The organism is Salinicola sp. DM10, from assembly GCF_017306975.2.
Lineage (GTDB): Bacteria > Pseudomonadota > Gammaproteobacteria > Pseudomonadales > Halomonadaceae > Salinicola.
Genome location: NZ_JAFLEN020000006.1, coordinates 57,672 through 113,203, shown reverse-complemented (window position 1 = coordinate 113,203; position 55,532 = coordinate 57,672). Strand labels below are relative to the sequence as shown.

Below are 55,532 nucleotides of genomic sequence, written 5' to 3'. Positions count from 1 at the left end.
TGGCGATCATGGTCGGTATCGCAGGCGAAGGAGACGTCGAAGCGGTCCTTGTTCTCGATCAGCCCGGCCATGGCGTGGGGCGAGGAGCAGTCCATGCGGATCTTGCCGTCCCAGTCCACGCGCATGAAGCGGAAAGTGGGATCGACCGTGGTCGACATCACCTCCAGCGGCAGGTCGTACTTCTCGGCGATACGCGGCCAGTAGTGCACCCCGGCACCGCCCAGCGGATCGACCCCGAAGGTGAGCCCGGAATCGCGGATCGCGGCCATGTCGATGACCTTGTCGAGGCCGCCGACATAGCTCTCGATATAGTCGAAACGCTGGGTGGTCGGTGCCGCCAGCGCCTCGGCGTAGCTCACCCGCTGGACCTGGCGCAGGCCCTCGGCGAGATGCTCGTTGGCACGCTCCTGGATCCACTTAGTGACCCCGGTATCGGCCGGACCGCCGTTGGTGGGGTTGTACTTGAAACCGCCATCCACCGGCGGGTTGTGCGACGGGGTGATGACGATGCCGTCGGCCAGGCCGTGGTGGCGGCCCTGGTTATAGAAGAGGATGGCGTTGGAGATCGCCGGGGTCGGGGTGTAGCCGGGCTCGAAGCCGGTCGCCTCGCAGCCGGCGTCGATCCGCACCGCCACGCGATTGGCGGCGAGCACCTCGAGCGCGGAGACGAACGCCGGCTCGGAGAGCGCGTGGGTATCCATGCCGATGAACAGCGGCCCATCGATACCCTGGGCCTCGCGGTATTCGCAGATCGCCTGGGTGGTGGCCAGGATGTGCCACTCGTTGAAGCTCAGCTTGAGCGACGAGCCGCGGTGCCCGGAGGTACCGAAGGCGACCTGCTGGGCCGGGTCGTGGGCGTCGGGGCGCTCGCTATAGTAGCGCGAGACCAGCCGCGGCAGGTTGGCGAGGCTGTGCGGGTCCGGCAAGCGTCCTGCGTGGGGGTCGATACTCATCGTCGGTTCCTTTCGATGGCCTGGGATAGGGTCTGACACGCACGTGCCGGCCAGATTCCCTATAGCAGACCACTGTCGCCAGCCGACAAGCAAGACTCCCCGCGGCCCCGGCAACTCCTCTACACTGCCTACCTACCCCGACGAGGGGAAATTGTGCTTCCGTTCGGCTCGCGCGCATCGCAGGTGAGTCGTCCCCGGGAACCGGATGTCACGTCGCGGGCGGGCCCGGTGCCATTCGGGCCATGGGCATGCCAGATTTTGCGAGGGGCTGCATGGTTTATGCCGATTTGCTGCTGGACGCGATCTGCGTCGTCAGCGCGGAGGGGCGCTTCGTGTCGGTGAGCGCAGCATGTGAGCGGATCTTTGGCTACGCGCCGGAGGAGATGGTCGGCATGCGCATGCTCGATCTGGTCCACGAGGAGGATCGCGAGCGGACTCGCGCCGCCGCCGAGCGGGTGATGCGCGGCGGCATCGAAACCCATTTCGAGAACCGCTACCGCCGCAAGGATGGCGGGATCGCGCATATCATGTGGACGGCACGCTGGTCACAAGCCGACGGAGTACGCATCGGCGTGGCCCGCGACGTGACCGCGCTCAAGCAGGCCCAGCAGCGCCAGGCGGCAGTCTATGCGATCTCGGAAGCGGCGCATCTCTCGGCCGACCTGACGGACCTGGCGGCGCGTATCCACACCATCATCAGCACGCTCATGCCGGCGGAGAATTTCGCGGTCGCGCTGCATGACGTCGACCGCGACGAGCTGAGCTATCTCTACCATGTCGATGAGCGCGATGTCGATGAGCGCGCCGCCCCGGGGACGCCGCCGCCCATGAGCGCCGATACCCTGTGTGGCCAGGTCATCCGCCACGGCCGTGAGCTGTTGCTGCCGGCCCGCAACGAGTCGCCGGCGCCCGGCACAGCGAGTGAAGCGCCGGACGGGAATGGCGCGCACTCCTGGCTGGGCGTGCCGCTCAAGAGCGCCGACCGCACCATCGGCGCGCTGGTGGTGAAAAGCTACGACGACAGCCAGTCCTACGACGAAGAGGATCGCGACCTGCTGCAGTTCGTCTCGATCCAGGTGGCGCAGGCGATCGTGCGCAAGCGCCTGTTCCAGCGTCTGGAGTACATGGCGCGCTACGACGGGCTCACTGGCCTGGCCAACCGTGAAGCCTTCCACGAACGGCTGCGTGCAGCGCTGGCGCCCCCCGGCACGCCGCCGAAGCGGCTGGCGGTGCTCTATCTCGACCTGGATGGCTTCAAGCACATCAACGACACCTACGGCCACGCGCTGGGCGATACCTTGCTCGAGCTCGCCGGTCGGCGCCTGCGCCACGGCGTGCGCGACGCCAGCCTGGTGGCGCGTCTGGGAGGGGACGAGTTCGCCGTGCTGCTCGAGAACCTACGCGCGCCGGCCGAGGCCGAGCGCGTGGCGGCAGCACTGCGCCACGCGCTGCGTCAGCCGTTCGACGTGTCGGGCCAGCGTCTGCAGGTGGGCGTGAGCATCGGTGTCGCGATCTCGCGGCAAGACGGCAACAGCGCCGAGGACTTGCTGCGCCGGGCCGATCAAGCCATGTATGCCGAAAAGCGAGCGCCGCGCACGGCGCCGGACACCGACGCCGACTGACGGGCCCGCGCAGACCCAGCGACCGCCCGTCTTGCGCGCCGCGCTCAGCCGCAGGCCGAGCCCTGCGCGCTGCAGGTCGCGGCGGTGGCCACCGGCCGCGTCTTCACCCCCGCCAGCACCAGCGCCGCGCCGGCCAGCAGTAGCGTGCCGGCGGTGGCGCATACGCCAAGCACGCCGCTGAGGTCGAACATCACCCCACCGACGGCCGCCCCCAGGGCGATCGCCAGCTGGATCGAGGCCACGATCAGGCCGCCGCCACTCTCGGCTTCGTCCGGCACCACCCGCGTGATCCAGGTCGACCAGGCCACCGGCACCGCGCCGAAGGCGAAGCCCCACAGCGCCACCATGAGCGCGTCCACGCCCATGATCAGACCGCCCAGCGAGGCCAACAGCCAGCCCATCACGCCCATCGCCAGCGGCATCAGCACCAGCGTCAGGCGCAGGCTGCGCTGGAGCAGCCAGCCGGCGCACAGGGTGCCGACGAAGTTGGCCACTCCGAACGCCATCAGCGTCGAGGAGAGCGCATTGATGCCCATGCCAGCGACCGTTTCGAGAAACGGGCGCACATAGGTGAAGAACGCGAAGTGGCCGCAGAACACCAGCACCACGGCGACGATGCCCAGCGCCATGCCGGGACGCTTGAGCACGCTGACCAGCGTACCCAGCGGAGTCGGCCGCTGTGGCGCCATGCTCGGCAGGGTGAGCGCCTGCACGCCCAGCGTGGCCACCGACAGCGCCGTCGCCAGTAGAAACACCGCCCGCCAGCCGAACAGATCGCCGAGATAGCTGCCCAGCGCGGCCGCGGCGATGGTGGCGATCGGCACGCCGGTGAAGAGAATCGAGAGCGCCCGCGGCACGTCCGCCTCGGCGACCAGCCGCATCACGGTGGCGGTGGAGAGCGCCCAGAATCCGCCCAGGGCGATGCCCAGCAGCACCCGCCCGAGCAGCAGCCAGGCAAGGCTGGGGGCAAAGGCCACGATCAGGTTGGCGGCGATCATTAGCAGCGAGAACGCCAGCAGCACGTGGCGACGATCGAGACGCTGGGTCACCGCGGTCACCAGCAGACCCGAGAGCAGCGCCACCACGGCCGTAGCGGTGACGGCCTGGCCGGCCTGGCCTTCGCTGATCGCCAGCGAGCCGGCCATCGGGGTGAGCAGGCTAGCGGGCAGAAACTCGGCCATCACCAGGCTGAACACGCCCAGGGTCAGGGCGAGTACCGCGAACCAGCGCGAGGATGGCGCCGGCTGGGCGGAGGGCAAGGGAGTCGACATGACGGCATCCTTCGAAAAGGGGACTGAAGAGCGTGGCGAGAAGCGCGCCAGCGCCCGAGCATGCCGGCAAGACTAAAGTATTAGGCGAGCCCCCACTATCGACGAAAATCCACGATGCTTGATCAAAACTCCGAGAATCGATCCACGGCGCTCAGTCGCCTCGCCCACTTTCGGCTCGTTTCTGCTTCTCCCCTGCTTTCACCCCCTGCTTTTCACCACCCGCTCGTCAACCCCCTTGCTCTTTAATCCCCCTGATCTTCGAAAGAATAGTCACGCTCGACCCGGGCGATACGCGTGCGATAGGCCGCGTACCAGCGCTCCCGCCCCAGGCGCTGGGCCTCGCGGTGGTCGATGTCACGCTTCCAGGCACGGATCGCGTCGAGATCGGACCAGTAGGAGACGGTGATGCCGATGCCCTCCCGCGCCGATTCGACGCCCAGAAAGCCGGGCTGGGCACGGGCCAGCGTCAGCATCCGATCCGCCATGGCGGCGTAACCTGAGCTGTCGTCGCCCATCAGCGAGGTGAAGATGACCGCGTAGTACGGCGGTTCGGGGGTATCAGCGAGCATCGAGGGCTCCTCTAGCGGGGTGGGCGATAAAGGCACAGCGACGCGTCCGCGCCGGTCACCAGGTCGTCGGCGCCCGAATGGCGGACATTTTCGGACTTCTCTGCCGCTAGCGCTACGGGGACCGACACGCGCCGCCAGATCAGCGCCGGCGATATGCGAGTTGTGCCCTGCCCGCCCGGCTTCTACGTTGTGAAGCGTGGGCGGCGTCGCGACGCCGCTAGACACGACGGCACAAGCCACACACGGAAGTCAGGCCTCAGCAAAGGGAGAGAGCGCCATGGAGATCACACTGCACAACGATGGTATGGATCGCGACGAATTCCATCAGCTCGCCGCCGGCGAAACCGGCGAGACGCTGCGCCACGCCGCCAAGAACCAGCTGGGTAGCGACAACCTCTCGGAGAATCAGGTCAAGGCGATCAAGGACGAAGGCGGTGAAGCCTACGAGCAACTGATCCGGCGCATGACCGAGCACGCCCTGGCGGTGGTCAAGCTGCCGCTGGATACCCCGATCCGGCTGTCGCTGGACTTCGCCGGCGGCGTCAAGGGTTGAGGCAGCGCCCGCCAGCGCGGGGCTAGGCGCGGGCGGGGGCGCCTGGCTAGAATCACAGCCCCGGTCTCCGAGGGCGTTTACAAATTCGGCGAGCGCAGACATTTTGTAGACACCCTCTCAGCGTCCGCGACGAGGAAACCAGCCATGCCCCGCCTGCCCCGCTTCAGCCGTACGCCGCCGGCAGCCGCACCCGCCACGCCGGAGCCCCACGACACGCCAACGCCCGTGACTGACCCAGAGGCGGTGGTCATCGAGCATGCCGAGGTCTACAGCGATGCGCGCTTCTGGCGCAAGCTGGCACGCTTCGGCAGCCGCGCGGGGCGCGGCGTGGCACTCAAGTCGCTGCAGCTCTACTTCGTGCTCAAGCGCCCCGACGTGCCGATCTGGGCCAAGTCGACCATCATCGGCGCGCTGGGCTACTTCATCTCGCCGCTGGACGCGATCCCCGATGTCATCGCCGGCGTCGGCTTCACCGACGACGCCAGCGTGCTGGCGGCGGCGCTGGTCGCGGTCTCGATCTATATCGACGAAGAGGTCGAGCGCCAGGCGGCAGCGGTGCTGGCGCGCTGGTGGCCGGCGTCGTCCGAGTCACCGCCAGGCTGAGGGCCGGCTACCGGGCAATACCCGGCCTTCTCTCGTCCCGCTACTCGTCTCCCCGAACGACTCGATCCTCTCCGCGTCGTCTGCCGGCGTGAGTCGCCTCGACCGTGCGATTCGCCGTAACGGCCATCGATCAGCGCCGAGATGGCCGGATTGTCAGCGCAAAAGCCCAAATCGAGAGCCTAAGAGCTAACTTCCAAACCCTCTGATAGTGGGCGCCGGGGGCAGAGCCAAGCGAGGGTCCTTTGCCATGGATGGCAAAGGTAGCGCCCAGGGAGGGGTTCACAGCGCCCTCGCGACGCCCTGCCGCCGGAGAAGCCCACGTCGCCTAGCGGCTGTGAAAGGCGCTCTAAATCGAAAGTCTACATCGACCGGCAAAACCGCTAGATTGGAGCCGGGCATCGCGATCGCGCGCTGCCGCCCCCATCAGGTCAGCACCAACAACAATGCCGTCGGAGACAACGATGCCCCAGGACAGCGCCGCCCCCGCGCCCAGCTCCCCCAACGCCACCCATCCGCAGACACGCGGCGCCGAGCGCCTGCGCGATGTCGACTACCTGCCACCGCTGCGCAAGGCGATCCCGCTGGGTATCCAGCACGTGCTCGCCATGTTCGTCGCCAACGCCACCGTGCCGCTGGTGATCGCGGGCGCCGCCGGCCTCTCGGGGGCGGACACGGTGTTCCTGGTGCAGATGGCGATGTTCGTCGCCGGGGTCGCCACCCTGGTGCAGACGCTGGGGCTGGGGCCGGTGGGCGCGCGCCTGCCGATCGTCATGGGCACCAGCTTCGGCTTCGTGCCGGTGATGATCCCCATCGCCACCACCCAGGGGCTGCCCGCGGTGTTCGGCGGCGCGCTGGTGGGCGGGCTGGCGATGGCCTCGGTGGGGCTGTTCTATCGCCGCTTGAGCGTGTTCTTTCCACCGGTGGTGTCCGGCACCTTCGTGCTGCTGATCGGCCTGCTGCTGCTGCCGGTGGGCTTCTCCTACGTCGGCGGTGGCTTCGGTGCGGCGGACTTCGGCGCACCCCACCATCTGCTGCTGGCAGCGCTGGTGTTCGTGGTCACCGTCGCTTTCCATCAGTTCGGGCGCGGTTTTCTGTCCGAGGCGGCGGTGCTGATCGGCATCCTGGTCGGCTGCGTGGCGGCGGCGCCGCTTGGCCTGCTCGACTTTTCGGGGGTAGGCGAGGCGGCCTGGTTCCAGCTACCGATCCCGCTGCAGATGGGGATCACCTTCGACCCTACGGCGATGCTGGCGATCGCGCTGATGGCGGTGGTGACCTGCGCCGAGTCGATCGGCGACATCTCGGGGACAGCGATCGGCGGCGCCGAGCGCGAGGCCACCCCGCGTGAACTCTCCGGTGGGGTGATGGCAGACGGCCTGGCCAGCACCTTCGCCTCGCTGTTCGGTGGCTTCCCGCAGATCAGCTTCAGCCAGAACGTGGGGCTGGTCGCTTTCACCGGCGTCGCCAGCCGTTTCGTGGTGGCGATCGGCGGCGCCTTTCTGATCGTCGCCGGGCTGGTCCCCAAGCTCGGCGCGACGGTCTCGGCGATCCCCGCCGCGGTGCTGGGTGGCGCGGTGGTGATCATGTTCGGCATGATCGCCAGCGCCGGGGTCAAGATGCTCTCCCACGCCACCTTCGACAAGCGCAACATGCTGATCGTCGGGGTCTCGCTGGCGGTGGCGATCGGGCTGCCGGCACAGAAAGGGCTGTATGCCGCGGCGCCGGAGCAGATCGGCGTGCTGATCGATTCCGGCCTGATCCCCGGGGCAATCGTCTCGATCGTGCTCAACCTGGTGCTGCCGGGCCGATCATCGTCCTGAGGCAGCCTGTCAGGCGCAGGCTCACCAGCGCTGACTCTCAGGAGAGCGCCGCCACGCTGGCCCGATGACGCCGCACCGCCATCGCCACCAGCGCGCCCCAGCCCAGTACCAGCAGGGCCAGCGTCAGGGTGGCGGGTTCGCCGTGTACGCCCAGCGCGCCGAGCAGCGTGCGTGCGTTGACCACCACGATGGCGCCGCCGACGATCACCGCCAGCAGCCGCGCCGGCAGCAGGCGCACGATCCACGCTGCCAGCGGCGCCGCAGCGAGACCGCTCAGCGCGAACACCGCCACCCACTGCCAGTTGATGTCGTCGAGCCCCAGCGCCAGCACGAAGCCGAGCGTGCCGGCCACGGTGACGAAGAACTCACTGGTATCCACCGAGCCCACCACCTTGCGCGCCTCGATGCCGCGGTGGGCCAGCAGCACCGGGGTGGAGATCGGCCCCCAGCCGCCGCCACCGACGCTGTCGAAGAAGCCGGCGACCAGCGACAGCGGGATCAGCTTGGCGCGGGAGACGTCACGACTCGGCTGCCGCGACGCCAGATCGAACAGATAGCGGGCGATGATATAGAGCCCCAGCAGCAGCAGCCCGAGCGAGATCACCGGCTTGATCGCATCGCCGGGCACGTTGCTGAGAAAGCAGGCGCCGACGAAGGCACCGACACCGCCCGGCAGCATCATGGTCTTGACCAGACGGCGGTCGACGTTGCCGAAGCGCCAGTGGGCGGTCCCCGATGCTGCCGTGGTCGCCACCTCGGCCATGTGGATCGAGGCCGAGGCGATCGCCGGGGTGACCCCGAGCGCCAGCAGCATCGATGAAGAAGTCAGCCCGTACCCCATGCCGATCGCCCCATCCACCAGTTGGGCGATAAAACCGGCGATACCGAAGATGATCAGACGCTGCATGCCGCTCTCCCGGAAAGTCGCTGCGTGCAAGCCGTGGCGGAGCCGCTCCGGCCACACGCTTATACTTGAAATGGTATAAGAAACGCGATCAATATAACGGAGGTCTCGTGCAGCGCGACAATCTCGATTTTCGATATGTATATCGAGGCTGCCGCTATGACGGCGATGCCCCTGGCTATGACGGCGAGACCACTTCCCATTCACCCAACGAGACGGCGCCATGTCCTTCGATACTACCGCGCACAACCGCCAGATGACCCACTTCGACGGCCACGACTCGGTTTGGCTGTTTGGCTATGGCTCGCTGATCTGGAAGGCAGACTTCGACTATCTGGAACGCCGCCCGGCCGCGATCCGCGGCTGGACCCGGCGCTTCTGGCAGGGTTCCCACGACCACCGCGGGACACCCGAGGCCCCCGGGCGCGTATTGACCCTGACCGAGCAGCCGGACGCGGTCTGCCACGGCATGGCCTACCGCATCGCCCCGCGGGTCTTCGAGCCGCTGGATATCCGCGAGAAGAACGGCTATCTGCGCGTGGTCACGCGCATGGACTTCATGGACAGCGCCACGCCGGCCACGGCGGAGGGGGTGGTCTATCTCGCCGGGGCCGACAATGCCGCCTATCTGGGCCCGGCCTCGGAGGCCGAGATCGCGCGTCAGATCGCTGCCTCACACGGCCCCAGCGGGCCCAACCGCGACTATCTGCTCAATCTCGCCCAGGCCCTGCGCGAGCTGGGCTGGGACGACGCCCACGTGTTTGCCCTGGAGCGCGAGCTGAATGCCTTGGAAATGGCTCACGCAAGCGACTGAGCGCGCGGGACGGGACGAAAGATGGATGAGCATCTTATCTGCTGCAAGCCAAAACAGCAGACAGCACCTACGCCGCACCCCAGGGGCGACAACGGGGCAAGCACGGTGACGGTCCGCCGGGGTAGTCAGATATCCGCGAGCTGCGCCAACGCTTCCTGCAGCCTCTCGGCAGAGGCCGGCCGCACCCGCCGCGCGATCTCTTTACCGTCGTAAAGAAAGATCAGGGTGGGCCACAGCTTGACCCTGAAGGCGCGCCCCAGCGGGCGGCCCTTGCCATCCTCGAGCTTGAAATAGGGCGCCTCGAAGCCGGCGAAGGCTTCGGCGATCAGTGGCTGCGCCGCCTGGCACCAAGGGCACCAGGAGACGCCGAACTCGATCACCGCCGGGCCGCGCATCTCGCGCAGCGCGTCGAGTTCGGGGGCCTGGGGCGCGTAATCGATGGGCAGCATGGCCTCACTCCTCGTCGAGAAGCTGGAGGTCGTCGGCGAACGCCTGCCAGCGCTTGACGTAGTGCTCGGCGGACGCTTCCAGCGCAGCGCGGGCCTCGGCGTCCAGGGTACGTATGGCCTTGGCCGGCGAGCCGACGATCAGCGAGCCATCGGGGAACTCCTTGCCCTCGGTGACCAGGGCCCCCGCACCGACCAGGCAGTGCTTGCCGATCCTGGCGCCGTTGAGCACCGTGGCGCCCATGCCGATCAGGGTATGGTCGCCCAGCTCGCAGCCGTGGAGGATGGCGTGGTGACCCACCGTGCAGCCGGCGCCGACGCGCAGCACGAACCCCGGATCGGTGTGCAGCATGCAGCCCTCCTGGATATTGCTGCCGGCCCCGACGACGATGCGCTCGTTGTCACCGCGGAGCACCGCGTTGAACCAGATGCCCACATCGTCACCCAGCTCGACGCGTCCGATCACATGCGCCCCGGGAGCGATCCAGTAGCGCCCGCTGGCGGGGAGCTGGGGGCGGTGTTCGCAATAGGCGTATAGCGGCATGGCGGACTCCAGAGACGACGCGAAAACGCTGATGGTCTCTCGTCACTACTGCCTGCGCCAGGCGACTTTAGCCGCCTAGGTCACTAGCCGCCCAGGTCGCTCATTCCAGCGCCGGGGCGGGCGCGCCGCGCGAGCTCAGGCGAGGTCGTCCTGCCCCCGGTCATCGCTCACCGAGGCGCTCACGTTACTGGCGCCATAAAGATTGTGCTGCGGGCTGGTCTCGCTCTCGGCACTCATCGAGAACGGCAGCAGCGCCGAGACGATGACGGCGGCCAGCATCGAAAAGAGACGATTGAATACGTTCATGACCACTCCTTGACGCTTGTCACTGGCGGTAAGACGGCTGCGGCGTTTCGCCGCAGCCTCTAGTTAGCATGCTAAACAATGCGTCAGCCGTCAAGTCCATTGCGGCCGGCCCCACCGGCTAATGCCGCGGATGGCGATGATTTCTCGCCTTTGTCGACATCTATCATGGCACTGAGGGGGCTAGCTCATTAAACTAGTGACGCATTCGCGTTCGCGCCTGTCCGTATCCATCAGACAGAGAACCTTCATGAAATTGCGTCACGGCATCACGCTCTGTTCCCTGCCGACCACCCAGGCAGGAGCGGCATCCGGCGATACCCCCAACGTCGACGTGGTTCTCATCGGGGGCGGCACCATGAGTGCTACCCTGGGAACCTTGCTGCAGTCGCTGCAACCCGACTGGTCGATCCAGCTGTTCGAGCGGCTGGATCGCGCCGCCGAAGAGAGTTCCAACGTCTGGAACAACGCCGGTACCGGTCACTCGGCCTTCGCCGAGATGAACTACACCTCGCCCCAGCCCGACGGCAGTGTCGACATTCAGCGCGCCATCGGCATCACCGAGCAGTTCGAGGTCTCGCGTCAGTACTGGGCCAGCCAGGTGCGCGACGGCGTGCTCTCCGAGCCGCGCTCGTTCATCAATACCGTGCCGCACCTGAGCTTCGTGTGGGGCCAGGATCGCGTCTCCTTCCTGAATGCGCGCTTCGAGGCGATGCACCGCAACCCGCTCTACGCCGGCATGGAGTACGCCGAGGACCCGGCCAAGATCGCCGAGTGGATCCCGCTGGTGATGAGCGGGCGCGAAGGCGATGACCCGGTGGCGGCCACGCGCATGCCGATCGGCACCGAGGTCAACTATGGCGAGCTCACCCGCCAGATGATGGACTCGCTGGCCAAGCGCGACAATTTCGAGCTGTCGCTCAACACCCAGGTGCGCGATCTCAAGCGCAACGCCGACGGCAGTTGGAAGGTGACGGTCGCCAATACCAGCGACGGCGGCAACGAGCGCAGCGTCAACGCGCGCTTCGTGTTCATCGGCGCCGGCGGCGCGGCGCTGCCGCTGCTGCAGAAATCGGGTATCCCCGAGGCCAAGCAGTACGGCGGCTTCCCGGTGGGCGGGCAGTTCCTCTACACCACCAACCAGGAAGTGGTCGCCAAGCACGACGCCAAGGTCTACGGCCTGGCGCCGGCCGGCTCGCCGCCGATGTCGGTGCCGCACATCGACAAGCGTATTCTCGATGGCACCCCGGCGATCATGTTCGGCCCCTTCGCCACCTTCTCGAGCAAGTTCCTCAAGAACGGCTCGTGGACCGACCTGATGCGCTCGATCACCCCGAGCAACCTGTGGCCGATGACCAAGGTCGGGCTGGATAACCTGGATCTGGTGCGTTACCTGATCAGCCAGCTGCGCATGTCCGAAGAGGACCAGTTCGAAGAACTCAAAGGCTACTACCCCGAGGCCAAGCGCGCGGACTGGAAGCTGTGGACCGCCGGTCAACGGGTGCAGACGATCAAGGACGTCGAGGGCAAGGGCGGCACGCTGCAGTTCGGTACCGAGCTGGTGAGCGGCGCCGACGGCACCATCGCCGCCCTGCTGGGCGCCTCCCCGGGGGCGTCGACGGCGCCGTCGATCATGCTGCGCCTGATCGAGGAGGTGTTCCCCGAGCAGGTCAAGAGCGAGGCGTGGCAGGCCAGGCTGCGCGAGCTGGTGCCCTCCTACGGACAGGTGCTGGCGTCCAATCCGACGCTGCTGAGCGAGGTCCGTGCGATGTCGCGGGAGCTGCTCGAACTCGACGAGCCCGATCTGGGGCAGGCGGCCATCGACGCCCCCTCGCCGCGTCAGCACTAGACGTCAGCACTCAGCACCAGGACACACTTCTCGTCGCCATTGCCAAGCGCCCGCCGGAATCCGGCGGGCGCTTGGCGTTTCTGGCCGCCCACGACGCCTGTCATTCCCCTCAGGGGGTCGCGGCGTCCGGCTCGATCGCCCCCAGCCCCGAAAGAATGCGGTAGGCCGTCTCCACCCGCGCCGCATTGGGGTAGTTGCGATTGGCCAGCATCACCAGCCCCACCTGGCGGTCGGGCAACATTACCACGTAACCGCCGAAGCCGTTGGTCGAGCCGGTCTTGTTGATCCACACCTTGGCCGGCCGTGCGACGTCATCACCCGGCGGGGCGATCGGCTTGGCCGTCTGCGGCTCGAGAATCATGCCATAGCCATTACCCGCCACCAGGGTGTCGAGGCTGACCGGGCGGGGATACTGCTCCCAGATCAGATCCTGGGTCATGTCGCCGACCTGGTAGTAGGGCCGCTGGGTGGCATCGATCGCCTGCTGCAACTCATCGTCGAGCGTGAGTAGCCCCAGATTGGCCTGGACCAGCCGCGCCAGGTCGGTGGCGGTGGTCTTGATACCGTAGGCTTCGTCCTCGAGCACCCCGGGCGAGACCCGCGTGGGTTCGCCCGACTTGTTCTCGCCCATGGCATAGTGCCCCTGCTCGGTGGTGGGCACGTCGTACCAGGTGTGGTTTAGCCCCAGCGGTTCGAGCAGTTGCTCGCGCATCGCCGGCACGAAGTCGCTGCCGAGGCTGGCGGCAGCTTCCAGCCCCAGCAGGCCGATGCTCAGGTTGGAGTAGAGTCGGCTCTCACCCACCGGCGCGCTCGGCTGAAACTGGCGATACCAGGCCATCAGCGCATCCTGATCGTTGACCGTCTCGGGCACGAACAGCGGCAAGCCGCCGGCGGTGTGGGTACCCAGATTGATCGCATCGACGTCGTCGAAGACGCTGCCCTCGAGCACCGGCAGGTACTGGCTCACCGGCGCATCCAGATCGAGCTTGCCGCGCACCGCAGCGAGAGTAGCCAGCGTGGCGGTGAAGGGCTTGCTCAGCGAGCCGATCTCGAACAGGGTATCGGCATCCACCGGCTGGCGTTTTTCCCGGTCGGCGACGCCGTAGTCGAGCACCTGGACCCCGTCGCGGCGCACGATAGCGACCGCCATGCCGGCGATCCGCTCCTGCTGCATCAGCGTCTCGATCAGCGGGTCGACTACCCGGCGGGTCTCGGCCTCGCCCGTCTCCTGGGCCACGGCCGCCTGCGTACCCAGCACCAGCGCCACCCCCAACCACCATGCTTTCATCCTGCTCTCCTTGGCTCGTAGTCCCGCACCGGCGACGGGCAACCGCCCTGGCGCCAGCTGCCGCTATCATGCGCGCAAAGGCATGACGAGCAACACAGGCACCGCGTAACCGTTCGTCAAGCGCCTGGCCGACCTATGTTTGCCGCAGAGCCGGGCCGCGGTCGGCGCCCTCTGCCACATGATCCGACTGACGGAGTTCCGCGATCCCGCGAGATGCGGGCGAAGCTCGCGCATGACATCGAAGCAGCGCAGACACGCCTGCTCCGTGGTCACCGGTAATAGTCGGACGGTGGTCATCGGACATCCTCCTTGTGAAGAGGCGTCAGGTTAGAATCGGGCAGATCCGCTTGGCAGCGCCAAGACGTCTTCGATCTTCTGGGACATCGCCATGTCCAATACCCAACTTCGGCTCGACCGTACGCAGAGCGTGCCGATCTATCGGCAGCTCTATCAGCGCCTGCGCGAGGCGATGACAGACGGGCGCCTGCCCCCCGGCAAACGGGTGCCCTCGGTACGCAGCCTCGCCAGCGAGCTGAACCTGTCGCGCGGTACGGTAGAGCTGGCCTATCAGCTGCTCGTCAGCGAAGGGTATCTGTTGCCGCGAGGCCCGGCGGGCACGATCGTGTCACCCCACCTGCCCGACTCCATGGGGCCGACCCCGGCACCGGATACGATGGCCGATCAAGCGCCGGAGCCTGATCTAGAACCGCCGCTACCCTTCCAATTGGGGCTGCCGGCGCTGGACGCCTTCCCCCACAAGCTGTGGGCGCGTCTGACCCAGCGCCGACTCAGGGCCCAGTCCAGCGCCGAACTCAACTATCCGCCGCCGACGGGCCACCCGGCGCTGAAGCGCGCCCTGGTGAGCTACCTCGGGGTGTCGCGCGGTATCGCCTGCCAGCCCGAACAGATCTTCATCACCGACAGCTACCGGGACACGCTTGGGCTGATCTGCCGGGCCCTGCTGGCACCCGGCGACAGTGGCTGGTTCGAAGAGCCGGGCTATGTGATGGCGCGGGAACGACTGCTGGGCGCGGGGATGCTCTTGAACCCGGTGAGCGTCGACGCCGATGGGTTGAATGTCGAAGAGGGATGTTCACGCACCACCCAGGCCCGCTTCGCCGTCGTCACGCCCACGCATCAGAGCCCCACCGGGGTGACGATGCCGCTCGCCCGCCGGCGGGCATTGCTGGCATGGGCGAAGCGGGAGGAGGCCTGGATCATCGAGGATGACTACGATAGTGAGTACCGCTATCGCGGCCAGCCCGAACCGGCACTGAAGAGTCTCGATGGTGACGAGCGCGTGCTCTACACCGGCACCTTCAGCAAGGTCCTGTTTCCCGCCATCAAGCTGGCCTACCTGGTGGTTCCCCATGCTCAGGTCGCGACCTTCCAGCGCACGATGCAGGGGCTAGGGCATGGCGCCCCGACGTTGAGTCAGGCGGTGGCAACGGATTTCATCGAAGAAGGCCATTTCGCCCGCCATCTCAAGCGTATGCGGGCGCTCTATCAGGTGCGCCGTGAACATCTTAGTCAGGCGCTCGAGCATCATCTGGGCGACCGGGTTCAGCTCGATCTACAGGCCGGCGGGATGCACCTGCTGGCCCGTCTTCCCGACGACGCCGACGATGTGGCCCTCGCGAACCGGGCTGTCAGCGCCGGGCTGGGTGGACATGCACTGTCCTCTTGGTACCTGAGTTCGGCAAAAGAGTCCGGCCTGTTGCTGAGCTTCACCAACGTCACCGATGCCGCCCACGCCGACGAACTGGCCGCCCGGCTGGCCGCGCTCATGACATGACGCGGCCCGGCGCTTTTTGCCATGGCCTAGAAATCGTCGCAGATCTTGGCTCTGTGCGACCTCACGCCTGCCTCTCATCCTGTCCCGGTATCCGATTCACTCCTTCCCACAATCCACTCCCCAGACAGGTGAACGACATGAAAGCCCGCGTGAATTACTACCAGACCTCTCCCCAGGCCGCGCAGCAGTACCTCGATTTCAGCATGGCGCTGTCGCAAAACGACGTGATCAAGGAGATCAAGCATCTGGTGACACTGCGCGCTTCCCAGCTCAACGGCTGCGCCTTCTGCGTCGACATGCACGTCAAGGAGGCGAAGATCGACGGCGAGCGCGAATTGCGCCTGCACCACGTTGCGCTGTGGCGGGAATCGACGCTGTTCACCCCCCGCGAACGGGCTGCCCTGGCCTGGACGGAAACCTTGACCCGGCTGCCCGAGCATGGGGTCGATGACAATACCTATGATGACGTGCGCAGCCACTTTTCCGAAGCGGAGCTCTCGGACCTGACCTTCCTGATCGTGGCCATCAACGGCTGGAATCGTCTCAGCATTGCCTTCCAGGTCGTTCCTGGTTCCGCCGACAAGGCCTTCGGACTGGACAAGGCGGGACTGTGATCACGCGTTAGAGCGTGTGGCACCGAGTGCACAGCGGGGTCAATGCACCACGTTGCGAATGAAGCGCAGCGTGCCAGCTCCATCGTTGCGATAGCGATAGGGCTGGTCACTCGGATAGACATGGAAGTCGCCAGCGGCGATGACGATGTCACCCGTGGCAAGCGCCAGCGTCAGCGTCAGCGTGCCTTCGATCACCACCAGCATCTCGTGCCAGCCGTTGTCGTCGGCCGCCGATTCGTAGACCTCACCCGGGGCGAGCGACCAGGACCACAGCTCGACCTCCTGGCGGGCCGGCTTGCTCGCCAGCAGCCGTGCCCGGCTCTGCGGCGAGCGGCCGACCCAGGCGACCTCGTCGATGCGCGCGGAGTCTTCACTGTCCGGTGGCTGAACCAGCGCGTAGAACAGCACTCCCAGCGCTTCGGCCAGGCGGTCCAGCGTGTTCAGGCTGACGTTGACATCGCCCTTCTCGATATTGACCAGCATGCGCCGGCTGAGCCCGGCGCGTTCGGCCAGCGCCTGCTGGCTCAGAGAGGCCGCCTGGCGCAGGCGCCGGACATTGGCGGCCACGTGCACCAGGACGTCGGGGCGCTCGTTAGTGTTGTGCAATATATTGCCCATCCGTACAATCGCGACTCTCGTCCCCGCCGCCCACCGCCGAGGCGCTGCGCGGTCAGGTTTGGCGAGCCATCATGCCCGAGCCCTCTGGAGGTGTCATGTCCGTCGCCAACCATCCCCTCGTCCAGCGCACCTGGCCGGTCGCCATGCTGGTGGTGGCGATGTGTTCGATCCAGAGCGGTGCAGCGGTGGCCAAGACGCTGTTTCCCCAGATCGGCGCCACCGGCACCACCTCGATTCGCCTGATCCTGGCCGCCGGCCTGCTACTGCTGGTGATGCGCCCCTGGCGGCGACGCATCAGCCGCCGGGCGTGGAAGTCGACGCTGATCTACGGCGTTTCGCTGGGCATCATGAACCTGATGTTCTATCAGGCGCTGGCGCGCATTCCGCTGGGGATCGCGGTGGCGCTGGAGTTCACCGGCCCGCTGGCGGTGGCGATGCTCTCCTCGCGCCGCTGGCTGGACCTGGTGTGGGTGGCGTTCGCGGTCAGCGGCCTGATCCTGCTGCTGCTGCTGGGTGACGACCACAGCGGCCCGGTCGATCCGGTCGGCGCGGCCTTCGCCCTGGGTGCCGGGGTGTGCTGGGCGCTGTATATCCTGTTCGGGCAGAAGGCCGGGGCGATCAACGGCGCCCAGAGTGCCACCCTTGGCATCACCATCGCCGCGGTGGTGATCGCCCCGATCGGGCTGATCGAGGTCGGCCCGGCGATCTTCGCCCCCGAGATCCTGCCGTTCGCGCTGGCGGTGGCGGTGCTCTCCACCGCGCTCCCCTACACCCTGGAGATGATCGCGCTGCCGCGCCTGCCGACCCAGACCTTCGGTACCCTGATGAGCCTGGAGCCGGCGGTGGGCGCGCTCTCCGGCCTGCTGTTCCTGAGCCAGCAGTTGAGCGTGCTGCAGTGGCTGGCGATCGCGCTGGTGATCGTCGCCTCGATCGGCACCACGCTCACCGCCCGCGCCCAGGAGCCGTTCGAGGCGCCGCTACCCGACTGAGCGCGGTACCGCCCGGGGCGCGCTGCCGGCGTGCACGAATCTTCCAGACGCGCCACGCTGGGCATGGCAGACTGAAGCGGCTTCCACGCAGCCCAGGAGGAGAGCATGTCGTCGACCGGGTGGATCGATCTGCAGCGCCACGGCAGCGGTATCGAGACCCTGCGCGCCCACTTCGAGGGCCACGCCTACGACCCGCACTGGCACGACAGCTATCTGGTCGGCTTCACCGAGCAGGGTGTGCAGCAGTTCCACTGCCGGCGTCAGCGTCACGACAGCACCCCGGGCCGGCTGTTCTTCGTCGAGCCCGGGGAGCTCCATGATGGCCGCGCGCCCACCGCGGGCGGGTTCACCTATGCCATGCTCTACCTCGATCCGGCCTGGCTGCAGCGTGAACTGCGCCAGTTCGGCGCAGCGCCGGTCACCAGCGGCGAACCCGGCTTCCGGCGCACGCTGGCCGACGACCCCGAGCTGGCGCGCCAGGTGGCCGCGGCCTTCACTGCACTGCGCACGCCCGGGTGGCGGCTGGCCCGGGAGACACATCTCGACGCCGTGCTGCGCGGCATGCTGCCCCACCTGGGCTGGCAGGAGCGCGCTCTGGGCGACCCGCGGCTGCCGCGCACCGCGCGTCTGGCCCGCGACTATCTGCACGCCCACTGCGAGCAGGATATCGGCCTGGAGACCCTCGCCGCCCACTGCGGCGTCGACCGCTTCCGTCTCAGCCGCGCCTTCAAGGCCGCCTTCGGCCTGGCGCCGCACGCCTATCTGGTCCAGCTGCGGCTCGCCCGTGCACGCCGCTGTCTGGCCGTGGGCGATGCCCCGGCCGAGGTCGCGGCGCGTTTCGGCTTCGCCGACCAGAGCCATCTGGGGCGCTGGTTCCGACGCGCCTATGGCCTCACGCCCGCGGACTACCGCCGCCGCGGCTGAGCTACCTTGCCTCGATCCATCTCTGTAGCCCCTTGCCGACCTGATCCCTTCGCCTTCCCCTTTCGCGCCGAGGCCATCGGTCAGCTCTCGGTGGCCTATCCCTCCTGCTCAGATCTTCCAGACGCGTCAGCCGCGCCAGGCGATAGTCGGGGCTCATGTTGTCCGATGGAGCCACCCCATGCCGAGCTGGATACCTTTCGCGCTGTTCGCCATCGTCGCCTCGATCACGCCGGGGCCGACCAATCTGCTGATTCTGCATCAGGGGCTACATCACGGCTTCCGGCGTACCCTGCCGGCGGTGATCGGTGCCAGCCTGGCCGCTGCCGCGCTCGTGCTGCTGGTGGGGCTGGGCCTGGGCCAGCTGCTGACCAGCCGGCCCTACGCGAGTCTGGCGCTGAGCTGGCTGGGTGTGGTCTGGCTGAGCTGGCTGGCGTGGCGGCTCTATCACGCACCGGCGCCATCCACTGAGCGCACCGAGGGCACGCTAGCGCCGAACTTCGGTGCGCGGCAGGCAGCAATCCTGCAACTGATCAATCCCAAGACCTGGCTGATGGCCCTGGCGGTGGTGGGCGTGTTCGCCCCGCAGCACGCCACCCCGGTCGCGATCGGCGGGCTGGCGGCGATCTTCGCCACCCTGGCGATGCCCTGCCTGGCCGCCTGGGGGGCGATGGGAGACGGCGCCGCGCGCCTGCTGCGCTCTCCAGCGCAGTGGCGGCTATTCAACCGCGCGCTGGCGCTGGTGCTGCTGCTGGTGGCGTGGTGGAGCGTGCTGATGCCAGGCTGAGAGAGTAGCTGGCGGGAAAATAAGGAGAGGACGAGCAGCGTGAGGGATGACAGGAAAGCGCCATGGCGAAACGGCCGGCTTCAGGCCGCTTGGCGATGGCGCCCCCCATGGGCACCACGGCCCTTGCGTGAATAGCTGCCCTTGCCCTTCTTGGGCGTCTGCTGCTGCTGACGAAACTGCGGTGTGCGCAACGCGGCCTTGAGCGCGTTGTCGCGGATCGGCTGACGTGCCATGGAAGCTCCTTGACGTTCAGAATGGTGGATCAGGATGAGTGGCCAAGATGGAGGATGAAACGTGACGCTTCAAGCCTGCATGAACCCGACCTCCTGGGAAGCGCGCCAGCGGCAGGCGCCAACTGCAAACGGCCACCGGGGGGTGGCCGTTGGCGTCTGTCTTGCCGTTCCCGCTATCGCTCAGGCAGCGGCGAGGTGCTCGTAGAGCACCATGCAGCCGATCACGATCAGCACCAGGCCACCGCCGATCTCGGCGCGCTTGCCGATCAGCGAACCGATGGCGCGGCCGAGCATGATGCCGATGGTGACCATCAGCGTGGTGGCCAGGCCGATCGCCGCCGCCGCGACCAGGATATTGACGTTGGCAAAGGCCAGGGTGACGCCGACCGCCATGGCATCGATGCTGGTCGCCAGAGCGGTGGCCGCCACCAGCCAGAACGAGCGTCGCGCCGGGGCTTGTGCCTCGCCCGCATCGCGCGGGCCATCCGGCTTGAGACCGGCCCAGATCATGTGCGACCCGAGCCCGGCGAGCAGTACGAAGGCGATCCAATGATCCCACTCGGACACGAAATGCGTTGCCGCCAGGCCGATGGCCCAGCCGATCACCGGCGTGATCGCCTCGATGGTGCCGAAGATCATGCCGATGCGCAGCGCCTCGGGAAACCGCGTGCGCTTGAGGGCGGCGCCCTTGCCGATCGACGCGGCAAAGGCATCGGTCGACATGGCGAAGGCAAGCAAGAATAGAGATGCGGGATTCATGGCGTCGTCCAGCCGGTGGTTGCACCACGACACCCGCCAGGCCCGACTCTGCGTCGCGGGTGTCAATGGTCTCGCCAACCGACATCGGTGTGCGTGCCACGGCCAGGGCCGAGTGTGTTGACACGCACGCCGCTGGGCGACAACAGACACACCAGCGACCGGCTACTCCCCAAAGAGATTCAGACTATAGTCGCCGCGCCCCAGACTTTCAATAAATGATTGAATTCAAAGGAAAAAATACACCCCGGTTAATTCATGTCGTCAGCGTTAATCAAGTTCACCGGGGTTGAACTTCGATCCCGGGGTTGGCGGGTGCGCTGCGTGGCAAGCCGTCAGTGCCGTGGTGATCCAGCCGCGCAGGCGGTCCGGAGAAATCTCGCCACGCGCATACAGCAGGTGGTAGGTCAGCGGCGCGATGAGCGTATCCATCAGCACCGCGACCGAAGGTGCTACTTCTCCGCGCGCCAGGGCACGCTCGCGCAGGGTCTGCATGATCGCCTCGCTGCACTCCCGACAGCGCTGCCGACGCTCATCGTCGGCGCTGGCCATGATGTCGTCGAGCCCACGTCGGCCGGGCACCGAGGTCATCTCCTCGAGATACTGCTCGCACCACGCCTGCAGATCGCCGGCCAGGCTGCCGGTATCCGCCGGCGCGGTATCGAGATGCAGACGCTCGAGCGAGACATCGGCCAACAGCTCGGCGAGGTTGCCCCAGCGCCGGTAGATCGTCGACGGGGTGACGCCCGCCAGCTCGGCAATCTGCGGCACGCTCAGCGCATCGCGCCGGCCCTCCTGCTGTAGCGTTCTGACCGCTTCATGTACCGCCTGCTGAACCCGGGCGCTGCGCCCGCCCGGCCGCGCGGCTTCCTTGTTCGTCGTACTCGCCATGCCTCTCTCCCGACTCGCTTACTACTCGCTTACTACTCGCGTCCCGCTCGATCCATCATTCGGCTCACCCACTGGCCTAAACGCAAAATATTTGCTTTTTGCTTTGAGCACGCTCAGACTTCCGTTAACGCAAAATTTTAGCATTAATGGAGCCCGTCATGTCACCGCCATCCGTCGCTCCCGCGGCCTATCCGGCGCCGCGGCTCGGCACGTTGACCTACTATGCGCTGCTGATGGTGACCTTTCTCGCCGCCTCCAGCGCGCCCACCCCGCTCTATCGCCCTTATCAGCTCGCCTGGGGCTTCTCGACCACTTGGCTGACGCTGGTCTTCGCCAGCTATGTGTTCGCCCTGCTGCTGACACTGCTGGTCTCCGGCTCGCTGTCGGACTATCTCGGCCGCCGTCCGGTCGTGGCGTTGGCGATCATCGGCGAGATCGCCGCCATGCTGGTGTTCCTGGCCGCGGACGATCTCGCCTGGCTGCTGGCGGCGCGCATGCTGCAGGGCGTGGCGACCGGTGTGGTGACCAGCGCACTCGCCGCCGCCATGCTCGACAGCGACCATCAGCGCGGCCCGGTAGTCGCGAGTATCGCCCCGCTCTACGGCATGGGTTTCGGCGCGCTGATCGCCGGCGCGCTGGTGACCTACGCCCCCGCGCCGATGCACCTGATCTATTGGCTGCTGCTGGTGATTCTCTGCGTACAGGGGGTGTGGCTCATGCGCATTCCCGAGACCGCGGCGCGGCGTGCGGGGGCGTTGGGTGCCCTGCGCCCGCGCATCGGCATTCCACCGGCCGTGCGCGGTCCGCTGCTGCGGGTGGTGCCGGCGGTCGTCTCGTCTTGGGCGCTGGGTGGATTTTCCCTCTCCCTCGGCCCGACCCTGATCGAGCGCGTGAGCGGCATCCATAATCCGATGGTGGGCTGTCTGATCACCTTTCTGCTGCCGTTCATCGGCGGGATCAGCGTGCTGACGCTGCGCGCCAGGCCGCCGCGCTCGGCGGTGATGATCGGCACGGCCTGTCTGATGCTGGGCATGGGTGGTCTACTGGCGGGGGTAAGCAGCGACTCGGTGGCGGTGCTGCTGGCGGGAACGGCCGTGGCGGGTATCGGATTCGGCGCGGCTTTCATGGGCGCCATGCGCACGGTCATGCCCCTGGCGCCGCCGACCCAGCGCTCGGCGCTGATGGCAGCCTTCTATACCATCTGCTATCTCTCGGCCAGCCTGCTGTCACTGGCCGCTGGCGTGGCGACCCAGCATCTCGGCCTGCTGCCGACGACCTACGCCTACGGCACGCTGGTCGCCCTGCTCTCGCTGACCGCGCTGATCGCGGCTCTGGCCGCACCGCGCGGGGACGCCGGATGCTCCCCACGCCTCGTCTGACGCGGTGACACGGGCTGTGCTTCAGCCCGCGTGCACCTCGCGCTCGAGCGCCTGGCGCATCTCGCCATCCAGTGACAGCGCCTGTGCCAGCTGGTCGAGCCAGGCTTTCTCCATCGGGTTCTGATCGTCGATGATCGCCACGCTGGCGAGATAGATCTCGCGGGCGGCCTGAGGCGAGTCGGCATCGCGCGCGATCGCCTCGGCATCCAGCGGCGCCGACATCTCGCGCTCGACCCAGGCGTGCAGCTCGTCATCCGCGCCCAAGGCGTCGATCTGCTCGGCCAGGGCGGCACGCTCGGCGGCATCGATATGCCCATCGGCGCGCGCCGCCGCGATCATCGCCTTGAGAATGCCGCGGCTGCGCGTCTCCTGGCGCTCGCCGGAGAGCTGCTCCAGCGGCTGGTCCGTTGCGCTCGTCGCCTCGGCCGGTGCCGACTGCTGCGCCTGATGCGACTGCCACGCCTTCCACGCCAGCGCCCCGAGCCCCGCCAGCGCGCCGTACTTGATCGCCTTGCCGCCCAGGCTGCGCCCGCGCTTGCTGCCGATCAGCATGCCCAGCGCGCCACCGCCGAGTAGCGACTTGACGTCGAAGCCGCCGCTGCCGGCCTTCTGGCGTTGACCGCCACCCGCCTGCTGCATGAGCTGGGAAAGGATCCGTTGTGCGTTCATCTGCTGTACTCCGCTGCCTGTCGAAAAGAAGTGGCGCCGCCAGCATCGGCCACCGGGCCACGGCATCGCCCCGGTGTGCCAGTTTGCCGCAGCACCGGGCACTCAAGGCGCTGCCGCGAGGGCCGATAGAGCGTACTCGGCACCCACGCGGATCGGTGCCGTCCCGGCCGCCACCCGCAGGTGACGCCCGGCTCTTCGATACTAAGGGAAGGCAGGTGAACCAAGCATGAAACGTCTCGCAGACATGACCGTGAAGACCAGCTGGCTGCTGGTACTGGTGGCATTCACACTCCTGGTGCTGGGGGTCGCGGGGCTGGCCGCCTACGCCGTCAACACCGACGTCTCGCCGGGGCTGATCAACGCCGGCATTGTCGTCGCGGTGGTGGCGACCCTGGTGCTGGTGACGATCGTGCTGTGGGGGGTGACGGTCAACGTGATTCGTCCGCTGGAGCGCCTGGTGGAACACTGCGAGAAGCTCGCTACCGGCGATCTGTCGGTGCCGGTGGAGCGCCGCGGCAATAACGAGATCGGCCGGTTGTTCGCGGCCATGGCGCAGACCCAGAGCCATCTCTCGCACACCGTCGGCAACGTACGTGATGCCTGCGGCAACGTGCTCGACGGCGCCAGCGGCATCGCCCAGGGCAATACCGATCTCTCCTCGCGTACCGAACAGCAGGCCGCCTCGCTGGAAGAGACCGCTGCCAGCATGGAGCAGCTGACCTCGACCGTGCGCCAGAACGCCGACAACGCGGTCCAGGCGAGCCAGCTGGCGAGCGAAGCCACCGATGTGGCCAATCGCGGCGGCGAGGTGGTCGGCGGCGTGGTCAGCACGATGCACGCGATCAGCGAGAACTCGCGCCAGGCGGTGACGCTGCTCGATGCCATCGACTCGGTAGCGTTCCAGACCAATATCCTCGCCCTCAACGCCTCGGTGGAAGCGGCCCGCGCCGGCGAACAGGGCCGCGGCTTCGCCGTGGTCGCCAACGAGGTGCAGACGCTGGCCAAGCGCTCGGCCGATGCGGCCAAGGCGATCCGCGACCTGATCCAGCGCTCCGCCGAGCGGGTCGAGAGCGGCGCCGCCCTGGCCGACAAGGCCGGCACCACGATGCAGGACATCGTCACCTCGATCACCCGGGTCAGCGAGATCATGCACGAGATCGCCGCGGCCTCGGAGGAGCAGAACCACGGCATTACCCAGGTCAACCAGGCGGTGACTCAGATGGACCAGGTCACCCAGCAGAACGCCGCGCTGGTGCAGCAGGCCGCCAACGCCGCGCGGGCGCTGGAAGAGGAAGCCAACGAGCTGCAGTCGGTGGTCGCGGTGTTCCGCCTCGACGCCAGCGCGGCGGCCAGCCCGCGGCGCCCGCAGGCCGCGCCGCTGCCGGCGGCGAGCGCCAAACTTGCAGACGCCCAACCGGCCCCGCGCCGCGAGGCGGAGACCGCCGAGTGGGAAGCGTTCTAGCCACTTTCTGAGAAGTACCGCGCTGGTCGACTTTTCAGACAGCACCTAGACACGCCGTCGGCTGAGTTCGCTAGTCGATGAGGGCAGGCCGCTGCGGCTGGGCATGAAACAGGAAGGCATCCTCGATGTCGCGGGCAATCGCCCGCGGCGTCGAGAGCGGCGGCAGCGCGTCGGGCGCGAAGTAGGCCGCATCCAGCACCTCGTGGCCGGGGTTCAGCGGGGCGTCGTCGAGCCGCTCGCAGAGGAAGAACAGCTTGTAGAAGTCGAGCACGTCCGCCGGATAGGCGTGGCGCGCCTTGTGGCGGATGGCATAGAGCCGCGCGATGCGCACCCGGATACCGGCCTCCTCCCACACCTCCTTGCAGGTATTGTCGGCCGCCGACACACCCACCTCGGCATAGCCGCCGGGCAGGGTCCAGCGGCCATCCGAGCGCTCCTGCACCAGCAGAATACGCCCCTGCTCGATGATCGCCGCGCGCACGTCGATCTTGGGCGTGACATGCCCCTCCCGCGGGCCCAGCGCCGTGACGATACGCTCGGGGGTGGCGTCGCCCAGCGCCGCCATCATCTCGCGCGAGAGCGCGGATATCTCCTCGTAGCGTTCGCGGTCGAAGGTGTCGCGGCAGTAGTGCAGCCCGGTATCGGCGAGCGCAGAGATACGCTTGGCCCAGCTCAGCCATTGATCTTCCATGGGGTCCATCCTGCTGCGGGTGAAGGCGCCAGACTAACAAGTGCACCTGTGGCACGCACAAAAAAGCCCCTCCGAAGAGGGGCTTGATAGGACGACTCAGGGCGCCGGCGGGGCGTTCGGTGCCGGAGGAGCATCGGGCGCCGGGGGCGTGCCGGGTGCCGGGGGCGCCGGCGGCGCATCGGGCGCCGGCGGCGCATCGGGCGCCGGAGCCTGACCGGCGCGCGGCGGCTGGGTCAGCGCCTCGAAGGCGGCGACCTGCTCCGGGTTCAGCACCTGGGCCAAGGCGCTGTGGCGCTGTTCGATCAGGCGTTTGAAGCGTTCGCCACGCGGGTCGTCGACCTGGGCGTCGGGTGCCGCGCCGGGCCGCTTGAGCTGGTGTAGACCATCGAAGAAGGTGCGCTGGGCGTTGAGCACCTCCGCGCTCTGCTGCTGATCGAGCTGCCAGGTCGCGAACAGCGGCGTGAAGCGCGCCTGCAGGTCGGCCTCCAGCGCCGCCGGATCGTGCTCGTGGCGCGGGCCAGGATGGCGCGGCATCGCCGCCTGACGCTCAAGCATCAGGTAAGCGCGCAGCTGGGCCGGCTCCAGCACATCGGCGAGCTGCTGGCGCTGACGCTCGAGCAGCGCATCGAGCGCACCACGACGCGCCTCAGGGGCCGCCTTGGGGCCATCGCCGCGTAGCTGGCGCAGCCCGTCACGGAATTCGGTATCCGCCTGGGCCAGCGCGGCCTGCTGGCGCTGATCGAGCTGCCAGCTGGCGACCACGGCGTCCTTGAGCGCATCGGCGTGGGCGTGCTTGGCGCTGTGCGGCGCCGGTGGCTGCGCACGCTCGGCCGGCGCCGCCATGGCCAGCGGTGACAGTGCGGTGAGGGTAACGGCGAGCGCGAAGAGTGACTTGGACCTTGCTTGCATGATGACACGACTCCTGTGGCGCACCGGGACGCGGTGCACCCCCACTATCGCCGCGTTTCATGCACGCAGTGTGCAGCGAGCATGGAAGCTCGGCCCCAGACGTGCAAAACCGCCCACATGGGGCGGTTCGACAGGCATCGATCAGAAAGGCTTCCGAGTCAGCCTCAGAACGCCCAGTCCTCGTCTTCCGTGCTGACCGTCTTGCCGATCACGTAGGAGGAGCCGGAGCCGGAGAAGAAGTCGTGGTTCTCGTCGGAGCCGGGCGAGAGCGCGGCGAGGATCGCCGGGCTGACGTCGGTGACGCTGGCCGGGAACAGAGCCTCGAAGCCCAGGTTCATCAACGCCTTGTTGGCGTTGTAGTGGAGGAACTTCTTGACGTCTTCGGTCAGGCCGACGTCGTCGTAGAGGGCTTCTGTGTATCTCACCTCGTTGTCGTAGAGCTCGTGGAGCAGCTCATAGGCGTAGATCTTGATCTCTTCCTGGCGCTCCGCCGGCAGCTGGGCGAGCTGACGCTGGAACTTGTAGCCGATGTAGTAGCCGTGGATCGCCTCGTCACGAATGATCAGGCGGATCAGGTCGGCGGTGTTGGTCAGCTTGGCGCGGCTGGACCAGTACATCGGCAGGTAGAAGCCGGAGTAGAACAAAAACGACTCGAGGAAGGTGCTGGCGACCTTGCGCATCAGCGGGTCTTCGGCGCGGTAGCGCTCGAGGATCAGCTCCGCCTTCTTCTGCAGGAAGGGGTTCTCCTCGCTCCAGCGGTAGGCGTCGTCGACGTCGCGGGTGGCGCACAGCGTCGAGAAGATCGAGCTGTAGGAGCGCGCGTGGACCGACTCCATGAAGCTGATATTGGTGATCACCGCCTCTTCGTGGGGGGTCACCGCGTCCTCGATCAGCGTCGGCGCGCCGACCGTGCCCTGGATGGTGTCGAGCAGGGTGAGACCGGTGAAGACACGGATGGTCAGCTGCTGCTCGTGCTCGGTCAGGGTGTTCCACGACGGGATGTCGTTGGAGAGCGGAATCTTCTCCGGCAGCCAGAAGTTGCCGGTCAGGCGGTTCCAGACCTCCAGGTCCTTGTCGTCCTGGAGGCGGTTCCAGTTGATCGCATCGACCCGGCTCAGATGGCGGGCTGCAGAGGTCGCGGGCATATCCATGAGCATGTTCTCGTTCGGTTGACGCCGGCGCTCACGCCGGCGCGTTCCAACAATTCAGACAGTCGGGCTTACAGCGTGCAGGAGACGCAACCTTCGACTTCCGTGCCTTCCAGCGCGGCCTGGCGCAGACGAATGTAGTAGATCGTCTTGATGCCTTTGCGCCAGGCGTAGATCTGCGCCTTGTTGACGTCACGCGTGGTCGCGGTGTCGCGGAAGAAGAGCGTCAGCGACAGGCCCTGGTCGACGTGCTGGGTCGCCTCGGCGTAGGTGTCGATGATCTTCTCCGGGCCGAGCTCGTAGGCGTCCTGGTAGTAGGCCTGGTTGTCGTCGGTCAGGTAGGGCGCCGGGTAGTAGACGCGGCCCAGCTTGCCCTCCTTGCGGATCTCGACCTTGGCCGTGACCGGGTGGATGCTCGACGTCGAGTTGTTGATGTAGGAGATCGAGCCGGTGGGCGGGATCGCCTGCAGGTTGCGGTTGAACAGCCCATGGGCCATCACCGACGCCTTCAGCTCGCGCCAGTCGTCCTGGGTCGGGACGTGGATACCGCTCTTCTCGAACAGCCCGCGCACCTTCTCGGTCTTGGGCGCCCACGCCTGCTCGGTGTACTTGTCGAAATACTCGCCGCTGGCATAGGTCGACTGCTCGAAACCGGCAAAGCGCTTGCCACGCTCGATGGCGATGCGGTTGGAGGCACGGATGGCGTGGAACGCCACGGTGTAGAAGTAGATGTTGGTGAAATCCAACCCCTCTTCGCTACCGTAGAAGATACGCTCGCGGGCCAGGTAGCCGTGCAGGTTCATCTGCCCCAGGCCGATCGCATGCGACTTGGCGTTGCCTTCGGCGATCGACGGCACCGAGGAGATATGGCTCATCTCGGAGACCGCCGTCAGGCCGCGGATCGCGGTCTCGACGGTGGCGCCGAAGTCTGGCGAATCCATGGTCTTGGCGATGTTGAGCGAGCCCAGGTTGCAGGAGATATCCTCGCCGATCTGACGATAACCGAGGTCGTCGTCGTACTCGGTCGGCGTGTTGACCTGCAGGATCTCCGAGCACAGGTTGGACATGTTGATCCGGCCGTGGATCGGATTGGCGCGATTGACCGTGTCCTCGAACATCAGATACGGGTAGCCGGATTCGAACTGCAGCTCGGCGATGGTCTGGAACAGCTCGCGGGCGTTGATCTTCTTCTTGTGGATACGGCCGTCGTCGACCATCTCGTCGTACTTCTCGGTGATGCTGATATCACCGAAAGGCACGCCGTAGATGCGCTCCACGTCGTAGGGCGAGAACAGGTACATGTCCTCGTTGCGCTTGGCCAGCTCGAAGGTGATGTCCGGCATCACGATGCCCAGCGAGAGCGTCTTGATGCGGATCTTCTCGTCGGCGTTCTCGCGCTTGGTATCGAGGAAACGCAGGATATCCGGGTGGTGAGCGTTGAGATAAACCGCCCCGGCGCCCTGACGCGCGCCCAGCTGATTGGCGTAGGAGAAGGCGTCTTCGAGCATCTTCATGATCGGAATGATGCCGGAGGACTGGTTCTCGATGCGCTTGATCGGCGCTCCCGCCTCGCGGATGTTGGAGAGCGAGAACGCCACACCGCCGCCGCGCTTGGAGAGCTGCAGTGCCGAGTTGATGGAGCGCCCGATGGACTCCATGTTGTCCTCGATGCGCAGCAGGAAGCATGAGACCAGCTCGCCGCGCTGACGCTTGCCGCAGTTGAGGAAGGTCGGGGTGGCCGGCTGGAAACGCCCATGGATGATCTCTTCGACCAGCTGGCGCGCCAGGGTCTCGTCACCGCGCGCCAGCGACAGCGCGACCATGCACACGCGATCCTCGAAGCGCTCGAGGTAGCGCTTGCCGTCGAAGGTCTTGAGCGTGTAGCTGGTGTAGTACTTGAAAGCGCCCAGGAAGCTCTGGAAGCGGAACTTGACCGCATAGGCCTGATCGAACAGCGCCGTGACGAAGGCGAAGTCGTACTGATCGAGCACTTCCTGCTCGTAGTAGCCCTCTTCCACCAGATAGTCGAGCTTCTCCTTCAGCGAGTGGAAGAACACGGTGTTCTGGTTCACGTGCTGGAGGAAATATTGACGCGCGGCTTCGCGATCCTTGTCGAGCTGCAGACGCCCTTCGGCATCGTACAGGTTCAACATGGCGTTGAGCGCGTGGTAGTCGAGCGTCTTGGCATTGTGATCGGCGGGCGATCGTGCTGCCGTCTCTTTTTCTAGGCTGAGCGTTTCCAAAATTCATTCACCCCTGCAAGGACGCGACGGACATCCTCATCGGTGCCCATCAGCTCGAAACGGTAGAGATACGGTACCTGGCACTTCTGTGCGATCACCCGGCCAGCCTGGCCGAATGCCGCGCCGAAGTTGGCGTTGCCACCGGCGATGACCCCACGGATCAGCGACCGGTTGTGCTCATCGTTGAGAAAGCGGATCACCTGCGGTGGCACCGCCGTACGCGGTTCACCATCGCCGTAGGTGGGTACGATGAGAATATAAGGTGCTGCGACGCGCAGTGGCGGATCGTCACGGTTCAGCGGGATCCGGCTGGCCGGCAGGCCGAGCTTTTCCACGAAGCGTCGCGTGTTGCCTGATTTGGTCGAGAAATAGACCAGCTCAGCCATGACGACTTCCTTGCGCCTCTGCGCGATTCAGGTCGTGTCGAATGGGACCGCGGCCTGGAGACTCTCTGCGAGCGCGGAACGATGCAGCGAGCGGCCGCTCTGCCGCGCTCTCCAGACCGGACCGGCGCGCCGGGCGCGGTCCGCGTCAGCCGGGGCGGGCGCCCCGGATACAACGAATCAGGCGACCAGCGTGCTGATCTTGTCCGGGCGGAAACCGGCCCAATGATCATCACCTGCCACCACGACCGGCACCTGACGGTAGCCGAGGTCCTGTACACGCTGCATGGCAGCGGCGTCCTGGGTCAGGTCGACCACGGTATAGTCGATCCCCTGTTTGTCCAGCGCGCGATAGGTGGCGTTGCACTGGACGCAAGCGGGTTTGCTATAGATCGTGATGCTCATGATAATCATTACCATCCGTGATAGGAAATAACGCCCATCGCTGGCCGATGGCGCGGGCCTTGGCGGCATCTGGACACCCATTGCGTGGTGTCGACCGCCTCTGGAAAAACACTATATATGGTAGCCTGGCGTTTTTCCAAGCATAGATGTGGTTTTTTTCTGTGCATTCCCTGTGGATATTTTCGCCCCCTTCGCGAGGGCCCACCGTTGTGCGCCTCACGCCCTGTCAAGGGGCGAAAATTTCTTCCTCGGGGGAGGAAAAGGCCCTCGACAACGGCAGCCAAGGGCCCCAAAACCGTCGAGCGCGCCGTTCGACTGGTAGCGAACGGCGCGCTCGGCATACTACATCTGGTAGGGGCGATATCGGGTAGGGCCCGAGGTGTGACGAGCGCCCTCTCGTCAGGGCCTAATCCGACTTGATGGCGTGACCGCCAAACTCGTTGCGCATCGCAGCGAGCAGCTTGTCACCGAAAGAGTCCGCCTCGCGCGAGCGCAGGCGTTCGAGCAGGGAGAGGGTAATGACTGGCGCGCTGACGTCAAGCTCGAGCGCTTCGGCCACGGTCCAGCGCCCTTCGCCGGAGTCGGACACGTAGGGCGCGATACCCTCGAGGCTGGGGTTCTTGTCCAGCGCATCGGCGGTCAGGTCGAGCAGCCACGAGCGCACCACGCTGCCGTGGCGCCAGATCTCGGCGACCTGGTGCAGATCGACACCGAACTCCGCTTTCTTGCCCATGATCGCGAAGCCTTCGGCGTAGGCCTGCATCAGCCCGTACTCGATCCCGTTGTGAACCATCTTGGTGAAATGGCCGGCACCAGCGGGGCCGACATGCCCCCAGCCCTTGTCCGGCGCCGGCGCCAGGGCCTCGAACAGCGGCGTGAGCGTCTCGACCACCGCGGTCTCGCCGCCGACCATCATGCTGTAACCCTCGGCGAGCCCCCAGACCCCACCGCTGGTGCCCACATCGACGAAGTGCAGCCCTTTCTCGCTGGCGCGCTCGGCCCGGCGCAGGCTGTCCTTGTAGAGAGAGTTGCCGCCATCGATGACCACATCGTCCGCCGCCAGCAGCGGCTCGAGGTCGGCGAGCAGCTGATCGACGAGATCCCCTGCCGGCACCATCAGCCACACGATCCGCGGCGACGGCAGCGCGGCCACCGCCGCCGCCAGCGATTCGGCCGGCTCGATGCCCTTGTCCGCCGCCTTGGCGCGAGCCTCCGCGCTCGGATCGGAGCCGACCACCCGGTGCCCACCGCGTACCAGCCGCTCGGCCATATTGGCGCCCATGCGCCCCAGCCCCACCATTGCGAGTTCCATGTGACATCCTTTTTCGAGGGTTCGAGCCGCGCCACCGACCTATCGATATCCATGCACTGGGGCACGACGATGAGATGTTTCAGAGCCTAGCGGAAAATCCTCCTGCCGGTGGCAGCCATCAGCCTACCTAGCCTGCAGAGCGCATCAGGTGGCTGGCGATCAGCCGCCGCACCGGCCAGGCGGCGTCGCCGGCGCGCAGCACCGCCTGGCGCAGCAGCTGCGCCGGCGGGCGCTCGTCGGTGTAGAGGCCGACGATCGCCAGGGTGGCGGCGAACAGCGGCCCGGTGGCCAGACGCTGCTGGCGCTGGTAGCGCGCCAGCAGCCGCGGCGCGCCGATATCCTGCCCAGCCGCGCGGGCGTCACCGACCAACCCGGCCAGCCGGCGTACGCCTTCGAGGCCGAGATTGAAGCCATGCGCGGTGACCGGATGCATGCCCACCGCGGCATCGCCGAGCAGCGCCTGGCGCGGCCCCACGAAACGCTCGGCATAGACACTCACCAGCGGATAGCGGCGCGGCTCGGCGGCTCGCGTCATCGCCCCCAGGCGGCCCTCGAAGCGACGGGTGATCTCGGCGTCGAAGTCGGCCTGGGGCAGCGCCATCAGCGCATCCATCTGCGCCGGCGGCAGGGTCAGCACCACCGACGAGCAGTGAGTATCCACCGGCAGCAGCGCCAGCGTCTGGCCATGGCCGAACCACTCCCAGGCGCTGAAATCATGCGCCTGTTCGTGGTGCATGCGACACACCAGCATGTGCTGGCCGTGCTGATAGGTGTGCGCGGGGATGCCCATCGCCCGGCGCGTGGTCGAGAAGCGGCTGTCCGCCGCCACCAGCAGCGCGGCCCCGACGGTCTCGCCGCCGGCCAGACGAATCTCGACCCCGCTATCGTCGGCGCTGGGGGCAAAGGTCTCGATCTCGCTCTCGCAGCGCCACAGCACCTCGGCCCGACCCTGGGTCGGGTCGGCGAGCGCGGCATGGGCGGCGGTGCGGATCACCCGATTGGGCACCAGGCAGCCGAGTTCGGCGTCCTGCCCCGTGCGGGGGGCGATCTGCATCGCGAACAGCGACTCACCGTTGAAGACCTTGGCGACACGCATCGCCGCGCGCTCCTCCGCGGGAATCCGCGGCCACACGTCGAGCGCATCGAGAGTCTGCTGCGAGGCGCGGGTCAGCGCGATCTCGCGGCCGTCGCTTTCCGGCGCTTCGAGACTGGCGCGCGGCTGGCGATCGATCAGCAGCGCGCTGACGCCGCGCCGCGACAGCGCGTTGGCGAAGCACAAACCGATCGGGCCGGCGCCGACGATCGCGACGTCGACCCGCGTTGTGGGGGTGGAACCTTCCATCTCTGCCGCTCCCTACCGTGATGGGGCGTCAAGATAACCAAAAACGCGCCGCGGGTAATCCCGCGGCCGGCGGCACGGGCGCGGCCGATGCGCGCACCCGGCGCCGCGCCGCACGGCGAGCGTCAGTACTTGTCGTCATGAACCCGGGTATGGCCCTGCTTGTCCTTGAACACCTTCTCCTCGAACTCGACCTCGAGGTGAGCGTCGCCCTTCTGCTTGAGACGGTGGTACTCGAGCCCGCTGAAACTCAGCTCCAGACTGTCGTCGTAGGCGTCGAGCAGACGTTTGAATTCACCCACAGTGATGATCATGACCTCTCCTTTGGCGATACCCGTGACCGGCGTCCCTATCCGGCTCTCTCATCAGACTAGACCAAGTCATCGCCCTCGGGGTTCCCCGCTGCCCGACAGAACGCCACGAAACGCTCGAGCAGCGGGCTGCGATACTTGTCGCGATGCAGCACCAGGCTGAACTCGCGGTTCATCTCCAGGCCCACGTCGAGTTCGACCAGCCGCCCGTCGCGCAGCGCATGGCGCGCCTCCAGCCGTGACAGACAGGTCAGCCCCAACCCCGCCGCGGTGGCATTGATGATCGCCTCGGCGGAATTGATCTCCAGCCCCAGACGCCACGCCGGCAACCGCGGCGCGATATAGCGCATGAACTGCTCGCGGGTGCCCGAGCCCGGCTCGCGCAGCAGCCACGCCTCCGCCGCCAGCGCCTCGATCTCGAGCGGCCCTGCCGCGGCCAGCGGATGCTCGGCGGCGGCGGTCACCACCAGCCGGTCCTGGCGCCAGGGGGTGACGTCGAAGCGCGCATCGGCGACGCGCCCCTCGATCATGCCGATATCCAGTTCGAACGCCTCCAGTGCGCTACAGATCGCGGCGCTGTTGGCGATGGTGAGCTGCTGCTGCCGATGGCCGGTGGCATCGCGGAAGTCGCGCAGCAGATGTGGCAGCAACTGATGACCGATGGTGTAGCTGGCACCGATGTGCAGCTGGCCCCCCAGCGTGGTGGCGTCATCGAACAGCTGCTCGAGGGTCGCGCTGCGCGCCAGCAGCTCGTCCGCCAGCGGCAGTAGCCGGCGCCCCTGATCGTTGAGATAGAGCCGATTGCGGTGGCGGTCGAACAGGGTTCGCCCGCACTGCTTCTCCAGCTCGGCCAGGGCGATGCTCAGCGCCGGCTTGCTCAGCGCCAGCCGTTCGGCGGCGGCGGTCAGGGTGCGCTCGCGGGTCACGCTGACGAAGACCTGGAGCTGACGCAGGGTAATGGCCATGGGTTGCCTCTCGTCGCGGGTGGTATCCGGAACGCCACGTCTAGACGGTCAGGTAGGCCGTAGCGCGGGCCGCTCAAGCGGCCTCGTTAAATAGAATAAAACGCCAAGTGAAAAAAGTTAAAATATATCGATAGAACGAAAAGCCATAACATGGGTGGCATTCGCTCATCGTCACCGTCGAGGCACCCATGGCTACGCGCATGATGACCCTGCACCAGCGCCTGCAGCACGCCCCCACACCCATGGCCGGCCTGGCCCTGGGCATCTCGAGTCTGGGCTGGGCGTGGGAGAGCTTCGCCCCGCTGGGCGGTGTGGCGCAGATCTGCGGCGCGCTGGTCGCCAGCGTGCTGCTGGCGCTGCTGACGGCCAAGTTCGTGCTCCATCCGCGGCTGCTGTGGGCGGATCTGGCCCACCCGGTGGTGGGCAGCGTGGTCCCCACCTTCGCCATGGCGACCATGGTGGTGTCGAAGGCCGCGGGCACCTGGCTCGCACCAACCCTGGGCGTGACCCTGTGGCTGGTCGCGGTGGCCCTGCACCTGCTGTTCCTGGTCGCCTTCGTGGTGCATCGGGTGCGCGGCTTCGAGCTGCACCACATGGTGCCGGCGTGGTTCGTGCCGCCGGTGGGCATCATCGTCGCCGACGTCGCCTTCCCCGGCACGGCCGCGCTGCATCCGCTCGCCCTGGGCCTGCTCTGGCTGGGCATGGGTCTCTACGCGGTGCTGCTGCCGGTGATGATCTACCGGCTGATCTTCGCCGCCGAGATCCCCGACCCGGCCAAGCCCACCATCGCGATCATGGCGGCCCCCGCCAGCCTCTCGCTGGCCGGCTACCTGAGCGTGGTCGCCAGCCCCTCGCCGCTACTGGTGGCCCTGCTCGGCGGCATCGCGGTGCTGATGACGCTGATCATCTACCTGGCCTTCATTCGGCTGCTGCGCCTGCCCTACAGCCCCGGCTACGCCGCCTTCACCTTCCCCATGGTGATCGGCGCCACGGCGCTGGTGAAGACCGCCGCCTGGATGCAGCAGGTCGGCTTCCACCATCACGACATCGCCATCGTCCATGGCCTGGCCACGCTGGAGATCGTCGTCGCCAGCGTGATCGTCGGCTATGTGGCGCTGCGCTATCTGAGCTTCTATCTGGGCACCTGGCGCCTGGCCGCGGGCGCCGCCTGAGGCTGGGAAAGAAACTGCCAGCGCGCGCCGATATCGCTGGCGCGGGATGATCTTTGCGCCACAGGCCGTATGATCGCAGGGAGACCCGACAGCGCGAGGCCACCCGGCCATGATTCTCCCCAGCCCCCATGCCGATAGCGACAACTGGACCCTGACCACTGCGCCGGTGCGCTCGCCGCGGGGTGCGGTCGCCGCCCAGCACCGGCTCGCCGCCCGCGCCGGGGCGGCCCAGCTCGATGCCGGCGGCAATGCCGTCGATGCCATCGTCGCCACCGCCTACGCCCTCAACGCCGTCGAGCCGTGGATGTGCGGGCTGGGCGGCTCGGGCTTCATGGTGATCTGGCTGGCCCGGGAACAGCGCGCCGTGGCGCTCGACTTCCAGGGCACACTGCCGGGCGCCATCCGCCTGGACGACTACCCGATCGACCCCGAGCGGCCCAAGACCCCGATGGGCTTTCCCGGCGTGGTCGACGACGCCAACATCGCAGGCTATCGCTCGATCACCGTGCCCGGCGCGGTGGCCGGGCTCGATCATGCCCTGACACGCTTCGGCTCGCGCCCCCGCGCCGAGGTCATGGCGCCGGCCATCACGCTTGCCGAACGCGGCCTCCACGTCGACTGGTTCACCACGCTGCAGATCGCGCTATGTGCCGATACCCTGGCCCGCGACCCCACCTCAGCGGCGATCTACCTGCCCGGCGGGCATCCAGCCACGCCGGAGAGCCGCCTGCGCATACCGCAGCTGGCCGACACGCTCCGCGAGATCGCCGCCGGCGGCGCCGAAACCTTCTATCGCGGCAAGCTGGCGAAGCAGATCGTCGCCGATCTCCAGGCCGGCGGTTCACGCCTGACACACGAGGACCTGGCAGGCTACGCGGTGCACGAATACGCGCCGATGCTGGCCACGCACCGCGGCTATACGCTCTACACCCCCGGGGAGGCCTCGGGCGGGCTGCGTCAGCGCGAGATGCTGGCCCACGCCGAAGCCGCGATGCCGACGCCACCCGCGCGGCCGACCCCGGCGACCTGGGTGGCCTACGCCGAGGCGCTGGAAGCGTGCTGGCGCCAGCACAAGATTCGCACCGGCGTGCTGCCGCCAAGTGCCGGCGAGGATGTGAACGGAGGGAACGCAAACGGAGGGTACGTAAACGGAGAGAGCGTCGACGGCGAGCACGGCGCCTGCACCTCGTCGATGTCCGCGGTGGACGCCGACGGCAACATGGTCGCGCTCACCTACACCCTGCTCAATCGCTTCGGTTCCGGGGTCACGTTGCCCACCACCGGCATGCTGATGAACGACAGCGTCAGCTACTTCGACCCGCGCCCCGGCTACCCCACGACCATGGCCGGCGGCAAGCGCATCAACTCGTCGAACATGTGCCCCACGGTGGCGGTGAAGGACGGCGAGGCGCGCTTCTCGGTGGGCGCCTCCGGCGGCAATCTGATCATGCCGGCAGTGACCCAGGTCGCGGCGCTGATGATGGACTTCGGCATGAGCCTGGAAGAAGCCATGCATCATCCGCGTCTCGACGCCAGCCATCGCGGCTCGATACGCGTCGACCCGCGCTTCGATGCGGCGACGCTGGCCGCGCTGGAATCGCGCTTTCCTCTGGAGATCGCCCAGTCGCTGGTCTTCCCCAAGCTCTACGCCTGTGTCTCGGGGGTGGCGCGCGACCCCGCGTCGGGTGAATGCGTCGGCCTTGGAGACCCCACCCAGCCGATCGGCGGCGGCGCCACGCCGGCACCGTTCCAGCTCGGCCCGCTCAGCGACACCGCGCCGGAGGTGCGCCCATGAATGCTGCCCAGGCGCGTGCCACGATCGTCGTTTCGATCCCCGATGCGGCCAAGATCGAGTGGTGGATCGCTCAGCTCGCGCCGCTGCTGCCCGAGTGGACGCTACGCCCGGTGGATGCCCCCGGCGACCCGAAGGCGGTCCACTATGCGGTGGTCTGGCGCCCCGCCGACGGCACCTTCACGCTCTTTTCCAACCTCAAGGCGATCGTCTCGCTGGGGGCGGGCATCGATCACGTCCTGGCCGACCGCGAGCTGCCGCCGGGGGTGCCTATCATCCGCACGGTGGGCACGGACCTGACCCAGCGCATGCGCGAGTACGTGGCGCTGCACGTGCTGCGCCATCATCGTGGGATGCCTATGATTGCCGCCAATCAGCGCCAACAGCGCTGGGCGCAGCAGGTGGTGCCGCCGGCCACCCGGCGCCGGGTCGGGGTGATGGGGCTCGGCAACCTCGGCGGTGCCGCGGCGCGCACGCTCGCCGCGCTCGGCTTCGAGACGCTCGGCTGGGCACGCACCCAGCGCGCGATCGAAGGGGTCGTCACCTACGCCGGTGAGGCCGAATTCGCGGCCTTCCTCCAGCGCTGCGAGATACTGGTCTGTCTGCTGCCGCTGACGCCGGCCACCGAGAATCTCCTCGACGCCGCGCTGTTCGCCAGGCTGCCCCGCGGCGCCAGCCTGATCAACGCCGGGCGCGGCCCCCACCTGGTCGAGGATGATCTGCTCGCCGCGCTCGCCAGCGGCCAATTGAGTCACGCCACGCTCGATGTCTTCCGTCAGGAGCCGCTACCCGAGGCGCACCCGTTCTGGCGCCATCCGCAGATCACCGTGACGCCGCATGTCGCCTCACTGATCGACCCGGAGAGCGGCAGCCGTATCGTCGCCGCCAATATCCGAGAGTTCGAGGCCCACGGCGAGGTCGCCGATCTCGCCGATGCCGCGCGCGGCTACTGAACGGCAGAGCTTTGCCGTCCGAGTTGCTAAACTACCTGTGCACAAGACCATCACTGATACGTTATCCACAGCCGCACGCCGAGGGGTTTCATGGCCGAGAACCGCAACTCCGACACAGCATCGTCCGCCAAGGGCACGTCCGGGAAGTCAGGCACTGGCAAGGGCGACAACACCGCCAGCCGGCGCAACATCAAATCCTGGCTGACGGACATGGATGGCGTTCTGGTCCATGAGAACAAGGCGATTCCCGGCGCCGCCGAGCTGATCAATCAGTGGCGCGAGCGTGAGATTCCCTTTCTGGTGCTGACCAACAACTCCATCTACACCCCGCGCGATCTCAGCGCCCGGCTGCAGCACAGCGGCATTGAGGTGCCGGAAGAGAGCATCTGGACCTCGGCGCTGGCCACCGCCGCCTTCCTGCGCGACCAGGCCCCGGGCAGCTCGGCCTTCGTGGTCGGCGAGGCGGGTCTGCTCACCGCGATCCACGAAGCCGGCTTCATCATGACCGACACCAAGCCCGACTACGTGGTGCTCGGCGAGACCCGCTCCTACTCCTTCGAGGCGATCACCAAGGCGATCCGCCTGATCAAGGATGGCGCGCGCTTCATCTGCACCAACCCGGACGCCACCGGCCCCAGCGCCGAGGGCGTGCTGCCGGCCACCGGCGCCGTGGCCGCGTTGATCACCGAGGCGACCGGCCGCAAGCCGTACATCGTCGGCAAGCCCAATCCAATGATGTTCCGCTCGGCGCTCAACAAGCTCGGGGTGCACTCGGACGGCACCGGCATGATCGGCGACCGCATGGACACCGATATCGTCGCCGGCATCGAAGCGGGCATGCATACCGTGCTGGTGCTCAGCGGCATCGCCGACAAATCGGAGATCGAGCGCTACCCGTTCCGGCCCAAGGAGATCCTCTCCTCGGTGGCCGAGCTGGTGGACAAGTAGCGTTCGAGACACTCCATACCCCAACCGCACCGATCGCCCCAAAACCCATCTCCCCTCTGACGATGGGCGCCGGGGGCAGGACAAAGCGAGGGTCCTTTGCCAGGGATGGCAAAGGTAGCGCCCAGGGAGGGGTTCACAGCGCCCTCGCGACGTCCTGCCGCCGGATAAGCCCACGTCGTCTCGCGGTTGTGAAAGGCGTTCCAAGAAAGGCGTTCTAAAGAGCGAGCGCCTCGCCCAACAGCCTGCCATTCTCCAGACAGTCACCCACGGCGATACCGCCGCGCCAGTTGCCGCCCAGGTGCAGGCCGGGGTGACGCGTTAGCACGGCGTCGAGGCGTGCCAGCCGCTCGTCGTGGCCGAGTTCGTACTGTGGAATCGCCTGCGGCCAGCGCACCACCCGCCGCCATACCGGCTCACCGCGAACACCCAGGATATCGCCCAGGTCCGCCTGCACGCGCTGACTGAGGGTGTCGTCGTCGCCCGCAGCGGCCGCGGGGGATTGGCGGCCGCCGATGAAGACGTTGAGCAGTTTGTGGCCGCTGGGGGCACGGCCGGGAAAGAGCGTGGAGGGGAACAGCGCGCCCAGCGTCGGCCGCCCTTCGGCCCGCGGGATGAGCACACCGAAGCCATCCAGCGGGTGATCGATGTCGGCATCGCGAAAGCCCAGCGCCACGGCATTGACCGGCGGATAGACGATCTCCGCCAGCGGTTGGGCCAGGGCCGGATCGAGCGCGTCGAGCCAGCTCGCCGCCAGCGGCGCCGGCACCGCCAGCAGCAGTTGCCGCCCGCGCCATTCGCGGCCGTCACGCCCGCGCGCCACCCATTCCTGGCCATCGCGGCGCACGCCGACGATCTCGCAGCCGGTCTCGATGGCGGCACTCGGCTGCGCCGTGATGCACTCGGCCAGACGCTCTGCCAGCCGCGCAAGCCCCGCGGGGAAACTGACCAGCTGGCCGCGCCAGGCAGCGGGTATCGGCGAGGGCTCGCGCCGGCTCTGGCGCAGGCGTTTGAGACCGCCGAGGATCAGCGAACGGTGTTCGCGCTCGATCGCCGCCAGGCGCGGCATCGCCGCCTGTACCGAGAGCCTGGCCGGGTCCCCGGCGTAGACCCCGGAGACGAAGGGGTCGACCATGCGCTGGAGCACGCGCCGGCCGAGACGCCGCTCGACGAACGCCGCCAGCGACTCCTCCGCCTGATGCCCACGCGGTAGCAGCGGCTCGCGCAGCAGCCGGGCCCAACCGCGCCAGCCGATGATCGGGCTGGTCAGCGCCTCGGCCGGGGTCATCGGCAGCGCCACCGGCTTGCCGTCGAGCACCACATAGCGCTTGTTGGCAATACGGTTGGCCGGCTGCGCCTCACCCAAGAGATCGAGCTCATCGAGCAGCGCATAGAGCGGCGGCTTCATGATCACCGTGTTGGGGCCATGTTCGATCTGCCACTCGCCGTCGCGCTCGCTGGCGATATTGCCGCCGACGCGCGCCGCGGCTTCGAGCAGCGTCACCTGTTTACCCTGCTTGGCCAGGGCCCAGGCGGCGGCGAGGCCGGTGGCCCCGGCGCCGACGATCAGGGTATCGGCAGGCGCGTCATGGCGGTCGGCCGGCGTGTCGGCCGGAGCATCTGGAGCATGGCTGGTCATGGGAGCTCGCGCAGGAGAGTGTTCTGTGAAGTTTACGCAGTCAGCGCGCGCCCCGCATCCGGCCGGCGTGCGGCGTCTTGCCGCCACGCCGACCGCTAGTGACGCTCACGGTTTACTTGTCTGGCGTGCCCGGATGACAGCCGGGCGCCGCCACATAAATGTCGCAGTCCGGCATCACCGCGCGCTCCTGGTGCGGCGTACCCTGCGGCGCCCAGTCATAATCCACCAGCTGCGCCCGGTAGACCTGGTTGGTGACGTAGTCGTCGCCCGGCATCGACTTGCCGAAGAACGGGCTCACGTACTCCCACACGATCTCGCCTGACGGTGTGACCTGGAACAGCCGGCCGTCCTGACCCTCGTCGATCAGCGTATTGCCGTTGGGCAGCCGCCGCGCGCTGGAGATGAACGAGCTGTAGAAGGTATAGGGCGAAACGCCCGACATACTGCCGGTGTACTGCCATACGATTTTGCCGCTGCTCGGATTGACCTCGATCACCCGGGAGGAGGAGAAAAACCCCTGCTTCGACGGCGGGAAGCCGGCATTGCCCTGGTTGTCGAAGATCAACAGGTTGCCGGCCCCCGGCAGACCCTCGGGGATGAGATGGACGTCGTGGGCCCCCACGGTCTGGTCCACCGGGCGGCCGAGCTTGCCATTGAGCTTGAGCGCCGGCAGGTCGGGGCCGATACGCCAGACGATCTCGCCGCTCTGCCGGTCGACGATGAACATGACGTTGGCGTTGCGCGAGTTGATCAGGATATTGTCCGGCGCGAAACGCTCATCGCCGGCGTCGTACCAGCGATTGGGGCCCAGCGGTACCGCCGTGTTCAGATGCAGGAAGTCGGGGTCCTCGGAATCCTTGAGCGCACGCAGGCCGGCATCGGAAAAGCCCATCTGGTCGAGATGATCGCCGGCCTTCCACGTCCAGACCACCCGGCCGGCGGGATCGACCTCCTCGACGGCGTTGTCGATGATCGGGTAATCGAAGCCGTTGAGTTCACGCATCCCGGCGATCATCACCAGATTGTTGCCGTTGGGCAGCCGGCGCATGTCGTGATGCTGATAGGCCGGATGCTGCTGGCTGCCCCACCGCCACTCAACATCGCCGTCCCAATTCACCTCGGCCACCGCGGCGTTGGTGAGACCGTTGCCGGGGCTGGCGTGCTCGGGGAGCTTGTCGACCCGCGCCAGCTGCACCAGCAGATGCCCCTTCTCGCCGCCGGCCTGCGCAGCGGAGAGCGGCACCGGCGGGAAGCTCTCGTAGTCCCAGCGGTGCACTTCGTTGCCGTTCATGTCGATCAGGTGGGTCTGGCGGTCGCCGCCGGGAAACAGCACGAAGCCGTTGTAGGCGCGTTTGGGATCGTAGTAGGTCGTGCCGGTGGGAAAGCTGCTGGGCAAGGCCAGCGCCGTGGTCGCCGAGGCCGTCAGCCAGGCCCCCATCACTGCCGCTACGGCTGTGCTCCGTGACACCATCGCTCGTCGCTCCTTCGTCGAGTCTCGCCCTTTACGGGCCTGGCCGGCATGACACGACCGGCGTTCGCTGTCTGGCCGGTGATGGCAGCGATACGCCATCGCCGGCTTTCAGATAGACCCGTGCGACGCCATTTTTATCCCCGTACGGAAGCGTTTAATGCCTAGGCGGTTGCCGGCAGCCGTGCGGTGAACTCGGCGATCGTCATCGGCTTGGAGAACATCGGGTAGTCGTAGCGGATCGCGGCATCGTGCTCGGCCTCACTGGTCGCGGCGACACCGTCGGTCAGTGTCAGCACCTCGTAGCCCTTCTCGTAGCCCGAGCGCATCGTGGATTCGACGCAGCAATTGGTCAGGAATCCGGCCAGGACGAGGGTCTCGATTCCCTTGCTGCGCAGGATGAAATCGAGATTGGTCGAGGCAAAGGTATCCAGCCCGCGCTTGCCCTCGATGACGATGTCACCGGCCTGCGGCGTCAGCGTGTCGCAGATCTCCGCGCCCCACTCGCCCTTGACGAAGGCGTTGCCGTCGACGACACCCGCGAGGATGCCGTAGGGCTGGGCGGTGATCTCGCCATAACCGGGCGCGAAGTGGATCGGCGCGTGCATCACACTGACCCCCTCCGCGCGTGCCGTGGCAACGAGACGCTGGGTCTTGGCAAGCATGTCCTCGCGCGCCATGACGGCTTTGACGGCCTCGTGAAGTACGCCACCGGGCGTGGTGAAGTCGTTCTGGAATTCGATCAGTACCAGGGCGGTCTTGAACGGGTCGATCGTCTGGTTGGCGTTGGCGGTCATGGCGGGACGCTCCTTCACGGGAATGGACTCGCTAGGGTTCAGCGTAGTCCATCCCCGGCCACGGAGCGGTGGTGTCTAGCCGTAGACCCCCTGACTGCGCAGATAGTCGTCATAGCTGCCGCTGAAATCGACGATGCCATCGTCCTTCATCTCGATGATGCGGGTCGCCAGCGAGCCGACGAACTCGCGGTCGTGGCTGACGAAGATCAGCGTGCCGGGGTAGTTCTCCAGCGCCAGGTTGAGCGCCTCGATCGACTCCATGTCGAGGTGGTTGGTGGGCTCGTCCATCACCAGCACGTTGGGCTTTAACAGCGTCAGCTTGCCGAACAGCATGCGCCCCTGCTCACCGCCGGAGATCACCTTCACCGACTTGCCGATGTCATCGTTGGAGAACAGCATGCGACCCAGCGCGCCGCGCACGGTCTGCTCGCCTTCGGTGGTCCACTGGCGCATCCACTCGAACAGCGTCTCACCGCCCTCGAAGTCGGCGGCGTGATCCTGGGCGAAGTAGCCGACCTCCGCCGCATCGGTCCACTTCACTTCGCCGGCGTCCGGGGTCATCGCCCCCACCAGGCAGTTGAGCAGGGTGGTCTTGCCGATACCGTTGGGACCGATGATGGCGATACGCTCGCCGGCCTCGACCTGCAGCCCGAAGCGCTCGAACAGCACGTTGTCGCCCCACGCCTTGGTCAGCTTTTCGACATTGAGCGCGTGGCGGTGGATCTTCTTGTTCTGATCGAAGCGAATGAACGGGCTGACCCGCGAGGAGGGCTTGACCTCTTCGAGCTGGATCTTGTCGATCTTGCGCTGACGCGAGGTCGCCTGCTTGGCCTTGGACGCATTGGCCGAGAAGCGGCTGACGAACTGCTGCAGCTCGGCGATCTCGGCCTTCTTCTTGGCGTTCTCGGCGTGCAGACGCTCGCGCGCCTGGGTCGCCGCGGTCATGTACTCGTCGTAGTTGCCGGGGAACAGCCGCAGCTCGCCGTAGTCCAGGTCTGCCATATGGGTGCAGACGCTGTTCAGGAAGTGGCGGTCGTGGGAGATGATGATCATGGTCGAGCTGCGCGCGCGCAGCATGCCCTCGAGCCAGCGGATGGTGTTGATGTCCAGGTGGTTGGTGGGCTCGTCGAGCAGCAGCACGTCAGGATCGGAGAACAGCGCCTGGGCCAGCAGCACGCGCAGTTTCCAGCCCGGAGCGACCACGCTCATCGGCTGGGTGTGCTGTTCCAGCGGAATGCCCAGCCCCAGCAGCAGCTCGCCGGCACGCGCCTCGGCGGTGTAGCCGTCGAGCTCGGCGAAGCGCACCTCGAGATCGGCTACCTGCATGCCGTCCTCTTCGGACATTTCGGCCTGCGCGTAGATCCGCTCACGCTCGGCGCTGACCTGCCACAGCTCCTGGTTGCCCATGATCACGGTGTCGATCACCCGCTCGTTCTCGAACGCGAACTGATCCTGGCGCAGCTTGCCCAGCCGCGTCGTGGCGTCTTTCATGACCTGCCCGGCACTCGGCTCCAGGTCGCCGCCGAGGATCTTCATGAAGGTCGACTTGCCGCAGCCGTTGGCGCCGATCAGGCCGTAGCGATTGCCCTGGCCGAACTTGACCGAGACGTTTTCGAACAGCGGCTTGGGGCCGAACTGCATGGTGATATTGGCGGTAGAGAGCAAAGGTAGGTACTCGCGGGGGACGGCGTGAATGAAGCGTCCGGGCGGATGTGGCCGGCGCGGGCGCATTGTACGCGCCCGCCGCCGCGGCGATCCACCATCAGCCGATGACACGAGGCGCGCCCGATCACGCCGCGCCAGCGTGCCACCCGCTCAGGCGCCTGCGCTCACTCCCCCCGCGGGAAGCGCTGTGACTCCTCGAGAACGTTGAGATCCATGTGGTTGCGCATGTAGCGCTGCGAGGCGTCCTGCAGCGGCTGATGATCCCAGGGGTAGTAGTGGCCGTTGCGCAGCGCTTCGTAGACCACCAGCCGCTGAGCCTGGCTCTCGCGCACTTCGGCATCGAAGCGCGGCATGTCCCAGCGCGCGCGCATCTGGGCCTGAAACGCCGCCAGCGTCTCGGCATGGGCCGGGTCCGTGGCCAGGTTGTGGCGCTCGCGAGGGTCCGCCTCGAGATCGAACAGCTGCGGCGGATCAAGCTCGCAGTGGTTGAACTTCCAGCGCCCCTGGCGGATCGTCACCAGCGGCGCATAGCTGCCCTCGGCGGCGTATTCCATGTAGACCGGCGCCTCGCGCGTGCCACCTCGGGCCAGCGGCAGCAGCGACTGGCCATCGGTCCAGGGGGCCACCTCGGAGAGATCGATGCCGACCAGATCGGCCAGGGTGGCGTTGATATCGATGGTCGAGACCGGGGTGTCGACGCTGGCCGGTGCCAGCCCCGGCGCGGCGATCATCAGCGGTACCCGCGAGGAGCCGTCGAACGGGCTCATTTTGAACCACAGCCCCTTCTCACCCAGCATGTCGCCGTGATCGGAGCAGACCACGATGATGGTGTTCTCGGCCATGCGGGTGCGCTCGAGCACGTCGAGAATGCCGCCGATCTTGTCGTCGATATAGGAGATATTGGCGAAGTAGCCACGCCGCGCCCGGCGCACGTGCTCGGGCTGGATGTCGAACTGCTCGTAATCGTTGGCGATGAAGATGCGCTGGGAGTGCGGGTCGAGATCCTCGAACGCCAGCGCGCCCTCGGCGGGTTCGAGCTGTTCGCAGTCCGCGTACAGATCCCAGTACTGGCGCCGCGCCACGTAAGGGTCGTGGGGGTGGGTGAAGCTCACGCACAGCGCCCAGGGCCGCGAATCCTGGCCCCGCGAGAGATCGAACAGTTTCTGCTCGGCGTGGAAGGCGACCTCGTCGTCGTACTCCATCTGGTTGGAGATTTCCGCCACCCCGGCGCCGGTCACCGAGCCCAGATTGTGATACCACCAGTCGATGCGCTCGCCCGGCTTGCGGTAGTCCGGCGTCCAGCCGAAATCCGCCGGATAGACGTCGGTGGTCAGGCGCGTCTCGAAGCCGTGGAGCTGATCCGGGCCGACGAAGTGCATCTTGCCCGAGAGACAGGTGGAGTAGCCGGCCCGGCGCAGATGGTGGGCCCAGGTCGGCACGGCAGAGCGAAACTCCGCGGCGTTGTCGTAGACCCCGGTGCGCGACGGCAGCTGGCCGGACATGAAGGCGGCACGCCCCGGCGCGCACAGATAGCTGGGGGTGTAGGCGCGGTTGAAGTTGACCGCGCGCTTGGCGAGCGCCTTGAGGTTGGGCGCATGCAGAAAGTCGGCCGGCCCGCTCTCGAACAGGGTACCGTTCAGCTGATCCGCCATCAGCACCAGAATATTGGGTCGTGTCATGGGTCACCCGGCAGCGTTGCGTGGTCGTCGCCCCTGCGACGGCAGGGGAGTTCCAGCATGCGCGGCGGCAGCGCCTCGGCACAAACGATGGATTCGGTGTCTCAGCCCCAGCCAGGCTGGGGCTAGGCTTCATACGAAAACTACCGGCGCTCGCTGACTTTGCGTGCAAACCCTGGATCTCTCACAGCCCCAATGCGGACAGCCCCGGGTGGTCGTCGGGCCGTCGCCCCAGCGGCCAGTGGAACAGCCGCTCGTCGGCGCGGATCGGCAGGTCGTTGAGACTGGCGTGGCGCTCGGCCATCAGCCCGTTGGCGTCGAAGCGCCAGTTCTCGTTGCCGTAGGAGCGGAACCAGTTGCCGGAGTCATCGTGCCACTCATAGGCGTAGCGCACCGCGATGCGCTCGCCATCGAAGGCCCATAGCTCCTTGATCAGGCGGTAGTCGAGCTCACGCGCCCACTTGCGCGCGAGAAAGGCGCGCGCCTCGTCCCGCCCACGGATGAACTCGGCGCGGTTGCGCCAGCGCGTATCGGCGGTATAGGCCAGCGCCACCTTGTCCGGGTCACGGCTGTTCCAGCCATCTTCGGCCAGACGCACCTTGCGTATCGCGCTGTCGCGATCGAACGGGGGCAATGGGGGGCGGGATTCTGGGTTCATGCGGTACTCCTCGACGATACGCTTTGTCTGAAAAATGCCTACACGCGTCGCCGCGACAGGGCCAGGTACGCGTAGGGGAATGCGGTACTCAGTCAGCAGTCTGCCACGCGTACGCTGAGGCATCGCCCGCGGCAAGCGACCGCTCGCCGCCCGTGGGCGACCCGTGCAGCCACGAAGCAGCCACGAAAAAGCCGCCCCCGGAGAGGAGGCGGCTCGATCGGTCATGACCCGGTTGGCGTCGGGGCCGGCGCTCAGCTTTCGCGCTTGCCGTCGACCAGACGCTTGAGCGCCAGCGGGTTGTCCTGCTTGAGCGCCTCCGGCAGCAGCGCGTCGGGCAGGTTCTGATAGCAGACCGGGCGCAGGAAGCGGTGAATGGCCGCCGTGCCCACCGAGGTGGTGCGCGCGTCCGAGGTCGCCGGGAAGGGGCCGCCGTGGACCATGGCGTCACACACCTCGACCCCGGTGGGCCAGCCGTTGACCAGAATGCGCCCCGCCTTGCGCTCGAGCGTCGGCAGCAGTTCGCGCGCGGCGTCGAGGTCGGCGTCATCCATCTGCAGGGTGATCGTCAGCTGGCCTTCCAGATGCTCGGTGACCTTTTTGAGCTCGGCGGCGTCGGCGCACTCGACCACCAGCGAGGTGGAGCCGAACACCTCGGCCTGCAGCGCCTCGTCGTCGAGGAAGTCCTGGGCCGCGGTCACGAACAGGCCGGTCTGGCACTGGTTGGGGCCGTCGCCCTTGCTGCCGCGCGCGATCTCCCGCGCCTTGCCGCTGTCGGCGATACCTTTGACGCCGCTTTCGTAGGCTTCGAAGATGCCCGGGGTCAGCATGGTCTGGCTACCGCTGGCCTTGACCGCCTCACCGGCCGCGGCGACGAAGGCGTCGAGCGCCGGACCCTTGACCGCGATCACCAGCCCGGGATTGGTGCAGAACTGCCCCGCGCCCATGTTGAGCGAGGCGACGAACGCTTCGCCCATCTCCTTGCCGCGCGCCGCCAGTGCCGCCGGCAGCGGGAACACCGGGTTGATCGAGCTCATCTCGGCATAGAACGGAATCGGCTCGGGGCGCGACTGCGCCGCCTTCCACAGCGACAGACCGCCGCTGCGCGAGCCGGTGAAGCCGGCAGCCTTGACCCGCGGGTCGGTGACCAGCGCCTGCCCCACTTCGCGCCCGGAACCGAACAGCAGCGAGAACACGCCCTCCGGCAGCCCGCACTGCTTCACCGCAGCCTGGATCGCACGGCCGACCAGTTCGCTGGTGCCGGGGTGGGCGGAGTGTGCCTTGACGATCACCGGGCAGCCGGCGGCCAGTGCAGAGGCGGTATCGCCGCCCGCCACCGAGAAGGCGAGCGGGAAGTTGCTGGCCCCGAACACCACCACCGGGCCGAGCCCGATCTGACGCTGGCGCAGGTCGACCCGCGGCAGCGGCTGGCGCTCGGGCAGCGCCGGGTCGACGCGCACGTCGAGCCACTCACCGTCGCGCACCACGCGGGCGAACAGGCGCAGCTGGCCGCAGGTGCGCCCGCGCTCGCCCTGGATACGCGCCTGGGGCAGGCCGGACTCGGCCACCGCACGCTCGATCAGGGTGTCGCCCAGCGCCTCGATCTGTTCGGCGATGGTTTCCAGAAACTTGGCGCGAGTCTCCAGCGAGGTCTCGCGATAGAGGTCGAAGGCCGTCCAGGCCAGCTCGCAGGCGCGCTCGACTTCCGCCTGGGTGCCACCCGCGTAGGCCGGCTCGAGACGCTCGTTGGTGGCCGGGTTGATCGCGTGGATGGCATCGCGGCTGCCTGTGACGGCCTGCTGGCCGATCAGCATGTCACCTGTCAGATTCATCTTGCCTCCTGAAGTGGGGATGGTCGTGCATTGGCTGCCGGCCACAGCCGGATCAGCCGCGCCAGGCCGCCTACGAAAACCGTCCTGGTGACGGCTTTTTCGTACGCGCCCTGGCGTCGAGGATCGCAACGGAACTTCGAGAGCCTAGCAGCCTGGCCGCCGAGAGAGTGCCGCATACGACTAAGGGTTAAGGACTAAAGGCTAAGAACTAACGGTCAAGAACTAATTTTCAAGAGCTAAAGGTTAAAGACTAGGGTTTGTACGAAAAGTCAGCGAGCGAAGGCAAGACAAGGCAAAAATCGGCGAAAACGCGGAGTTTACGGGGTGTAAATGAGCATTTTGAGCCGATTTTTAACGCCGTATTGCCGAGCGCAGGTAGTTTTCGTACAAAGCCTAAAATCTAGAAATCGACGGCGAGGCCTCTCCTCAGCGCACCAGCGCCGGGCGCTTGGGATCGAAGCGCCAGCCGTCGATCAGATACTGCATCGCCATGGCGTCGTCGCGGCCCCCGGCGGGCAAGCGCCGGTAGTCGGCGTGGGCGCGCTCCACCGCGTCCATATCGAGCTCGATGCCCAGGCCCGGTGCGTCGGTGACCGTCACCCGGCCGTCGACGATGCTCGGCGGCTCGCGGGTCAGGCGCGCATCGCCCTCCTGCCAGATCCAGTGGGTATCGAGCGCCGTGACCCGCCCCACCGCGGCGGCGCCGACATGGGCGAACATCGCCAGCGAGACATCGAAATGATTGTTGGAGTGCGAGCCCCAGGTCATGCCGTGATCCTGACACAGCTGGGAGACGCGCACGGCGCCGGAGAGCGTCCAGAAGTGCGGATCGGCGAGCGGGATGTCCACCGCGCGCAGCATCAGCGCGTGGGCCATCTCGCGCCAGTTGGTGGCGACCATGTTGGTGGCCACCGGCAGCCCGGTGGCGTGGCGGAACTCGGCCAGGATCTCGCGCCCGGAAAAGCCCTGTTCGGCACCGCAGGGGTCTTCTGCATAGGCGAGCACGCCGTGCAAATCGCGGCACAGCCGGATCGCCTCGTCGAGGGACCAGGCGCCGTTGGGGTCGAGCGTGGTGCGCGCCTCTGGGAAGGCCGCGTGCAGCGCGCTGACCGCCTCGATCTCCTGCGCCCCGGGCAGCACGCCGCCCTTGAGCTTGAAGTCACGAAAGCCGTAGCGATCGTGCGCGGCCTGGGCCTGCTCGACGATCGCCTGCGGCGTCATCGCGGCTTGGTCGCGCAGGCGATACCAATCGTGCCCCGGGCCGCCGCCGGAATGCGTGCTGCCGCTCCGGTAGTCGAGCGGCGTGGCGTGGCCGTCGCCGATGAAGAACAGATAGCCGAGCACCTCGACCTGCTCGCGCTGGCGCCCGTCTCCCAGCAGATCCACCACCGGCACCCCGAGGAACTGGCCCAGCAGATCGAGCAGCGCGGCCTCCAGCGCCGCCACTGCGTTGATACGCAACTCGAAGGTCCAGGAGCCGCGGCCGAAGTCCTCGAAGTCGGCGCTGCGCCCGCGCGCGTGGAGTGACGCCACCACCCCGCGCAGCTGGCCCAGCGACTGCCCGAGTACGCGCTCGCGGGCCTGCTCCAGCGAGCGCTGGATGGTCTCGCCCCCCGGCGCCTCACCGACCCCGACATGGCCGGCACTATCTTCGAGGATCACCAGATTGCGGGTGAACCAGGGCGCGTGGGCCCCGCCGATATTGAGCAGCATGCTGTCGCGGGCAGCGACCGGAATCACCCGCATGGCGGTGATGGTCGGTGTGGCATGGCTGGGCGTGGCGTGACGGGTCCGTGCGTGGCTGGGCATGGCGACTCTCGCAGTGAGATCGGTGCGGCCCGCCGCCGAGCGGGCCGCGCAAGGATAGCGACAGCGGCCGCCGGCGATGGGCGGCCGCCCGGTTCACAGACGCTCGGCGTGCTCGATCAGCCGTTTCAGCGTCTCCAGCTCCTGGGCACTGGGCATCACCAGCGGCGCGCGCACATCGCCCGCGGGGTAGCCGACCAGCCCGGCGCCGGCCTTGATCAGGCTCACCGCATAGCCCTTGGTGGTGTCGCGCAGGGTGACGAAGGGAATGAAGAACTCCTGGGTGACGCGGCGCACGAAGTCGTGGTCGCCCTCGCGCAGCGCCTGATAGAACTTCACCGCCAGCGCCGGCACGAAGTTGAACACCGCCGACGAGTAGGTGCTGACGCCGATCGCCAGATACGCCTCGGCGATGATCTCGGCGGTGGGCACGCCACCGACGTAGGCCAGGCGCTCGCCCAGCGTCTTGATGGTGATGTTGAGCGACTGCATGTCGCCCTTGCCATCCTTGAGGCCGACCAGGTTGGGGCAGCGCTCGGCCAGCGCCTTGACGCCGTTGACATCGAGCACGCCGTTGGCGCGGTTGTAGTAGATCACCCCCAGCTCGGTGGATTCGCACACGCTGGCGGCATACTCGACGATGCCCGCCTGCGGGCACTCGGTGAGATAGGGCGGCATCAGCAGGATGCCGTCGGCCCCCGCGTCCTGCGCCGCCTTGGCATGCGCCTTGGCCAGCTCGGCGCTCTGCCCGGCGCTGGCGATGATCGGCACGTGGCCACCCAGTACCTCCACCGCGATGGTGACGATCTCGCGGTACTCATCCAGCGTCAGGTTGAAGAACTCTCCGGTGCCCCCGGCGACGAACAGCGCCGAGACGTCGTAGTCCTTGAGCCAGGCGAGCCGCCGGCGGTAACTTTCGGCGTCGAACTGGCCGTGGGCATCGAAGTCGGTCACCGGAAAGGAGAGCAGACCGTCGGTAATGGAGGCTTTGAGCGCGTCTCTGGAAAAATTCACCTGGATTCCTCGCTAAGGGCTGGCACGGGCACAAGAACTGGCATGAATGACGTCGGCAGCGCCCTGTCGACATCACCCACCTGCCGACACATCAGCGGCAGGCTCTATGCCAGTGATGTTGTCATACATCATACTATAGTACCGTTATACCTTAGCCCAAAGCCTAGGAACACACGGACCAGCCTGGCGCGCGGCTGGGGCGCGCCTCAGCGTGGCGAGCTATGACGTGCAGACGTCGATGCCCTGCCCGCCAGCGAGCCCCTTAGAGGGTGTTTACAAATTCGACGAGCGAAGGCAAGACCGGGGCGCGTAGCTAAGGCGAAATCGGCCGAAAAGACGGAGTTTACGGGGTGTAAATGAGTACTTTGAGGTCGATTTCAACGCCGTATCGTCGAGCGCAGGCATTTTGTAAACACCCTCTTAGCGTCCCAGCGGAATCCGGGTACTAGAGAGCACCTCACGCAGCCCCATGAAGGAGCGGATCTGGCGTACCCCGGGCAGATAGATGAGCTGCTCGGCGTGCAGGCGGTTGAAGCTCTGGCTGTCGCGGGTGCGGATCATTAGGAAGTAGTCGAACTCGCCGGTGACCAGATGGCACGCCATGCAGCCGGAGATATGCCGCGCCGCGGCCTCGAAGTCGGCGAACGACTGCGGCGTGGAGCGATCCAGTACCACGCCGATCACCACCACCATGCCGGCGTTCAGGCGCTCGGCGTCGAGTAGCGCCACCACCTCCTTGATCAGGCCGCTGCGCTTGAGTCGTTCGACCCGGCGCAGACACGCCGGCGGGCTGAGATTGACCCGCTCCGCCAGCGCCACGTTGGAGAGCGAGGCGTCGTGCTGGAGCACGTCGAGGATCTGACGGTCGATACGGTCCAGCGGCGGCGCCTCAGCGGCATCCGAGAGAGTCATGGCAAAGCCTCGCTTCATTTTGTTGCGCAAAACCAATTTGTAGCACAACCATCGACGACAATAATCCACTTATTACTAATATCAGCCCGGAAAACGATCGCAACTTGCAACGTACCCCGCCAGCTTTCCTGATAGCGTTTTAGGCACTAGCACCCAAGCATTGCATTCCTGCGACCAGCGGTCTTGCCGCTGCTATCACAACGACAATCCGGTGACCCCATGAGACTCGATCGTTTTCCCCGCTACCCCCTTACCTTCGGCCCTTCTCCGATCACCCCGCTCAAGCGCCTGAGCGAGCATCTCGGTGGCGAGGTCGAGCTCTACGCCAAGCGCGAAGACTGCAACAGCGGGCTCGCCTTCGGCGGCAACAAGACGCGCAAGCTCGAATACCTGATCCCGGAAGTGCTCGAGGGCGGCTACGACACGCTGGTCTCGATCGGCGGCATCCAGTCCAATCAGACCCGCCAGGTCGCCGCAGTGGCCGCGCATCTCGGCCTCGAGTGCGTGCTGGTGCAGGAGAACTGGGTCAACTATGACGACAGCCATTACGACAAGGTCGGCAACATCGAGCTGTCGCGCATCATGGGTGCCGACGTGCGCCTCGACCCGGCGGGCTTCGATATCGGCATCCGCGCCAGCTGGGAGCGCGCGCTGGAAGACGTCCGCGCCCGCGGCGGCAAGCCTTACCCGATCCCCGCCGGCTGCTCCGAACACCCCTATGGCGGTCTCGGCTTCGTCGGCTTCGCCGAAGAGGTGCGCCAGCAGGAGCGCGAGCTGGGCTTCACCTTCGACTACATCGTGGTCTGCTCGGTGACCGGCAGCACCCAAGCCGGCATGGTGGTGGGCTTCGCCGCCGATGGCCGGGCGCGTCGAGTCATCGGCATCGACGCCTCGGCCAAGCCGGAGCGCACCCACGCCCAGATCCTGCGCATCGCCCAGAATACCGCCGAGCTGGTCGACCTCGGCCAACCGATCGAGGCCGACGACGTGATCCTCGACACCCGCTTCGGCCATCCCGAGTACGGCCTGCCCAACGACGGCACCCTGGAGGCCATCCGCCTCTGCGGCCGGCTCGAAGGCGTGCTCACCGACCCGGTCTACGAGGGCAAGTCGATGCACGGCATGATCGACAAGGTGCGCCGCGGCGAATTTCCCGCCGGCTCCCGGGTGCTCTACGCCCACCTCGGCGGCGCCCCGGCGCTCAGCGCCTACAGCGAGCTGTTCCACGCCGGCTGAGGGCCATCGGCCTGGGGTATGCTGGCAGTTTTCCGTCATCCAACCAGCGAGGAGACGCGCATGCCCCACGCCAACGCCGGCCCCACCATCGCGCACGCGCTCGATGAGATCGTCACCTGGAGCGCCACCGCGCTCTCCCGACGAATACACGCCCGCGAGGTGTCGTGCCGCGAGGTGATGGCGGCCTATCTGGCGCATATCGATGCCGCCAACCCCTCGCTCAATGCGCTCGTCTCCCGGCGCCCGTCGGCGACACTGCTGGCGGAGGCGGAGGCGGCCGACCGCGAGCTCGCGGCAGGGCGCTCGCGCGGCTGGCTACACGGCATCCCCCAGGCGATCAAGGATCTCTCCGACGTGCAGGGGCTGCCCACCGTACAGGGCTCGCCGCTGTGCCGCGATCATCGCGCCGACGCCGACAGCCTGATGGTCGCGCGCATGCGCGCCGCCGGGGCCATCATGATCGGCAAGACCAACACCCCGGAATTCGGGCTCGGCTCGCACACCTACAACCCGGTGTTCGGCGCTACCCGCAACGCCCACGCACCGACCCGCACCGCCGGCGGCTCCAGCGGCGGTGCCGCCGCCGCGCTGGCCATGCGCCTGCTGCCGGTGGCCGACGGCAGCGACATGATGGGCTCGCTGCGCAACCCCGCCGCCTTCAATCAGGTGATCGGCCTGCGCCCCTCGTTCGGGCGCGTCCCGGGTCTGGCGCCGGAGGCATTCGGCCAGCAGCTCGCCACCAATGGCCCCATGGGCCGCAGCGTCGAGGACGTGGCCCGCCTGCTCGCCGTGCAGGCGGGCTACGAGCGCCGCGCGCCGCTATCGCTGGGCGAAGCGCTGCTGCCCGCCGGGCAGGAGCTGGCCGCGGCGCTCGAGCGCGACGGCGATGGCCTGCGTATCGCCTGGCTGGGGGACTGGTCGGGGCATCTAGCGCTGGAGCCGGGGGTGCTCGCGCTGTGCGAGAGCGCGCTGCAGCGGCTGGAAGCGGGCGGCTGCCGGATCGAACCGGCGGCCCTGCCCTACTCGGCCGAGGCCCAGTGGCAGAGCTGGACCACCCTGCGCCACTGGGCAGTGTGCGGCAGTCTCGGCGGCTACTACGCCGACCCCGACAGCCGCCGCCAGCTCAAGCCCGAGGCGCAGTGGGAAGTCGCCCGCGGGCTCGCGCTCTCGGCCCAGGACATCCACGACGCCAATGTGCGCCGCAGCGAGCTCTATCGCGCCTGGTGCGCGCTCTTCGAACGGGTCGACTACGTCGCCATGCCCAGCGCCCAGGTGTTCCCGTTCGCCCTCGACACGCCCTGGCCCGAGACCATCGACGGCCGCAGCATGGACACCTACCACCGCTGGATGGAGGTAGTGGTACCCGCCTCGCTGGCGGGTCTGCCCGCAATCAGCGTGCCCGCCGGCGTCGATGCCCGGGGCCTGCCGATGGGGCTGCAACTGATCGGCGCCCCGCGCGACGACTGGGGCCTGCTGCAACTGGCACGTGTCTATGAGCGCATCAGCGGCGAGCTGGCCCCCATGCCCGCCGCGCTGAGCGGTTGAGGCACTCCATCGGGCGATCCGCACCGCGCCAGGCCGGCCAGGGGGGCGCCCCGACCACTCACGCCGGGC

Annotated in this window: 53 protein-coding genes and 1 riboswitch (2 of these 54 cut by a window edge); of the genes, 19 read left to right on the top strand and 34 right to left on the bottom strand. The window is 67.2% G+C overall.

Going from position 1 to position 55,532, the window contains the following annotated elements:
- A protein-coding gene (gene pgm / locus J0A90_RS17075) for a phosphoglucomutase (alpha-D-glucose-1,6-bisphosphate-dependent) (RefSeq protein ID WP_207033907.1) crosses the window boundary here: on the bottom strand, window positions 1–953 show its 5' portion. The gene continues 712 nt to the left of window position 1, outside the view; 953 of the gene's 1,665 nt are visible here — the first part of the coding sequence; its start codon is at window positions 951–953; its stop codon lies beyond the left edge, outside the window.
- 272 nt (window positions 954–1,225) lie between these two features.
- Between pgm and J0A90_RS17070 the strand changes: the two genes are divergently transcribed.
- On the top strand, window positions 1,226–2,575 hold the full coding sequence (locus tag J0A90_RS17070) for a diguanylate cyclase domain-containing protein (RefSeq protein ID WP_207033905.1): 1,350 nt from the start codon (window positions 1,226–1,228) through the stop codon (window positions 2,573–2,575).
- 44 nt (window positions 2,576–2,619) lie between these two features.
- On the opposite strand, the gene J0A90_RS17065 is transcribed toward J0A90_RS17070, so the two are convergent.
- Window positions 2,620–3,846, bottom strand: a complete 1,227-nt coding sequence (locus J0A90_RS17065; RefSeq protein WP_207033903.1) for an MFS transporter — start codon at window positions 3,844–3,846, stop codon at window positions 2,620–2,622.
- A 242-nt stretch (window positions 3,847–4,088) separates the two neighbouring features.
- Window positions 4,089–4,415: an antibiotic biosynthesis monooxygenase gene (locus tag J0A90_RS17060; RefSeq protein ID WP_207033901.1), complete on the bottom strand. Its 327-nt coding sequence runs from the start codon at window positions 4,413–4,415 to the stop codon at window positions 4,089–4,091.
- Between the two features lie 277 nt (window positions 4,416–4,692).
- Here J0A90_RS17060 and J0A90_RS17055 point away from each other — a divergent pair, with 277 nt between their 5' ends.
- The 3 genes from J0A90_RS17055 (at window position 4,693) to J0A90_RS17045 (ending at window position 7,388) form a co-directional block, all read left to right on the top strand.
- A complete protein-coding gene (locus J0A90_RS17055) occupies window positions 4,693–4,968 on the top strand; it encodes a hypothetical protein (protein ID WP_035475106.1) in 276 nt (91 codons plus the stop codon).
- A 144-nt stretch (window positions 4,969–5,112) separates the two neighbouring features.
- A complete protein-coding gene (locus J0A90_RS17050) occupies window positions 5,113–5,571 on the top strand; it encodes a YkvA family protein (protein WP_207033899.1) in 459 nt (152 codons plus the stop codon).
- 461 nt (window positions 5,572–6,032) lie between these two features.
- Complete coding sequence (locus J0A90_RS17045; protein WP_207033897.1) at window positions 6,033–7,388, top strand: uracil-xanthine permease family protein; 1,356 nt, start codon at window positions 6,033–6,035, stop codon at window positions 7,386–7,388.
- A 37-nt stretch (window positions 7,389–7,425) separates the two neighbouring features.
- On the opposite strand, the gene J0A90_RS17040 is transcribed toward J0A90_RS17045, so the two are convergent.
- Window positions 7,426–8,295: a sulfite exporter TauE/SafE family protein gene (locus J0A90_RS17040; protein WP_207033895.1), complete on the bottom strand. Its 870-nt coding sequence runs from the start codon at window positions 8,293–8,295 to the stop codon at window positions 7,426–7,428.
- Window positions 8,296–8,515: 220 nt separating this feature from the next.
- Between J0A90_RS17040 and J0A90_RS17035 the strand changes: the two genes are divergently transcribed.
- Window positions 8,516–9,106: a gamma-glutamylcyclotransferase gene (locus J0A90_RS17035; protein WP_207033893.1), complete on the top strand. Its 591-nt coding sequence runs from the start codon at window positions 8,516–8,518 to the stop codon at window positions 9,104–9,106.
- Between the two features lie 125 nt (window positions 9,107–9,231).
- Here J0A90_RS17035 and J0A90_RS17030 read toward each other — a convergent pair whose 3' ends face one another.
- From J0A90_RS17030 to J0A90_RS17020, 3 genes are all read right to left on the bottom strand, one after another.
- A complete protein-coding gene (locus J0A90_RS17030) occupies window positions 9,232–9,555 on the bottom strand; it encodes a thioredoxin family protein (protein WP_207033890.1) in 324 nt (107 codons plus the stop codon).
- Between the two features lie 4 nt (window positions 9,556–9,559).
- Entirely contained in the window at window positions 9,560–10,096 is a 537-nt protein-coding gene (locus J0A90_RS17025; RefSeq protein ID WP_207033888.1) for a gamma carbonic anhydrase family protein, read from the bottom strand.
- Window positions 10,097–10,231: 135 nt separating this feature from the next.
- Window positions 10,232–10,402: a hypothetical protein gene (locus J0A90_RS17020; protein ID WP_207033886.1), complete on the bottom strand. Its 171-nt coding sequence runs from the start codon at window positions 10,400–10,402 to the stop codon at window positions 10,232–10,234.
- Window positions 10,403–10,649: 247 nt separating this feature from the next.
- Between J0A90_RS17020 and mqo the strand changes: the two genes are divergently transcribed.
- Window positions 10,650–12,248 carry a malate dehydrogenase (quinone) gene (mqo, locus tag J0A90_RS17015; protein ID WP_207033884.1) on the top strand — a complete coding sequence of 533 codons (1,599 nt, stop codon included), beginning with the start codon at window positions 10,650–10,652 and terminating at the stop codon, window positions 12,246–12,248.
- Between the two features lie 109 nt (window positions 12,249–12,357).
- On the opposite strand, the gene ampC is transcribed toward mqo, so the two are convergent.
- Window positions 12,358–13,536 (bottom strand): class C beta-lactamase, encoded by a 1,179-nt coding sequence (gene ampC / locus J0A90_RS17010; protein WP_207033882.1) that lies wholly within the window; start codon window positions 13,534–13,536, stop codon window positions 12,358–12,360.
- 388 nt (window positions 13,537–13,924) lie between these two features.
- On the opposite strand from ampC, the gene J0A90_RS17005 reads away from it, so the two are divergent.
- Both J0A90_RS17005 and J0A90_RS17000 read left to right on the top strand, forming a co-directional pair.
- Complete coding sequence (locus J0A90_RS17005) at window positions 13,925–15,331, top strand: PLP-dependent aminotransferase family protein (protein WP_233076892.1); 1,407 nt, start codon at window positions 13,925–13,927, stop codon at window positions 15,329–15,331.
- 137 nt (window positions 15,332–15,468) lie between these two features.
- A complete protein-coding gene (locus tag J0A90_RS17000; RefSeq protein WP_207033876.1) occupies window positions 15,469–15,945 on the top strand; it encodes a carboxymuconolactone decarboxylase family protein in 477 nt (158 codons plus the stop codon).
- 39 nt (window positions 15,946–15,984) lie between these two features.
- Here the strand turns inward: J0A90_RS17000 and J0A90_RS16995 are convergent, their stop codons facing one another.
- Window positions 15,985–16,551, bottom strand: a complete 567-nt coding sequence (locus J0A90_RS16995) for a helix-turn-helix domain-containing protein (protein WP_233076891.1) — start codon at window positions 16,549–16,551, stop codon at window positions 15,985–15,987.
- A gap of 107 nt (window positions 16,552–16,658) precedes the next feature.
- On the opposite strand from J0A90_RS16995, the gene rhtA reads away from it, so the two are divergent.
- From rhtA to J0A90_RS16980, 3 genes are all read left to right on the top strand, one after another.
- Window positions 16,659–17,552: a threonine/homoserine exporter RhtA gene (gene rhtA / locus J0A90_RS16990; RefSeq protein ID WP_233076889.1), complete on the top strand. Its 894-nt coding sequence runs from the start codon at window positions 16,659–16,661 to the stop codon at window positions 17,550–17,552.
- 105 nt (window positions 17,553–17,657) lie between these two features.
- The gene (locus J0A90_RS16985) at window positions 17,658–18,476 is read left to right on the top strand and encodes an AraC family transcriptional regulator (protein WP_207033870.1); all 819 of its coding nucleotides are present in this window, start codon (window positions 17,658–17,660) and stop codon (window positions 18,474–18,476) included.
- A gap of 178 nt (window positions 18,477–18,654) precedes the next feature.
- Complete coding sequence (locus J0A90_RS16980) at window positions 18,655–19,260, top strand: LysE family translocator (protein ID WP_207033868.1); 606 nt, start codon at window positions 18,655–18,657, stop codon at window positions 19,258–19,260.
- 80 nt (window positions 19,261–19,340) lie between these two features.
- Here the strand turns inward: J0A90_RS16980 and arfA are convergent, their stop codons facing one another.
- The 3 genes from arfA to J0A90_RS16965 all read right to left on the bottom strand — a co-directional run bounded on the left by arfA (window position 19,341) and on the right by J0A90_RS16965 (window position 21,140).
- Entirely contained in the window at window positions 19,341–19,493 is a 153-nt protein-coding gene (arfA, locus tag J0A90_RS16975) for an alternative ribosome rescue factor ArfA (RefSeq protein ID WP_207033866.1), read from the bottom strand.
- Between the two features lie 180 nt (window positions 19,494–19,673).
- The gene (mntP, locus tag J0A90_RS16970) at window positions 19,674–20,252 is read right to left on the bottom strand and encodes a manganese efflux pump MntP (RefSeq protein ID WP_207033864.1); all 579 of its coding nucleotides are present in this window, start codon (window positions 20,250–20,252) and stop codon (window positions 19,674–19,676) included.
- A gap of 11 nt (window positions 20,253–20,263) precedes the next feature.
- Window positions 20,264–20,435, bottom strand: a riboswitch (yybP-ykoY riboswitch).
- Window positions 20,436–20,519: 84 nt separating this feature from the next.
- Entirely contained in the window at window positions 20,520–21,140 is a 621-nt protein-coding gene (locus J0A90_RS16965) for a TetR/AcrR family transcriptional regulator (RefSeq protein WP_207033862.1), read from the bottom strand.
- 158 nt (window positions 21,141–21,298) lie between these two features.
- On the opposite strand from J0A90_RS16965, the gene J0A90_RS16960 reads away from it, so the two are divergent.
- Window positions 21,299–22,519 carry an MFS transporter gene (locus J0A90_RS16960; RefSeq protein ID WP_207033860.1) on the top strand — a complete coding sequence of 407 codons (1,221 nt, stop codon included), beginning with the start codon at window positions 21,299–21,301 and terminating at the stop codon, window positions 22,517–22,519.
- Window positions 22,520–22,540: 21 nt separating this feature from the next.
- Here J0A90_RS16960 and J0A90_RS16955 read toward each other — a convergent pair whose 3' ends face one another.
- Entirely contained in the window at window positions 22,541–23,188 is a 648-nt protein-coding gene (locus tag J0A90_RS16955; protein WP_207033857.1) for a tellurite resistance TerB family protein, read from the bottom strand.
- A gap of 226 nt (window positions 23,189–23,414) precedes the next feature.
- On the opposite strand from J0A90_RS16955, the gene J0A90_RS16950 reads away from it, so the two are divergent.
- Window positions 23,415–24,650 (top strand): methyl-accepting chemotaxis protein, encoded by a 1,236-nt coding sequence (locus tag J0A90_RS16950; protein WP_207033855.1) that lies wholly within the window; start codon window positions 23,415–23,417, stop codon window positions 24,648–24,650.
- Between the two features lie 70 nt (window positions 24,651–24,720).
- Here the strand turns inward: J0A90_RS16950 and J0A90_RS16945 are convergent, their stop codons facing one another.
- From J0A90_RS16945 to J0A90_RS16900, 10 genes are all read right to left on the bottom strand, one after another.
- Window positions 24,721–25,341 carry an NUDIX hydrolase gene (locus J0A90_RS16945; protein ID WP_207033853.1) on the bottom strand — a complete coding sequence of 207 codons (621 nt, stop codon included), beginning with the start codon at window positions 25,339–25,341 and terminating at the stop codon, window positions 24,721–24,723.
- Window positions 25,342–25,437: 96 nt separating this feature from the next.
- Window positions 25,438–26,250 (bottom strand): hypothetical protein, encoded by an 813-nt coding sequence (locus J0A90_RS16940; protein ID WP_207033851.1) that lies wholly within the window; start codon window positions 26,248–26,250, stop codon window positions 25,438–25,440.
- A gap of 164 nt (window positions 26,251–26,414) precedes the next feature.
- Entirely contained in the window at window positions 26,415–27,395 is a 981-nt protein-coding gene (nrdF, locus tag J0A90_RS16935) for a class 1b ribonucleoside-diphosphate reductase subunit beta (protein WP_035475159.1), read from the bottom strand.
- A gap of 74 nt (window positions 27,396–27,469) precedes the next feature.
- A complete protein-coding gene (nrdE, locus tag J0A90_RS16930; protein ID WP_233076887.1) occupies window positions 27,470–29,641 on the bottom strand; it encodes a class 1b ribonucleoside-diphosphate reductase subunit alpha in 2,172 nt (723 codons plus the stop codon).
- Complete coding sequence (nrdI, locus tag J0A90_RS16925) at window positions 29,623–30,027, bottom strand: class Ib ribonucleoside-diphosphate reductase assembly flavoprotein NrdI (protein ID WP_035475124.1); 405 nt, start codon at window positions 30,025–30,027, stop codon at window positions 29,623–29,625. Before nrdI ends, nrdE begins: the two co-directional genes overlap by 19 nt.
- A gap of 177 nt (window positions 30,028–30,204) precedes the next feature.
- Window positions 30,205–30,429 carry a glutaredoxin-like protein NrdH gene (gene nrdH, locus J0A90_RS16920; protein ID WP_035475161.1) on the bottom strand — a complete coding sequence of 75 codons (225 nt, stop codon included), beginning with the start codon at window positions 30,427–30,429 and terminating at the stop codon, window positions 30,205–30,207.
- A gap of 406 nt (window positions 30,430–30,835) precedes the next feature.
- Entirely contained in the window at window positions 30,836–31,741 is a 906-nt protein-coding gene (gnd, locus tag J0A90_RS16915) for a phosphogluconate dehydrogenase (NAD(+)-dependent, decarboxylating) (RefSeq protein WP_207033850.1), read from the bottom strand.
- A 127-nt stretch (window positions 31,742–31,868) separates the two neighbouring features.
- Window positions 31,869–33,083: a 5-demethoxyubiquinol-8 5-hydroxylase UbiM gene (gene ubiM / locus J0A90_RS16910; RefSeq protein ID WP_207033849.1), complete on the bottom strand. Its 1,215-nt coding sequence runs from the start codon at window positions 33,081–33,083 to the stop codon at window positions 31,869–31,871.
- 122 nt (window positions 33,084–33,205) lie between these two features.
- A complete protein-coding gene (locus tag J0A90_RS16905; protein ID WP_035475128.1) occupies window positions 33,206–33,394 on the bottom strand; it encodes a hypothetical protein in 189 nt (62 codons plus the stop codon).
- 56 nt (window positions 33,395–33,450) lie between these two features.
- Window positions 33,451–34,356, bottom strand: coding sequence for a LysR substrate-binding domain-containing protein (locus J0A90_RS16900; RefSeq protein WP_207033847.1), 906 nt, complete (start codon window positions 34,354–34,356; stop codon window positions 33,451–33,453).
- A gap of 188 nt (window positions 34,357–34,544) precedes the next feature.
- Here J0A90_RS16900 and J0A90_RS16895 point away from each other — a divergent pair, with 188 nt between their 5' ends.
- From J0A90_RS16895 to J0A90_RS16880, 4 genes are all read left to right on the top strand, one after another.
- Entirely contained in the window at window positions 34,545–35,528 is a 984-nt protein-coding gene (locus J0A90_RS16895) for a TDT family transporter (RefSeq protein ID WP_233076885.1), read from the top strand.
- 109 nt (window positions 35,529–35,637) lie between these two features.
- Window positions 35,638–37,323 (top strand): gamma-glutamyltransferase family protein, encoded by a 1,686-nt coding sequence (locus tag J0A90_RS16890; RefSeq protein ID WP_207033845.1) that lies wholly within the window; start codon window positions 35,638–35,640, stop codon window positions 37,321–37,323.
- Window positions 37,320–38,273, top strand: coding sequence for a glyoxylate/hydroxypyruvate reductase A (locus tag J0A90_RS16885; protein ID WP_207033843.1), 954 nt, complete (start codon window positions 37,320–37,322; stop codon window positions 38,271–38,273). Before J0A90_RS16890 ends, J0A90_RS16885 begins: the two co-directional genes overlap by 4 nt.
- A 90-nt stretch (window positions 38,274–38,363) precedes the next feature.
- Window positions 38,364–39,221, top strand: a complete 858-nt coding sequence (locus J0A90_RS16880; RefSeq protein ID WP_207033841.1) for an HAD-IIA family hydrolase — start codon at window positions 38,364–38,366, stop codon at window positions 39,219–39,221.
- 214 nt (window positions 39,222–39,435) lie between these two features.
- On the opposite strand, the gene hemG is transcribed toward J0A90_RS16880, so the two are convergent.
- The 10 genes from hemG to J0A90_RS16830 all read right to left on the bottom strand — a co-directional run bounded on the left by hemG (window position 39,436) and on the right by J0A90_RS16830 (window position 52,682).
- Window positions 39,436–40,857 (bottom strand): protoporphyrinogen oxidase, encoded by a 1,422-nt coding sequence (gene hemG / locus J0A90_RS16875; RefSeq protein ID WP_207033839.1) that lies wholly within the window; start codon window positions 40,855–40,857, stop codon window positions 39,436–39,438.
- Between the two features lie 112 nt (window positions 40,858–40,969).
- Window positions 40,970–42,328 (bottom strand): aryl-sulfate sulfotransferase, encoded by a 1,359-nt coding sequence (locus J0A90_RS16870; protein WP_207033837.1) that lies wholly within the window; start codon window positions 42,326–42,328, stop codon window positions 40,970–40,972.
- A 161-nt stretch (window positions 42,329–42,489) separates the two neighbouring features.
- The gene (locus J0A90_RS16865) at window positions 42,490–43,122 is read right to left on the bottom strand and encodes a cysteine hydrolase family protein (protein WP_207033835.1); all 633 of its coding nucleotides are present in this window, start codon (window positions 43,120–43,122) and stop codon (window positions 42,490–42,492) included.
- 75 nt (window positions 43,123–43,197) lie between these two features.
- Window positions 43,198–44,787, bottom strand: coding sequence for an ABC-F family ATPase (locus J0A90_RS16860; protein WP_035471969.1), 1,590 nt, complete (start codon window positions 44,785–44,787; stop codon window positions 43,198–43,200).
- 164 nt (window positions 44,788–44,951) lie between these two features.
- A complete protein-coding gene (gene betC, locus J0A90_RS16855; protein ID WP_207033833.1) occupies window positions 44,952–46,466 on the bottom strand; it encodes a choline-sulfatase in 1,515 nt (504 codons plus the stop codon).
- A gap of 181 nt (window positions 46,467–46,647) precedes the next feature.
- Complete coding sequence (locus J0A90_RS16850; RefSeq protein WP_207033830.1) at window positions 46,648–47,121, bottom strand: nuclear transport factor 2 family protein; 474 nt, start codon at window positions 47,119–47,121, stop codon at window positions 46,648–46,650.
- A 251-nt stretch (window positions 47,122–47,372) separates the two neighbouring features.
- Window positions 47,373–48,950 (bottom strand): aldehyde dehydrogenase (NADP(+)), encoded by a 1,578-nt coding sequence (locus J0A90_RS16845; RefSeq protein ID WP_207033828.1) that lies wholly within the window; start codon window positions 48,948–48,950, stop codon window positions 47,373–47,375.
- 426 nt (window positions 48,951–49,376) lie between these two features.
- Window positions 49,377–50,759, bottom strand: a complete 1,383-nt coding sequence (locus J0A90_RS16840; protein WP_207033826.1) for an enolase C-terminal domain-like protein — start codon at window positions 50,757–50,759, stop codon at window positions 49,377–49,379.
- Between the two features lie 93 nt (window positions 50,760–50,852).
- Window positions 50,853–51,770 carry a 5-dehydro-4-deoxyglucarate dehydratase gene (gene kdgD, locus J0A90_RS16835; RefSeq protein ID WP_207033824.1) on the bottom strand — a complete coding sequence of 306 codons (918 nt, stop codon included), beginning with the start codon at window positions 51,768–51,770 and terminating at the stop codon, window positions 50,853–50,855.
- Window positions 51,771–52,190: 420 nt separating this feature from the next.
- On the bottom strand, window positions 52,191–52,682 hold the full coding sequence (locus tag J0A90_RS16830) for an Lrp/AsnC family transcriptional regulator (protein WP_035471961.1): 492 nt from the start codon (window positions 52,680–52,682) through the stop codon (window positions 52,191–52,193).
- A 219-nt stretch (window positions 52,683–52,901) separates the two neighbouring features.
- On the opposite strand from J0A90_RS16830, the gene J0A90_RS16825 reads away from it, so the two are divergent.
- Together J0A90_RS16825 and J0A90_RS16820 are read left to right on the top strand one after the other, a co-directional pair.
- Window positions 52,902–53,918, top strand: a complete 1,017-nt coding sequence (locus J0A90_RS16825; protein WP_233076884.1) for a 1-aminocyclopropane-1-carboxylate deaminase — start codon at window positions 52,902–52,904, stop codon at window positions 53,916–53,918.
- A gap of 60 nt (window positions 53,919–53,978) precedes the next feature.
- A complete protein-coding gene (locus tag J0A90_RS16820) occupies window positions 53,979–55,463 on the top strand; it encodes an amidase (protein ID WP_207033819.1) in 1,485 nt (494 codons plus the stop codon).
- 58 nt (window positions 55,464–55,521) lie between these two features.
- Here the strand turns inward: J0A90_RS16820 and J0A90_RS16815 are convergent, their stop codons facing one another.
- Window positions 55,522–55,532, bottom strand: the 3' portion of a protein-coding gene (locus tag J0A90_RS16815; RefSeq protein WP_233076883.1) for a M14 family zinc carboxypeptidase. Its footprint extends 1,852 nt past the window's final position; 11 of the gene's 1,863 nt are visible here — the last part of the coding sequence; the start codon falls outside the window, past its right edge; it ends in the stop codon at window positions 55,522–55,524.

Excerpts from the sequence above, each read along its gene's own strand:
- J0A90_RS16940 (WP_207033851.1), bottom strand. The coding sequence starts at position 26,250 with ATGCAAGCAAGGTCCAAGTCACTCTTCGCGCTCGCCGTTACCCTCACC.
- J0A90_RS17030 (WP_207033890.1), bottom strand. The coding sequence starts at position 9,555 with ATGCTGCCCATCGATTACGCGCCCCAGGCCCCCGAACTCGACGCGCTG.
- J0A90_RS17035 (WP_207033893.1), top strand. The coding sequence starts at position 8,516 with ATGTCCTTCGATACTACCGCGCACAACCGCCAGATGACCCACTTCGAC.
- J0A90_RS17045 (WP_207033897.1), top strand. The coding sequence starts at position 6,033 with ATGCCCCAGGACAGCGCCGCCCCCGCGCCCAGCTCCCCCAACGCCACC.
- J0A90_RS16880 (WP_207033841.1), top strand. The coding sequence starts at position 38,364 with ATGGCCGAGAACCGCAACTCCGACACAGCATCGTCCGCCAAGGGCACG.
- J0A90_RS16895 (WP_233076885.1), top strand. The coding sequence starts at position 34,545 with ATGGCTACGCGCATGATGACCCTGCACCAGCGCCTGCAGCACGCCCCC.
- J0A90_RS16890 (WP_207033845.1), top strand. The coding sequence starts at position 35,638 with ATGATTCTCCCCAGCCCCCATGCCGATAGCGACAACTGGACCCTGACC.
- gnd (WP_207033850.1), bottom strand. The coding sequence starts at position 31,741 with ATGGAACTCGCAATGGTGGGGCTGGGGCGCATGGGCGCCAATATGGCC.
- J0A90_RS16885 (WP_207033843.1), top strand. The coding sequence starts at position 37,320 with ATGAATGCTGCCCAGGCGCGTGCCACGATCGTCGTTTCGATCCCCGAT.
- J0A90_RS16945 (WP_207033853.1), bottom strand. The coding sequence starts at position 25,341 with ATGGAAGATCAATGGCTGAGCTGGGCCAAGCGTATCTCTGCGCTCGCC.
- J0A90_RS16980 (WP_207033868.1), top strand. The coding sequence starts at position 18,655 with ATGCCGAGCTGGATACCTTTCGCGCTGTTCGCCATCGTCGCCTCGATC.
- J0A90_RS17065 (WP_207033903.1), bottom strand. The coding sequence starts at position 3,846 with ATGTCGACTCCCTTGCCCTCCGCCCAGCCGGCGCCATCCTCGCGCTGG.
- J0A90_RS16830 (WP_035471961.1), bottom strand. The coding sequence starts at position 52,682 with ATGACTCTCTCGGATGCCGCTGAGGCGCCGCCGCTGGACCGTATCGAC.
- arfA (WP_207033866.1), bottom strand. The coding sequence starts at position 19,493 with ATGGCACGTCAGCCGATCCGCGACAACGCGCTCAAGGCCGCGTTGCGC.
- nrdH (WP_035475161.1), bottom strand. The coding sequence starts at position 30,429 with ATGAGCATCACGATCTATAGCAAACCCGCTTGCGTCCAGTGCAACGCC.
- J0A90_RS16985 (WP_207033870.1), top strand. The coding sequence starts at position 17,658 with ATGTCGTCGACCGGGTGGATCGATCTGCAGCGCCACGGCAGCGGTATC.
- J0A90_RS17020 (WP_207033886.1), bottom strand. The coding sequence starts at position 10,402 with ATGAACGTATTCAATCGTCTCTTTTCGATGCTGGCCGCCGTCATCGTC.
- J0A90_RS17000 (WP_207033876.1), top strand. The coding sequence starts at position 15,469 with ATGAAAGCCCGCGTGAATTACTACCAGACCTCTCCCCAGGCCGCGCAG.
- rhtA (WP_233076889.1), top strand. The coding sequence starts at position 16,659 with ATGTCCGTCGCCAACCATCCCCTCGTCCAGCGCACCTGGCCGGTCGCC.
- J0A90_RS16905 (WP_035475128.1), bottom strand. The coding sequence starts at position 33,394 with ATGATCATCACTGTGGGTGAATTCAAACGTCTGCTCGACGCCTACGAC.
- mqo (WP_207033884.1), top strand. The coding sequence starts at position 10,650 with ATGAAATTGCGTCACGGCATCACGCTCTGTTCCCTGCCGACCACCCAG.
- J0A90_RS16965 (WP_207033862.1), bottom strand. The coding sequence starts at position 21,140 with ATGGCGAGTACGACGAACAAGGAAGCCGCGCGGCCGGGCGGGCGCAGC.
- hemG (WP_207033839.1), bottom strand. The coding sequence starts at position 40,857 with ATGACCAGCCATGCTCCAGATGCTCCGGCCGACACGCCGGCCGACCGC.
- J0A90_RS16840 (WP_207033826.1), bottom strand. The coding sequence starts at position 50,759 with ATGCCCAGCCACGCACGGACCCGTCACGCCACGCCCAGCCATGCCACA.
- J0A90_RS16845 (WP_207033828.1), bottom strand. The coding sequence starts at position 48,950 with ATGAATCTGACAGGTGACATGCTGATCGGCCAGCAGGCCGTCACAGGC.
- J0A90_RS17040 (WP_207033895.1), bottom strand. The coding sequence starts at position 8,295 with ATGCAGCGTCTGATCATCTTCGGTATCGCCGGTTTTATCGCCCAACTG.
- J0A90_RS16950 (WP_207033855.1), top strand. The coding sequence starts at position 23,415 with ATGAAACGTCTCGCAGACATGACCGTGAAGACCAGCTGGCTGCTGGTA.
- J0A90_RS17055 (WP_035475106.1), top strand. The coding sequence starts at position 4,693 with ATGGAGATCACACTGCACAACGATGGTATGGATCGCGACGAATTCCAT.
- J0A90_RS17060 (WP_207033901.1), bottom strand. The coding sequence starts at position 4,415 with ATGCTCGCTGATACCCCCGAACCGCCGTACTACGCGGTCATCTTCACC.
- J0A90_RS16960 (WP_207033860.1), top strand. The coding sequence starts at position 21,299 with ATGTCACCGCCATCCGTCGCTCCCGCGGCCTATCCGGCGCCGCGGCTC.
- betC (WP_207033833.1), bottom strand. The coding sequence starts at position 46,466 with ATGACACGACCCAATATTCTGGTGCTGATGGCGGATCAGCTGAACGGT.
- J0A90_RS17005 (WP_233076892.1), top strand. The coding sequence starts at position 13,925 with ATGTCCAATACCCAACTTCGGCTCGACCGTACGCAGAGCGTGCCGATC.
- J0A90_RS16900 (WP_207033847.1), bottom strand. The coding sequence starts at position 34,356 with ATGGCCATTACCCTGCGTCAGCTCCAGGTCTTCGTCAGCGTGACCCGC.
- nrdF (WP_035475159.1), bottom strand. The coding sequence starts at position 27,395 with ATGCCCGCGACCTCTGCAGCCCGCCATCTGAGCCGGGTCGATGCGATC.
- ubiM (WP_207033849.1), bottom strand. The coding sequence starts at position 33,083 with ATGGAAGGTTCCACCCCCACAACGCGGGTCGACGTCGCGATCGTCGGC.
- J0A90_RS16865 (WP_207033835.1), bottom strand. The coding sequence starts at position 43,122 with ATGACCGCCAACGCCAACCAGACGATCGACCCGTTCAAGACCGCCCTG.
- J0A90_RS17070 (WP_207033905.1), top strand. The coding sequence starts at position 1,226 with ATGGTTTATGCCGATTTGCTGCTGGACGCGATCTGCGTCGTCAGCGCG.
- J0A90_RS17050 (WP_207033899.1), top strand. The coding sequence starts at position 5,113 with ATGCCCCGCCTGCCCCGCTTCAGCCGTACGCCGCCGGCAGCCGCACCC.
- J0A90_RS16820 (WP_207033819.1), top strand. The coding sequence starts at position 53,979 with ATGCCCCACGCCAACGCCGGCCCCACCATCGCGCACGCGCTCGATGAG.
- ampC (WP_207033882.1), bottom strand. The coding sequence starts at position 13,536 with ATGAAAGCATGGTGGTTGGGGGTGGCGCTGGTGCTGGGTACGCAGGCG.
- J0A90_RS16955 (WP_207033857.1), bottom strand. The coding sequence starts at position 23,188 with ATGAACGCACAACGGATCCTTTCCCAGCTCATGCAGCAGGCGGGTGGC.
- J0A90_RS17025 (WP_207033888.1), bottom strand. The coding sequence starts at position 10,096 with ATGCCGCTATACGCCTATTGCGAACACCGCCCCCAGCTCCCCGCCAGC.
- mntP (WP_207033864.1), bottom strand. The coding sequence starts at position 20,252 with ATGAATCCCGCATCTCTATTCTTGCTTGCCTTCGCCATGTCGACCGAT.
- J0A90_RS16870 (WP_207033837.1), bottom strand. The coding sequence starts at position 42,328 with ATGGTGTCACGGAGCACAGCCGTAGCGGCAGTGATGGGGGCCTGGCTG.
- J0A90_RS16825 (WP_233076884.1), top strand. The coding sequence starts at position 52,902 with ATGAGACTCGATCGTTTTCCCCGCTACCCCCTTACCTTCGGCCCTTCT.
- J0A90_RS16850 (WP_207033830.1), bottom strand. The coding sequence starts at position 47,121 with ATGAACCCAGAATCCCGCCCCCCATTGCCCCCGTTCGATCGCGACAGC.
- nrdI (WP_035475124.1), bottom strand. The coding sequence starts at position 30,027 with ATGGCTGAGCTGGTCTATTTCTCGACCAAATCAGGCAACACGCGACGC.